Annotated in this window: 54 protein-coding genes, 1 tRNA gene and 1 pseudogene (2 of these 56 cut by a window edge); 30 read left to right on the top strand and 26 right to left on the bottom strand. The window is 60.3% G+C overall.

All coding sequences use genetic code 11. From position 1 onward, the window contains the following. The 5 genes from potE to HJB83_RS00535 form a co-directional block, all read left to right on the top strand. Positions 1-522, top strand: partial view of a putrescine-ornithine antiporter gene (gene potE / locus HJB83_RS00555; protein WP_207585777.1) — the end only. 834 nt of this gene lie to the left of the window's left edge; 522 of the gene's 1,356 nt are visible here — the last part of the coding sequence; the start codon falls outside the window, past its left edge; it ends in the stop codon at positions 520-522. Between the two features lie 16 nt (positions 523-538). Continuing rightward, positions 539-1,465 carry an amino acid ABC transporter substrate-binding protein gene (locus HJB83_RS00550; protein ID WP_221131124.1) on the top strand — a complete coding sequence of 309 codons (927 nt, stop codon included), beginning with the start codon at positions 539-541 and terminating at the stop codon, positions 1,463-1,465. A gap of 22 nt (positions 1,466-1,487) precedes the next feature. Then, entirely contained in the window at positions 1,488-2,582 is a 1,095-nt protein-coding gene (gene cax / locus HJB83_RS00545) for a calcium/proton exchanger (RefSeq protein ID WP_207585775.1), read from the top strand. Between the two features lie 257 nt (positions 2,583-2,839). Continuing rightward, complete coding sequence (locus tag HJB83_RS00540) at positions 2,840-3,175, top strand: potassium channel family protein (RefSeq protein WP_207585774.1); 336 nt, start codon at positions 2,840-2,842, stop codon at positions 3,173-3,175. Between the two features lie 220 nt (positions 3,176-3,395). Then, the gene (locus tag HJB83_RS00535; protein WP_207585773.1) at positions 3,396-3,632 is read left to right on the top strand and encodes a hypothetical protein; all 237 of its coding nucleotides are present in this window, start codon (positions 3,396-3,398) and stop codon (positions 3,630-3,632) included. A 93-nt stretch (positions 3,633-3,725) separates the two neighbouring features. Here HJB83_RS00535 and HJB83_RS00530 read toward each other — a convergent pair whose 3' ends face one another. From HJB83_RS00530 to HJB83_RS00510, 5 genes are all read right to left on the bottom strand, one after another. Further along, positions 3,726-4,835, bottom strand: coding sequence for an AI-2E family transporter (locus HJB83_RS00530; protein ID WP_207585933.1), 1,110 nt, complete (start codon positions 4,833-4,835; stop codon positions 3,726-3,728). 32 nt (positions 4,836-4,867) lie between these two features. Further along, positions 4,868-5,710 (bottom strand): polyphosphate kinase 2, encoded by an 843-nt coding sequence (gene ppk2, locus HJB83_RS00525; RefSeq protein ID WP_207585772.1) that lies wholly within the window; start codon positions 5,708-5,710, stop codon positions 4,868-4,870. A gap of 17 nt (positions 5,711-5,727) precedes the next feature. Further along, the gene (locus HJB83_RS00520; protein WP_246762909.1) at positions 5,728-7,428 is read right to left on the bottom strand and encodes a SulP family inorganic anion transporter; all 1,701 of its coding nucleotides are present in this window, start codon (positions 7,426-7,428) and stop codon (positions 5,728-5,730) included. A gap of 120 nt (positions 7,429-7,548) precedes the next feature. Continuing rightward, complete coding sequence (locus HJB83_RS00515; protein WP_207585770.1) at positions 7,549-8,706, bottom strand: HlyD family secretion protein; 1,158 nt, start codon at positions 8,704-8,706, stop codon at positions 7,549-7,551. Further along, complete coding sequence (locus HJB83_RS00510) at positions 8,706-9,047, bottom strand: DUF3302 domain-containing protein (RefSeq protein ID WP_207585769.1); 342 nt, start codon at positions 9,045-9,047, stop codon at positions 8,706-8,708. The genes HJB83_RS00515 and HJB83_RS00510 overlap by 1 nt, the downstream gene beginning before the upstream one ends. A 320-nt stretch (positions 9,048-9,367) precedes the next feature. Here HJB83_RS00510 and HJB83_RS00505 point away from each other — a divergent pair, with 320 nt between their 5' ends. From HJB83_RS00505 to HJB83_RS00495, 3 genes are read left to right on the top strand one after another with little or no spacing between them, the layout of a single operon-like run. Next, on the top strand, positions 9,368-9,679 hold the full coding sequence (locus HJB83_RS00505) for a hypothetical protein (RefSeq protein ID WP_207585768.1): 312 nt from the start codon (positions 9,368-9,370) through the stop codon (positions 9,677-9,679). 41 nt (positions 9,680-9,720) lie between these two features. Then, the gene (locus HJB83_RS00500; RefSeq protein ID WP_207585767.1) at positions 9,721-11,133 is read left to right on the top strand and encodes a DUF3300 domain-containing protein; all 1,413 of its coding nucleotides are present in this window, start codon (positions 9,721-9,723) and stop codon (positions 11,131-11,133) included. 33 nt (positions 11,134-11,166) lie between these two features. After that, positions 11,167-12,099, top strand: coding sequence for a DUF2950 domain-containing protein (locus tag HJB83_RS00495; RefSeq protein WP_221116257.1), 933 nt, complete (start codon positions 11,167-11,169; stop codon positions 12,097-12,099). A 96-nt stretch (positions 12,100-12,195) separates the two neighbouring features. On the opposite strand, the gene HJB83_RS00490 is transcribed toward HJB83_RS00495, so the two are convergent. Next, positions 12,196-12,699 carry a CYTH domain-containing protein gene (locus HJB83_RS00490; protein WP_221131123.1) on the bottom strand — a complete coding sequence of 168 codons (504 nt, stop codon included), beginning with the start codon at positions 12,697-12,699 and terminating at the stop codon, positions 12,196-12,198. A 36-nt stretch (positions 12,700-12,735) separates the two neighbouring features. Then, positions 12,736-13,197, bottom strand: a complete 462-nt coding sequence (locus HJB83_RS00485) for a hypothetical protein (protein ID WP_207585932.1) — start codon at positions 13,195-13,197, stop codon at positions 12,736-12,738. Positions 13,198-13,452: 255 nt separating this feature from the next. Between HJB83_RS00485 and HJB83_RS00480 the strand changes: the two genes are divergently transcribed. Then, complete coding sequence (locus HJB83_RS00480) at positions 13,453-15,234, top strand: hypothetical protein (RefSeq protein ID WP_221131121.1); 1,782 nt, start codon at positions 13,453-13,455, stop codon at positions 15,232-15,234. 273 nt (positions 15,235-15,507) lie between these two features. Here HJB83_RS00480 and HJB83_RS00475 read toward each other — a convergent pair whose 3' ends face one another. The 3 genes and pseudogenes from HJB83_RS00475 to HJB83_RS00465 form a co-directional block, all read right to left on the bottom strand. Further along, entirely contained in the window at positions 15,508-16,176 is a 669-nt protein-coding gene (locus HJB83_RS00475) for a hypothetical protein (protein WP_221116258.1), read from the bottom strand. Positions 16,177-16,593: 417 nt separating this feature from the next. Further along, positions 16,594-17,019, bottom strand: a pseudogene (locus HJB83_RS34660) (Lrp/AsnC family transcriptional regulator); the annotation flags it as partial. A 25-nt stretch (positions 17,020-17,044) separates the two neighbouring features. Further along, positions 17,045-18,478: an MFS transporter gene (locus tag HJB83_RS00465; RefSeq protein ID WP_259671270.1), complete on the bottom strand. Its 1,434-nt coding sequence runs from the start codon at positions 18,476-18,478 to the stop codon at positions 17,045-17,047. Positions 18,479-19,007: 529 nt separating this feature from the next. Here HJB83_RS00465 and HJB83_RS00455 point away from each other — a divergent pair. Beyond that, positions 19,008-20,969 (top strand): elongation factor G, encoded by a 1,962-nt coding sequence (locus HJB83_RS00455; RefSeq protein ID WP_221131120.1) that lies wholly within the window; start codon positions 19,008-19,010, stop codon positions 20,967-20,969. Between the two features lie 489 nt (positions 20,970-21,458). Here HJB83_RS00455 and HJB83_RS00450 read toward each other — a convergent pair whose 3' ends face one another. Continuing rightward, positions 21,459-21,719 carry a hypothetical protein gene (locus tag HJB83_RS00450; RefSeq protein ID WP_207583052.1) on the bottom strand — a complete coding sequence of 87 codons (261 nt, stop codon included), beginning with the start codon at positions 21,717-21,719 and terminating at the stop codon, positions 21,459-21,461. A gap of 253 nt (positions 21,720-21,972) precedes the next feature. Continuing rightward, positions 21,973-22,674, bottom strand: coding sequence for a thioredoxin family protein (locus HJB83_RS00445; RefSeq protein WP_221117588.1), 702 nt, complete (start codon positions 22,672-22,674; stop codon positions 21,973-21,975). Positions 22,675-23,366: 692 nt separating this feature from the next. Here HJB83_RS00445 and HJB83_RS00440 point away from each other — a divergent pair. After that, positions 23,367-23,810, top strand: a complete 444-nt coding sequence (locus tag HJB83_RS00440; protein WP_259669391.1) for a MarR family winged helix-turn-helix transcriptional regulator — start codon at positions 23,367-23,369, stop codon at positions 23,808-23,810. Here HJB83_RS00440 and HJB83_RS00435 read toward each other — a convergent pair. Then, on the bottom strand, positions 23,807-24,229 hold the full coding sequence (locus tag HJB83_RS00435; RefSeq protein WP_221117587.1) for an ester cyclase: 423 nt from the start codon (positions 24,227-24,229) through the stop codon (positions 23,807-23,809). The two genes, HJB83_RS00440 and HJB83_RS00435, sit on opposite strands and share 4 nt — an antisense overlap. Positions 24,230-24,750: 521 nt before the next feature. Between HJB83_RS00435 and HJB83_RS00430 the strand changes: the two genes are divergently transcribed. Beyond that, a complete protein-coding gene (locus HJB83_RS00430) occupies positions 24,751-25,191 on the top strand; it encodes a hypothetical protein (protein ID WP_221117586.1) in 441 nt (146 codons plus the stop codon). A gap of 300 nt (positions 25,192-25,491) precedes the next feature. Here the strand turns inward: HJB83_RS00430 and HJB83_RS00425 are convergent. Further along, positions 25,492-25,565: transfer RNA gene (locus HJB83_RS00425), tRNA-Gln, on the bottom strand. A gap of 241 nt (positions 25,566-25,806) precedes the next feature. On the opposite strand from HJB83_RS00425, the gene HJB83_RS00420 reads away from it, so the two are divergent. The 3 genes from HJB83_RS00420 to HJB83_RS00410 all read left to right on the top strand — a co-directional run bounded on the left by HJB83_RS00420 (position 25,807) and on the right by HJB83_RS00410 (position 28,648). Then, entirely contained in the window at positions 25,807-27,378 is a 1,572-nt protein-coding gene (locus HJB83_RS00420) for a Ppx/GppA phosphatase family protein (protein ID WP_207583057.1), read from the top strand. Between the two features lie 111 nt (positions 27,379-27,489). Further along, positions 27,490-28,209, top strand: coding sequence for an RlmE family RNA methyltransferase (locus HJB83_RS00415; protein ID WP_207583058.1), 720 nt, complete (start codon positions 27,490-27,492; stop codon positions 28,207-28,209). Positions 28,210-28,264: 55 nt separating this feature from the next. Then, positions 28,265-28,648, top strand: coding sequence for a VOC family protein (locus HJB83_RS00410; protein WP_221131119.1), 384 nt, complete (start codon positions 28,265-28,267; stop codon positions 28,646-28,648). Positions 28,649-28,703: 55 nt separating this feature from the next. On the opposite strand, the gene HJB83_RS00405 is transcribed toward HJB83_RS00410, so the two are convergent. Then, positions 28,704-30,128: a DHA2 family efflux MFS transporter permease subunit gene (locus HJB83_RS00405; RefSeq protein ID WP_221117585.1), complete on the bottom strand. Its 1,425-nt coding sequence runs from the start codon at positions 30,126-30,128 to the stop codon at positions 28,704-28,706. Positions 30,129-30,379: 251 nt separating this feature from the next. On the opposite strand from HJB83_RS00405, the gene HJB83_RS00400 reads away from it, so the two are divergent. From HJB83_RS00400 to HJB83_RS00380, 5 genes are all read left to right on the top strand, one after another. Continuing rightward, the gene (locus HJB83_RS00400) at positions 30,380-31,372 is read left to right on the top strand and encodes an MBL fold metallo-hydrolase (protein ID WP_207583061.1); all 993 of its coding nucleotides are present in this window, start codon (positions 30,380-30,382) and stop codon (positions 31,370-31,372) included. 303 nt (positions 31,373-31,675) lie between these two features. Beyond that, on the top strand, positions 31,676-33,160 hold the full coding sequence (gene guaB, locus HJB83_RS00395; RefSeq protein ID WP_221117584.1) for an IMP dehydrogenase: 1,485 nt from the start codon (positions 31,676-31,678) through the stop codon (positions 33,158-33,160). A 2-nt stretch (positions 33,161-33,162) separates the two neighbouring features. Continuing rightward, positions 33,163-33,717: a hypothetical protein gene (locus HJB83_RS00390; RefSeq protein ID WP_207583063.1), complete on the top strand. Its 555-nt coding sequence runs from the start codon at positions 33,163-33,165 to the stop codon at positions 33,715-33,717. An 84-nt stretch (positions 33,718-33,801) separates the two neighbouring features. Further along, positions 33,802-34,218 carry an MAPEG family protein gene (locus HJB83_RS00385; RefSeq protein ID WP_207583064.1) on the top strand — a complete coding sequence of 139 codons (417 nt, stop codon included), beginning with the start codon at positions 33,802-33,804 and terminating at the stop codon, positions 34,216-34,218. Positions 34,219-34,507: 289 nt separating this feature from the next. Continuing rightward, positions 34,508-35,149: a TetR family transcriptional regulator gene (locus tag HJB83_RS00380; protein ID WP_207583065.1), complete on the top strand. Its 642-nt coding sequence runs from the start codon at positions 34,508-34,510 to the stop codon at positions 35,147-35,149. Between the two features lie 4 nt (positions 35,150-35,153). On the opposite strand, the gene HJB83_RS00375 is transcribed toward HJB83_RS00380, so the two are convergent. Then, a complete protein-coding gene (locus HJB83_RS00375) occupies positions 35,154-36,110 on the bottom strand; it encodes a LysR substrate-binding domain-containing protein (protein WP_164010060.1) in 957 nt (318 codons plus the stop codon). Positions 36,111-36,313: 203 nt separating this feature from the next. Here HJB83_RS00375 and HJB83_RS00370 point away from each other — a divergent pair, with 203 nt between their 5' ends. Next, positions 36,314-36,613, top strand: coding sequence for a DUF1127 domain-containing protein (locus HJB83_RS00370; RefSeq protein ID WP_207583066.1), 300 nt, complete (start codon positions 36,314-36,316; stop codon positions 36,611-36,613). 87 nt (positions 36,614-36,700) lie between these two features. Here HJB83_RS00370 and HJB83_RS00365 read toward each other — a convergent pair whose 3' ends face one another. The 5 genes from HJB83_RS00365 to HJB83_RS00345 all read right to left on the bottom strand — a co-directional run bounded on the left by HJB83_RS00365 (position 36,701) and on the right by HJB83_RS00345 (position 42,296). Continuing rightward, positions 36,701-37,564, bottom strand: a complete 864-nt coding sequence (locus HJB83_RS00365) for a DUF937 domain-containing protein (RefSeq protein ID WP_221117582.1) — start codon at positions 37,562-37,564, stop codon at positions 36,701-36,703. Between the two features lie 213 nt (positions 37,565-37,777). After that, positions 37,778-39,151, bottom strand: coding sequence for a glutamate--cysteine ligase (locus HJB83_RS00360; protein ID WP_221117581.1), 1,374 nt, complete (start codon positions 39,149-39,151; stop codon positions 37,778-37,780). A gap of 147 nt (positions 39,152-39,298) precedes the next feature. Then, positions 39,299-40,036, bottom strand: a complete 738-nt coding sequence (locus tag HJB83_RS00355) for a 16S rRNA (uracil(1498)-N(3))-methyltransferase (protein ID WP_221117580.1) — start codon at positions 40,034-40,036, stop codon at positions 39,299-39,301. 130 nt (positions 40,037-40,166) lie between these two features. Further along, positions 40,167-41,666 carry an inorganic phosphate transporter gene (locus tag HJB83_RS00350; RefSeq protein ID WP_221117579.1) on the bottom strand — a complete coding sequence of 500 codons (1,500 nt, stop codon included), beginning with the start codon at positions 41,664-41,666 and terminating at the stop codon, positions 40,167-40,169. A 63-nt stretch (positions 41,667-41,729) separates the two neighbouring features. Next, positions 41,730-42,296, bottom strand: a complete 567-nt coding sequence (locus HJB83_RS00345; RefSeq protein ID WP_221117578.1) for an NUDIX hydrolase — start codon at positions 42,294-42,296, stop codon at positions 41,730-41,732. 262 nt (positions 42,297-42,558) lie between these two features. Here HJB83_RS00345 and HJB83_RS00340 point away from each other — a divergent pair, with 262 nt between their 5' ends. Beyond that, entirely contained in the window at positions 42,559-43,437 is an 879-nt protein-coding gene (locus HJB83_RS00340; RefSeq protein WP_221117577.1) for a LysR substrate-binding domain-containing protein, read from the top strand. Between the two features lie 99 nt (positions 43,438-43,536). After that, positions 43,537-44,694, top strand: coding sequence for an adenosylhomocysteinase (locus tag HJB83_RS00335; protein WP_207583072.1), 1,158 nt, complete (start codon positions 43,537-43,539; stop codon positions 44,692-44,694). Between the two features lie 22 nt (positions 44,695-44,716). Here the strand turns inward: HJB83_RS00335 and HJB83_RS00330 are convergent, their stop codons facing one another. After that, positions 44,717-45,712 carry a zinc-dependent alcohol dehydrogenase family protein gene (locus HJB83_RS00330; RefSeq protein ID WP_207583073.1) on the bottom strand — a complete coding sequence of 332 codons (996 nt, stop codon included), beginning with the start codon at positions 45,710-45,712 and terminating at the stop codon, positions 44,717-44,719. A 136-nt stretch (positions 45,713-45,848) separates the two neighbouring features. Between HJB83_RS00330 and HJB83_RS00325 the strand changes: the two genes are divergently transcribed. Further along, positions 45,849-46,700: a LysR family transcriptional regulator gene (locus HJB83_RS00325; protein ID WP_221131118.1), complete on the top strand. Its 852-nt coding sequence runs from the start codon at positions 45,849-45,851 to the stop codon at positions 46,698-46,700. A gap of 80 nt (positions 46,701-46,780) precedes the next feature. Here HJB83_RS00325 and HJB83_RS00320 read toward each other — a convergent pair whose 3' ends face one another. After that, the gene (locus tag HJB83_RS00320; RefSeq protein WP_207583075.1) at positions 46,781-47,677 is read right to left on the bottom strand and encodes a LysR family transcriptional regulator; all 897 of its coding nucleotides are present in this window, start codon (positions 47,675-47,677) and stop codon (positions 46,781-46,783) included. A gap of 164 nt (positions 47,678-47,841) precedes the next feature. Between HJB83_RS00320 and HJB83_RS00315 the strand changes: the two genes are divergently transcribed. The 4 genes from HJB83_RS00315 (at position 47,842) to HJB83_RS00300 (ending at position 52,329) form a co-directional block, all read left to right on the top strand. Continuing rightward, positions 47,842-49,281 carry an FAD-linked oxidase C-terminal domain-containing protein gene (locus HJB83_RS00315; RefSeq protein ID WP_207583076.1) on the top strand — a complete coding sequence of 480 codons (1,440 nt, stop codon included), beginning with the start codon at positions 47,842-47,844 and terminating at the stop codon, positions 49,279-49,281. Further along, entirely contained in the window at positions 49,278-50,477 is a 1,200-nt protein-coding gene (glcE, locus tag HJB83_RS00310; protein WP_221131117.1) for a glycolate oxidase subunit GlcE, read from the top strand. Before HJB83_RS00315 ends, glcE begins: the two co-directional genes overlap by 4 nt. A 61-nt stretch (positions 50,478-50,538) precedes the next feature. Further along, complete coding sequence (gene glcF, locus HJB83_RS00305) at positions 50,539-51,849, top strand: glycolate oxidase subunit GlcF (protein ID WP_221131116.1); 1,311 nt, start codon at positions 50,539-50,541, stop codon at positions 51,847-51,849. Positions 51,850-51,888: 39 nt separating this feature from the next. Next, positions 51,889-52,329: a hypothetical protein gene (locus HJB83_RS00300; RefSeq protein ID WP_207583079.1), complete on the top strand. Its 441-nt coding sequence runs from the start codon at positions 51,889-51,891 to the stop codon at positions 52,327-52,329. Positions 52,330-52,356: 27 nt separating this feature from the next. On the opposite strand, the gene HJB83_RS00295 is transcribed toward HJB83_RS00300, so the two are convergent. From HJB83_RS00295 to HJB83_RS00285, 3 genes are all read right to left on the bottom strand, one after another. Beyond that, positions 52,357-53,031 carry an outer membrane protein gene (locus tag HJB83_RS00295; RefSeq protein WP_207583080.1) on the bottom strand — a complete coding sequence of 225 codons (675 nt, stop codon included), beginning with the start codon at positions 53,029-53,031 and terminating at the stop codon, positions 52,357-52,359. Positions 53,032-53,156: 125 nt separating this feature from the next. Further along, positions 53,157-53,849 (bottom strand): L,D-transpeptidase, encoded by a 693-nt coding sequence (locus HJB83_RS00290; RefSeq protein WP_221131109.1) that lies wholly within the window; start codon positions 53,847-53,849, stop codon positions 53,157-53,159. Between the two features lie 351 nt (positions 53,850-54,200). Next, entirely contained in the window at positions 54,201-54,950 is a 750-nt protein-coding gene (locus HJB83_RS00285; protein WP_221117575.1) for a L,D-transpeptidase, read from the bottom strand. A gap of 241 nt (positions 54,951-55,191) precedes the next feature. On the opposite strand from HJB83_RS00285, the gene HJB83_RS00280 reads away from it, so the two are divergent. Then, on the top strand, positions 55,192-55,821 hold the full coding sequence (locus HJB83_RS00280; RefSeq protein WP_221117574.1) for a DNA-3-methyladenine glycosylase I: 630 nt from the start codon (positions 55,192-55,194) through the stop codon (positions 55,819-55,821). Continuing rightward, positions 55,818-56,034: the 5' portion of a hypothetical protein gene (locus tag HJB83_RS00275; protein WP_221117573.1), read on the top strand. The gene runs 293 nt beyond the window's last position; 217 of the gene's 510 nt are visible here — the first part of the coding sequence; it begins with the start codon at positions 55,818-55,820; the stop codon falls past the right edge of the window. Before HJB83_RS00280 ends, HJB83_RS00275 begins: the two co-directional genes overlap by 4 nt.

The following is a 56,034-nucleotide window of genomic DNA, read 5'->3' as shown; positions in this document are numbered from 1 at the left end:
AACCCGATGATCGGCTCGATCATCATGGCGCTTGCAGTCCTTGCCTGTCTTGGTTCGCTTTTGGGCTGGCAATTCACGATAGCGCAGACCGCGCGCACCGCCGCCGAGGGGAGAATGTTCCCCGCCATATTCTCGCACGTCAACGAGATGGGCGCGCCGGTGAAGGGGATGATCATCCTTGGCATCGTGCAGACATGCCTTGCCCTGATGACCATTTCTCCGACGCTCAGCGAGCAGTTCTCCGCATTGGTCAACCTCGCGGTCGTGACGAATGTGCTGCCCTATATCATCTCACTGTCGGCACTGTTCGTCATCATGAAGGCGGCGCGGGTGCCGCCTGCGAAATACCGGCTGAACGCCGTCATCTGCATGATCGGCATGCTTTACAGCGTCTTCGCAATCTATGCTTCCGGCAAGGATGCGGTGATGGGGGGAATGCTGGTGACAGGGATCAGCTTCATTATCTACGGCCTGATCGCACCGCGCTTCGCCGTCGGCGTGAGCCGTGTGCCGTCCGAGTAGCGGGAGAGGAAAAACCATGCCTATCAGCAAAGGTCGATGGATCGCAACGGGCGCCTCCATCTTCATAGTGGCGCTGTCGTCGGTGGGTTTAGCGCCCGCTGTCGCTCAGACGCTGGACCGTGTCCGTGCAAGCAGTTCGTTGAAATTGGGCTACGAGCCCGATGCGAGGCCGTTTTCGTTCAAGACGGACAATGGAGCACCCGACGGCTATGCGGTTGCCCTTTGCAACAAGGTTGCTGACAGTGTGAAAGCCGAACTGAAACTGTCGCGGCTCGATGTGGAGTGGGTAGCTCTGAGCGCCGACGCGCGGGCGAATGCTGTTACGGATGGCGTGGTGGACCTCGTCTGTGGCGCAGAGCCGGTCACCCTCAGCCGCAGGCAAAAGGTCTCATTCTCAATCCCAATCTTTCCGAGCGGCACCGGGGCCGTGGTCAGCGCCAGCGCCCCGTTGGCTTTGCGGGAGGTGCTAGAGTATGGCGAACCGACGAACCGGCCTGTATGGCGAGGCTCGCCCGCGCGCACGATACTCGAGCATAAGACCTTCTCGTCCGTAGCGGGCACGACAAGCGAGCGTTGGCTGTCGGACAGGATCAAGACCTTCCAGCTCGCCGCGACGGCGACATCCGTCGACAACTTCCAGAAAGGGATCGAGCGCGTCCTGGACAGCCAATCAGCTGTCTTTTTCGGAGACATGCCGCTTCTGATGGACGCCGCGGCGCGCAGTGATAATTCTGGCGATCTGATTGTTTTAAAACGACATTTTACCTATGAGCCGCTCGGTCTTGAACTGGCGCGAACAGACGAGGACTTCCGGCTAACGGTCGATCGAGCATTGAGCCAAGCCTATGCGGCGAAGGATTTCCGCACATTGTTTGCAACATGGTTCGGTCCGCCGGATGAGGCGACAGTCACCTTCTTCCAACAGACGGCTTTGCCGGAATAACACCACCCAAGGGAGCGAACGGTTGAGCCTCCTTTTGAAAGAGATCCGCGACAGCCCCATGCTGTGGTTGCTGGTCGCAGTGCCGGTGGTGTTTATTGCTGCGGCGGTGATGCCTGAGGCCCACACGGCGCTCTTTGTCCTGTCGGTGCTTGCCATCGTACCGTTGGCCGGGTTGCTCAGTCACGCAACCGAATCCGTAGCCGCCAAGACGGGTGACGCCGCAGGCGGGCTGCTTAACGCGACGCTCGGAAATCTCACCGAGCTGGTCATTGCGCTGGCTGCCCTGCGCGCCGGCGAGTATACGTTGGTAAAATCGTCGATTGCGGGCGCGATCGTCACCAACACGCTGTTCATGCTGGGCGCCTCTTTTCTCCTGGGCGGGCTTAAATACCACTTCCAGGAGTTCAACCGAGCCAGTGCGCGTCTTCAAGCCGGCCTTCTCTTTCTCGCCACCGTTGGGCTTCTGATGCCCTCGGCGGTTGCTGAAATGGACTCCACCTCGGCGTCGGCCGTCACCCAAAAACTCAGTCTAGGCCTGTCGGTTCTTCTCATTGTCGGGTACGGACTGGGGCTGTTGTTCAGCCTCAGGACACACCGCGAGATTTTCGCCGCAGCAGAGCATGCGGAGAGCGACGAGATGCCGTGGCCGATCGGCCTCGCCCTTGCCACGCTTGCTGGCGTCACCGTCCTCGTCGCGCTGGTGAGCGAGATCTTCGTCGAATCGGTGCAAAAGGCAGCTGAAGCGTTCGGAATGACGCCAGCCTTCGTCGGTTTCATCGTCGTCGCACTGGTTGGCGGGGCCGCCGAAATGGCTTCGGCGTTCTCAGGCGCTCGTAAGAACCGGCTCGATCTCAGCGTCGGCATCGCGCTCGGAAGCGCTTCCCAGATTGCGTTGTTCGTTGCACCCGTCCTGGTTTTGCTGAGTTACGTGATCGGTCCGTCGCCGATGAACCTGCAGTTCTGGCCGGGAGTCGTGGTGATGGTCCTCCTTGCGACCATCACGGCGATGTTCGTGACGAATAGCGGACGGTCGGCATGGTTTGTCGGCGTGTTGGTGCTGATGGTCTATTCGATCTTCGCCATAACGCTGTATGTCCTGCCCCCGCAAATGCAGTGACGTCGGCTGCAGTGGAATGATGCCCGAGCCCGATGCGGTGCGATAAGGGTTCCGCGATGCTCGACAGCGCCGTGCATCTTTCCCGACGCGCAAACGACGCTCTAGAACAGGATGGTTGTAGGTCAGGTCGGCCTGAATCCTGTTCTACGTTAATAGTTATAGCATCATGTCCTCCGGAAACCGCTCACACGCGGCTGAACTGCAGAAAGGTGGAAATCGTGCCAGTAGGAAAAGGCGATGAGCCCGGCGCCAGGCAAATGAGACGTCTGTTCTTCATTGCGCTCGCCCAGCAGCTTCGTATCATTTGGCCAATCCTGTCCGGCATCGTGTCGGTAATGATCGTTTCTGGCCTGGCAATATGGCGCATCGAGAATTGGAGGATCGACGAAGCCCTCTACTTCACCTTTGTGACCGGCCTTACCATCGGATATGGTGATTTTACGCCCAAACATCTGTCGGCTCGGATGTTTGCCCTGGTGATCGGTTTTGCCGGAATCGTACTGACCGGCGTCGTTGCGGCTGTCACCGTGAAGGCCTTGAGCGCAACCGATCAAGACAGCCGGAATGGGAGATACCAACCAGATGAGCCCTGATACCGATGCGGCTGCGGCTGCTATCTGTTGGGCCAAATAAAGGGACGGTTTTTTCGTGCTTGTATCTCGGCGTTCACCGTACATCCCTTCGACGGCCGACGCGTCGATCCCAAAGCGGCCCGGCCGAACCTTCCATTTTGAAATTGCATGGATCTGCGCGGGAACGATCTGATGTTCATGCAGTTCGGGCACCTTGCGGACGTGAGTGCGGAGCTAATCGATGGGCAAAGAGTGTGGACGGAGGAAATTGATGCTGAGGCTCCCCGAGTTCCGTCCTGATTTGGCCGATCAGGCCAGTGAGGCGCTGGGCGAGATTTTTGAGGCTTATGATCTTGCCGCCAATGCTCTGGACCGCTTCCGAAGGCAGCATCCAAGGCAACAGACGCTGATCAACGAGTACGAACAAGTCTGCCGCGAAATAGAGCAAGAGGTCGTCGTCTATTGCACCAAAGACTGAACACGGAGAACACCCGAGAGCGTTCATCGAACAGACGGAGATATTTCATCTAAGCCGTCGCACGACGTCAGAATCTGTTTGGGCCGACTGATTTCAAGCCGCGTTCGATCCGTCTGGTGCATCTGATGGCCATGCCCAGGCTCTCAGAAGTTCATAGAAGACACTCAGGACGATCGGTCCCAAAAATAGCCCCAGCAGACCGTATGATAGGGTGCCTCCTATCACGCCGATTAGTATGATCGGCATGGGAGTCGAGAGGCCCCTAGACATCAGGATCGGCTTCAAGATGTTGTCGATGAGCGTGATGGGGACCGCAATGCAGGTAAAGACGAAGGCGGTGACGGGAGACCAGGAGAACCAGGCCCAGATGATGGCGGGCAGGAGCACCAGGCCGGGCCCGAGCTGCATCACGCAGAGCATGAAGACCAGAAAAGTCAGCGCGCCGCGCGCCGGCATGCCAAAGACGGCGAAACACAAACCGCAAAGCAAGGTCTGCAGAAAGGCAACGCCGATGACACCGCGCGATACGTTTCGCACGGTCGTTCCGGCCAGCCGGGCAAAGCCGACACCTCTGTCCCCGCCGACCCGGCTCGCCAGCGCCTGAATTGCTGTCGCCAAGCGCGCCGCCCTTGTCAGAAGCAGGCCGGAAAGCATGATCGATACGACAAAGCTCAACAGGCCGCCGCCAACCGAGGCGAGCTTTGCAACAACAACGCCCATGACCTCACGAATGGGCGCCTGAAACTTGACGATGGTGGAGGCCAGGTCACCGGCAATCTGGTTCCATGTGTCATGGATTCGCTCGCCGACGATCGGCCATTCCCGCACCGCCGCCGGGGCGGAGGGGAGCGTGACGTTTCCTGTCCACAACTTGCCGATCAACGCCTGCGCGGCATCGGCAAAATTGACGGCAACGAGGCCCAGCGGTGCGATGATCAGGACAAGACAGCCGACGACAATGACCGTCGCCGCAATTCTCGGTCTGTTTCCGATCAGCCGCGTGAGCGCTTCGAACATCGGGAACAGTGCGACCGCAAGAATGGCCGACCAGATGACGATGAGTGCGAAGGGCGCGATGAGAACCATGGTCCAGTAGGTAAAAAGCCCGATGATGCCCAATCGAACCAGATCGCTAACTTTCGCCTCTATCGAAACCTGTCCGGCCTCGCTGCTTTGCGTCGTCGTCTCGGCTGATCTGTCCATCATCGCGCCCGCCAGTTCCAGGCTCGTTTTGTTTATGGCGTGACGTCGGGCACGACATGTCGGATGCTGTGATCGTCCACGAAGTCGGCCGGCCGCTTCTGGCGTTTTTTGAGATCCGGCGCATTAAACTTGACGCGTTCATAAGGGATGGATTGCAGGATGTGCGAGATGCAGTTGATCCGCGCACGTTTCTTGTCGTCCGACGGCACAATCCACCACGGTGCGTGATTTGTATCGGTCATCCGCAGCATCGCGTCATAGGCGCGCGTATAATCCCACCAGCGCTGATAGGATTCGACATCCATCGGGCTCAGCTTCCATTGCCGCAGCGGGTCGTCGATCCGACGCTTGAAACGACGCTCCTGTTCCTCCTCGCCGACCGTGAGGAAATATTTCAGCAGAACAACGCCGCTTTCGACGATCGAAGCCTCGAAGCGAGGCGCTAATTCAAGAAAGCGCTCTGCCTTCTTTTCGCTGCAGAAACCCATGACGCGGTCGACGCCGGCACGGTTATACCAGCTGCGGTCGAAAATCACGATCTCGCCGGCTGCCGGCAGATGGGCGATGTATCGCTGCATATAGATCTGTGATTTCTCGCGATCGGTCGGAGCGGGCAGCGCCACGACGCGGAAAACGCGCGGACTGACCTTTTCCGTTATCCGCTTGATCATGCCGCCCTTGCCGGCGGCGTCGCGTCCTTCGAAGATGATGACAATCCTCGCACCGGATTTCTTCACCCAGGCTTGCAGATGCGCAAGCTCCACCTGCATGCGGCCGATTTCTTTTTCATAATCCCACGACTTCTTTTTCTTTTTGTCCTTGCCGCCATTGTCGGTTTTCACATCGATCTGGCTCGGTTCGTAATTCTCGTCCATGGCTCTCCCTCCTGTGCTTAAGGTACGTTGGCTTCCGAAGCTGCCGTCCCGGTCTGATCGAAATCGCCGATCAGCGTTCGCAGGGCTTCTTCCCTGCCGTTGAAAAGATTGTCGGCTCCGATCGCCTTGATGACGCCGGCGCGTTCGAGAATGCCGCGGCTCTCTTCGCTGAGGTCAGCAATCGCGAAGATGATGTTCCGCTGCGCAAGGAGCTCGGCCACGGCCTCCAGTGCCGTTGCGCCGGTGCTGTCGATATGCGTGATCGCGCTCGCATCCAGCACGAGGCATCTGGTCCCGACAGCGAGCTCCTTTGCCACCGATGTCAGCCGCATGCGCAGGTAGTCGGCGTTGTAAAACAGAATGCTGCCCTGAATGGCAAAGACGGCCGCGCCCTCGACCGAGCGGGCTTCCGGAAACCGGCGAAGATCAAAGAAGCCATGCCGTCCCTCGATGCGGCCGAGAAGACCGTCGCGCGGGAACATCGTCTGACGCAGCAGATAGGCGAAAGTCGCCGCAACAGCGACGACCACGCCGTTGAGGACCCCAAAGCTGATCGCACCCCACATGGCGATCAGCGCAAAGATGAATTCCATCCGGCTGACACGCCAGATCTTCTTCAGTTCGTGAACATCGATGAGGCTGATCGCCGCCGTTGCAAGGATTGCCGCCAGCGCCGGAATGGGAAGTATCCGCAAGGCACTGTGAAGGAAAACAAGAGCGGCAATCAGGGTCGCTGCCGATACCAGTCCCGCGGCCTGCGAGACGCCGCCCGTCGACAGGTTTATCGCGGTTCGCGAATCCGAAACGCTGACCGGAAACGAGCCGAAGAGGGCGGGTGCAATATTGGCAGCACCAAGTCCGATCAATTCCTGATTGGCGTCGACCTCCTCTCCGGTTCGCGAAGCGAAGCTTCTTGCCGCGACGATGCCGGCGCCGAAGCTGACGAGAAAGATGGCGGCTGAACCGAGCACGATCTTATCGAGAGGCATCCGATGCAATGCGGGCAGGGACAGGCTCGGCAGCCCGCTCGGGATGTCACCGACAACCGCGATACCCCGGCCTTGGAAGTCGAAGATCGCAGAGAGAACAACCGAGAGGACGACCACCAGAACAGGGCCCGGAACTCTGAAATGGAAGGCCCGGACGACCCATAACAACGCGAACATGATGAGGCCGAGAAGGAGCGAAGGCCAATGGATCAGACTGCTCTTGGCGAGGAGCTCGACGAGTGGCGGGATCAACCCATCCGATTCAATCTTGAGCCCTGTGAAGCGGCCGATTTGTCCGACAAGGATCGACAGCGACACGCCGGCGAAGAACCCCACCAGAATGGGACGCGACAGAAAGCTCGCGAGAACACCGAGCCTCAACAACCTTGCAGCAATGCAGCAGACACCGACACCGAGGGCAAGGGCCGACGCGATGGCGATCCTGTCGGTATCGGTCGCCGCCGGTCCAGTTGCGATGATCGCACCCATGGCGGCCGCCAGCACGGTCATGGTCGCGGCGTCGGGCCCGACGACCAAGAGCCGGGAAGGTCCAAAGATCGCATAGGCGATCGGCGCGACGATGCTGGCATAGATGCCCGTCTCAGGGGGCAAACCGGCGATGGCGGGGTAGGCGATGGCGCTCGGCAAACCAACGGCTGCGATCGACAGGCCGGCCGGAATGTCACTGCGGAGCCAGGCTCTGTTGAAGCCGGCAAGGCCCCGCAACATGGGAAGACTTCCTATCACCACTGGCTCCTTATCCCTTGCCGTTGGCCCTTGCCCGCTCGGCGCGCGTCGGATCTTGGTATTGCGGCGCAAACCGACGCAGGGTTTCTGCGGGACATGCCGTTAGTGTTCGAGGAACACGAAGTTCATCCAGCTGCTCATCCGCAACAGGACCTTGCGAAGGACTGCGACGTGGTGCCAATGGTGGGTGTAGACCGCGACATCGGCGACGACGCCGCCCGGTAGTTGATAATCGTCTGTGTTTTCGAGCAACTCGATCTGAGCCAGCGTTTGCCCGGGCGATATGCGCTCGGGCGATTGCGGATCGATCAGCGCACCGCTCGGCTGGAGTTGGCCCTGTGCCATCACATCGATGACCCCCTGCACCCGGGCCTTGAATATCTTGCCGGGCACGGCTCTGAAGGAGACCTCCGCTTCATCGCCGACGCGCACTCGCTGCAGCGAGTTCTGGATGAAAGCTGCCGCCAGCATGCGGTCCTGGCTGTCGATGAAGACCATGACCGGCCGCAAGGGCAGAGGGTTGGCCATCATTCCGGGGCGGAGGAAAACCTGCGTGACGTAGCCATCGGTCGGAGCCCGCACGACCGTCTGGTCGAGTTCGTATTCGGCGTTGTTCAATTCCGCTTGCAGCCTTGCAACTGTCGGGTTGGTTCCGTTGATCTCTGACTCATAGGCAAGTCTCGCCTGCACTGCTTGGGCGATGGCCGTGTCGACCGCAGCCTGCGAAGTCAGGTAGATGCCGCGCCGGTTCTCGACCTCAAGTTCGGAAAAGACGGCGCCCTTGCCGCTCGACTTCGCATTCTCGTTCGACTGCTGGAATTTCTCAAAGGCCTGCTGCGACCTGTCCCTCGAGGCCTCTGCGCCCGTGACCCCTGAATTGGCTGCATCCATGGCCGCTTTCAATTGCAGGACGGACTGCTTGGCTTCGGCGAGCGCGGCATTCTTCTGATCGACGGTGAACTGGTAGGGCCTCGGATCTATGCGAAAAAGAATGTCGCCTTTTTTCAACGGCGCATTCGCTGTCACCGGGACCTCGACGACCTGGCCTCCGACGACGGGAATGACCGGAGCCGAGGTGAAGTAGATGCGACCGTCGCCTGAATAGGGATGGTTGTAGCTCATCAGCAGCAGCAGGGTAGAAATGAGGAAGATCCCTCCAAGGACCGCGGTTGCGAGCGTCCACTGGTTCACAGGGATCCTGAATATTTTAAAGACTGCCCAGCAGATCGCGGCGTAGGTGAGTATGAGGAGCAGATCCATCAGGCGTTCTCCTTCTCCGGCGTCTTTGTCTCGAGCTCGGCGATTCTTGCATGGAGACGAGCAATTTCCGCATTCGCCTCAGCTTCCGCCGATAACTTTCCGTCCTGCCGGATGCCCCAGCCCCTGTCTTCGCGGTAAAGCGTTGCCCAAATGAACAGAAACGGCCAGATCACGTGGAGCGTGAAGAGGCTGACCCATCCTGCAACGTGTATCGCGTCCTGATGGGGGTGGTTTCGTGCCTTGGCCATCAGGTGGGGAATGTCGTGAATTGCAATCACGGCGTAGAAAAGGGTGACCACGACGAAGACCAAGACGCCCAAGGCAAAATAGTCGAGAAACACGGATCCCCCTTCTGGCTTGGTCTGCCCGAGCCATCTTGATCGCAAGCGAGGATTGGATAGTAGGCCCCTTTCGGCGCAAAGACCCGTAGCATCGCGTAATCTCTATCGGGGCGTCCCCAGCCGATCTGCCTGAGTGGATTGCCGGAGTGGGACGGAAAAACGCCGGATAGGCAGATGCATCCCGTTCCATGGCTTGGTTGTCGAATGCGCAAATCGATTCGAGCGCCGGCGAGCGTAGGATCGCGTATTTTACGTCTTGAGGCGGTTCGCCTGATATATAGTTCCGTATCTGCTGGCGCAGTTCGGTGGCGGGGGCGGAGATGGTGTCGGGAGAAAGTGGTTCGACATATTTGTCCGCCCTCGAAGCGGCAGAAGCTCATTTTCCCGACCAGGCAAGGCTCGTGCAGCGACTTTTCTACGTAAACGAGGCCTTTCACAGCATGTGCGAGGATCTCGCTGCGGCGGCGCAGGCATTGGCGCATGTCGAACAGCTGTCTGACGCCGTAAGGGAGGCGCGGCGGCTGGAATATGCAGGCTTGGTCGACGCATTGCTGAAAGAGATGAGGGAAGCGATAGCACAATCGAAAATTGTGATGCTCAGGCGGACGCCAGTTAGTCCGAAACTGCGGTGAACGCTTCTGCCATTCAACGATTAAAGGGAGGTCCTTGTGCGATGAATAGAGTTTCCCGCAAGCTGCTGGTTGGGTTGTCGACCTTGGCGATCATCGCGTTGCAGCCGGCACTTCCTGTCAGAGCGCAGGCTCCTGCACCAGCTGCGGCGCCCAACCAGGCGGATGCAGAACAGTCCACGGCGACACTCCTTTCAGACGATGAACTTGAAGTGCTCGTGGCGCGGATCGCGCTCTATCCGGACGAACTGGTCGCGGCGATTTCGGCCGCCTCGCTGTTTCCCTTGCAGATCATCGAAGCCCAGCGTTTTCTGGATACGAAAAAGAAGAATGCCGACCTCAAGCCCAAAAGCGACTGGGACGGCAGCGTCGTCTCGTTGCTCAACTACCCCGATATCGTCAAGATGATGAGCGAGGATCTCGATTGGACCCAATCGCTTGCCGATGCGCTCACCAATCAGCAGAAGGATGTGCTGATTGCCATTCAGCAACTTCGCGACGAAGCGGTGGCAAAAAACATCATCAAGACGGATGACAAGGTGACGGTCGTTACGGAAAACGACAATGTCATCATCCGTCCGACCGATCCGGAAAAAATCTATATCCCGCAATATCCGCCGGAGATGCTTTACGAGCCGGGCTATGCTTCTGAACCGATCTCCTACTATCCGGAGCCGTACGACAATTATTACTATCCCGGAGCCGCTTTCTTTGCCGGCGCGGTAACCGGGGTCGCCTTTGCCGCCATCGTGAACTGGGACGACTGGGGTGTGTGGGGAGGTCGCTGGGGCGGTGGTGACGTCGACATCGACTGCAACAATTGCCTGAACGGTCGAAATTTCAACGGGAAGATGAAGTTTAACGATGTCGATTGGTCGAATGTCGACCGCAGCAAAATGAGCATCGGCAAGGACCAACTTGCCAAGCTGGACCGTTCGTCGATCAAATCCGGATTGCAGGCCGACAATCGCAATCAGTTGCGCAACAGAGCGTCCGAAATAAATGCAAGCCAGAGGACGGGCACGCGTGATGTCGGCGCCCGCGCCGACGATATCCGGAAGGGAACGGTGCAGGGGCTGAAGGAAAAGCCGCGACCCGGAGCGCCGAACGCGGCCAATCGTCCGGGGGCGTCACGCCCCGACGCGCGCCCCGCGAAGTCGGCCAATCGCCCGAACAAGCCGGCCGCAAGGCCTGCGCAGAAAGCCAAAAAACCGCAAATGGCCGCCAGGTCCGACAATCGCAACCGGCAGCCGAGTGCGCTTGGCAATGTCCAATCCGGCCGCCGGGAAGCGGTTTCTTCGAAGCGGGGTGCGCAGAGCATGGGCGGCCAACAGCGCTCTGCGCCGCGCGCCGCGCCACAGCGCTCCCGCCCTCCAGTATCCCACGGTGGTGGCCGTGGTGGCGGTGGCCGTGGTGGTGGTGGCGGCGGTGGCCGTGGCGGCGGCGGCCGGCGATAAATGTCTTCCTTCCAAAATTGCCGGAGTTATATGATGAGAACTCAATCACCCTTGATCCTGCTTATGCTTTCTACCGCGCTCTGCGTTTCCGCGACCCCGTCAGTGTCGCGGATGCAGACTGATCTCACCGAGTTTGCGGCGGAAGGTCCGACGCCGTCGTTTGGCACGCCGGCCGAGGTTCTCGATCGGCTGAAGGCAGCGCTGGCTAACAACGATGTCGACGGGTTCGCAGGTCTTCTCGGCCTGAAGGCGGACAAGCTGCGGTCCAGCAACGAGGCGATGATCACCTATGGGCTGATCCGCGAAGGCGCTGCACGGCAGATCATCCTGGAGGATCTCGGTGGACGGAAGTTCGTCGCGATCGGCGACCGGCTTTGGCCTTTGCCCTTCCCGCTGACCGAAAAGGACGGGAAATGGTCCTTTGACACCCAGGGCGGCCTTCAGGAGATCATCAATCGCCGGATCGGCGAAAACGAACTCGCGACGATCGACACCATGCACGAATATGTCGCGGCTCAGTATCAATATGCGTCCGAGGACCGAGATGGCGATGGCATTTACGAGTTCGCGAAAAAATTGATTAGCAGTCCGGGCAAGCTGGACGGCCTGTATTGGGACCCGAGCGTCTTTGGCGAAGAAAGCCCGGCAAGCGCCTTGGTCGAGACGGCTGCCTTCGGCGCCGCCAAACGCGGCGAAGGTTATTTCGGATACCGCTATCGCATCCTGACCGCCCAGGGTGACAATGTGCTGGGCGGTAAACAAAGTTACGTCGTCAACGGCTATATGACCGCCGGCTTTGCGTTGCTCGCCTGGCCCGTCGCATATCGGGTGACCGGCGTGGAGACATTTATCATCAACGGGGCGAGTGTCATCTATCAGCGCGACCTCGGTCCGCAAACGGAACAGCGCGCCGCGGCGATCAAGGAATTCAATCCGGACGCCAACTGGACGGTTGTCAGCGAGTAGATCCAAGAGCGTGTCGCCCGAAAACTGTGAGTATTTTCGCGCGACTTCATCCTTGCCCTCTCATTGGAAACAGGATTCAGACTTGGCCGACCCGGCCTACAATAATCCTGTTCTAGCGGTGACGCCTTGCGCCCGGGAGGGAAGGTCCAGGGCAGCGGCCATGGCGCGGTTGGAGTAGCGCTTAATGCCTGTGACTTCTTGCCCAAGCCAACTCGGCAGGTCTGGGCGATCATCTTCGCTTGCCATTTCTATCTCGGCGAGCGTCAATCCCTCATAGAGCCCAGCAAAGACGTCTATGGTCCAGCTTCTTCCGTGGTGGAGGACTTGGTAACGCGTCTTTTCAATGACGTGGCCGGTGGCATGGAGGAGCAGGTCGCGTGCCTCTTCAACGGGGATCTCGTACTCGTATTCCTCCTTTGAGAGCTCAGCTATGCGGAACTTGATCGTCAGGCACGCACAATGCCCGTCGATCAGGCGGACGCGTATCGAACTCTCGTCGCGGGACAGGTAAGCCTGCTGCAGGACATGCGAATTGCCGGCGCTGTCGCGCCAACTATTATCGCGGATCAGGAACTTGCGTTCGATCTCGGTCGCTTTCAAGTGATGTTCCTCCGCCCCGACCAGCGGCTCCTGCGGTCAGTCGACAGGCGGCTCCCAAGTGAGGAAGAAGCCGACATCTCCAGGCATGCCGTCCGGGAAGCTGATGATCATGGCCTTCAGCCCGTAGCCCTGCGGCCTCGCAACCTGCTCGAAGAGTTCGAGGAGTTCCTTTGCCTTCCCCTGCAGGGTCTTCTGCCATCCGGGTAGGTTGTTATTGATGGCGCGGCCGCTGTCCGAGCAGAATGTCGACGGGAAACTGTAGATCAGCGCCTCGTATTTGCCGTCTGCGGCGGCTTTCATCACCAGCCGCTTGATAACGGTGCGTTCTGCTTCGCCGATACTTTTTCGAAAAAAATCCTCGACGAAATCCGCATGTTTTTTTGCTTCACGCGCCTTGATCTTGTCGCTACGGTCCATCTCGAGAAGCTGAAGCTCCAGAGCACGTTTGCGCAATTCCTCCGCGCTTGTCATGGGATGCGGGGTCGAGGGCTCAGTCATGGCAGCTTCCTCCAGAATATCCGGTGATGATAGGGGGAGCTGGGGCATTAAGGCAGTAAAATACATGTCGGCTGTGGTAGAATACGGTATCTTACGCTGGGATTTCTGTGACGTCATACCTCATCTGACTATTGCGCGAATCCCTTTGGCCATTATTGGGCTGCTCGGTTGGGTCGGGATTGCCGTTACGCCAGGCTGAGATTAGTGTTGGGCAGCATACTGCAGGTTGTTGGAAATCGGAATCCGGGGGGCCTGATGACGAGTGCAGGCATTAACAGGAGCATCGCTTCGCAAGACGAGGTGCATCAGCAACTCGAGCGTATTCTTGCCAGCCGGGAGTTTCGCCTCCCGGAACGGGCGAGAAGATTCCTCGAATTCGTGGTGATCGAAACGCTTGCAGGCCGCCGCGAATACCTGAAAGCGTTTACCGTTGCACAAGCCGTTTTTGGCAGGGATGCTAAATTCGATGCCCAACAGGATCCATGTGTCCGGATCGAAGCAGGGCGGCTGAGACGCGAGCTGGAACACTATTACCTGACCGATGGCGGCGCTGATCGGGTTATCATCACAATTCCCAAGGGCGGATACGCGCCAGTCTTCGAAGTCAACCCCGATGCTGAACTGATCGAGATGTTGCCGGTCGAGCAGCCTCTTCGCTCGGCGTTCTCAGGCGACGACGGCGAGCAGGCCAAAGCGGCGGCAGACGAGATCGGCGAGGTGCGCCGACACGTATCGAGGCGGCATTGGCTTCTCGTAGCAGGCGCGGTGATTGTCTTCGCCGCGGCAGTGGGCATATTTCAGCAAGTGGGGTCGCCGCGCTCGGATCATGGGGCCGCACAGGGAGCCGATACCCGCCCCAGCATTATCGTCGAGCGTCTTGACGCGTCGTCCGGGGGGGCGCCCGCGACCGATATCGCTCGGGGCATGACCGACGACATCATCGAGAAGATGGTCCGCTTCAATGAAATCATTGTGGTCACCGCCATGCCGCGAAATAACGGCGTCCCTTCGTCACAGCCGCTCTACGCCCTCCAGGGAAGTGTGGAGCTCGAAGGCAACCGGCTGCGGTCAATCGTAAGGCTCGTGCGGCGGGCGGACGCGGCGGTCATCTGGGCAAGTAACTATGATGTGGACACGAAAGTGCAAGGCATTCCAGAAGCCCAAGCAAGCCTCGCTGGGGACATAGCCACGGCGGTCGCGCGCCCATTCGGGGTGATGTTCCAGAGCGATACCGCAACCATCGCCGGAAGCGCAGATTCTTTTTCATGCATTCTGTCCTATTACAGCTACCGTAGCGAAATGACGGTGCAGGCCCTTGAGGTGGCAAAACATTGCCTGCAAGCGGCGGTGGAAAAAGCGCCTGCCGATTCCAATGTTGCGGCGCTGCTTTCGCTGATAAATCTCGACGAGTTCCGCTTTTCATACCAGCTTCACACGAAACCGACCGCTGCGACGCTTGGCGTCGCGAAGGCGCTTGCCCAACTGGCGGTGCGGCTCGATCCGAAGAATGCGCGTGCGCATCAAGCGCTGATGCTTGCCGACTTTTTCGGCAAGGATCAGGCTGGGGCTTTAGATGCCGGCGCCGCTGCCTATGCCAGCAACCCGAACGATACCGAAGTGGTCGGTGAATATGGCTTGCGCCTTTCAATGTCGGGGGAGTGGGATAGAGGCTGCGGATTGATTTCCGAGGCTGTCGGGAAAAATGCCGGTCCGCGCGGATATTACGAGGTTGGAATGGCGCTGTGCGCTTTCATGCGGGGCGATTTGCAAGCTGCCGAACTATGGTCGCACATGTCGGACCTCAACTACAATCCGATGCATCGTCTCGTATTGCTTTCGATTCTCGGGGCGCTTGGAAAGAAACAGGAGGCCCAAGAGCAACTGGAATGGATCAAGAGCAAATCACCTGCATTGATCTCGAACGTCAGGCCCGAAGTCGTCACACGGCTGGCGCGGACCGAAGATCAAGAGCGGTTTCTCGCAGGAATAGAGGCCGCCGGCCTGTCCATGCCAAACGACAAGACGCCGAAGGAATGACGGATTCAATCAGCCGCCGTGCCTGAGCGGATGGCCCAAGTTGCCCGATGAGCGCCTGCCTCCTCGGCTGAGGTCAATCGTTGTGCGTCACCGGTCGAAACTCCTTCTCCACGATAAAGATTCGACGAGCGCACACTGGTCAGGGTGCTGTCTGAGCAAAGCGAAGACATCCCAACTGACTTTCCAGGGCAAGCATGAATGAGACGTACACGGCGTTCGACCGCAGCCCGCAAAAAACAACTCGGCTCTTACCAACTAACGCGGTCGCTTGGTTTACTCGGCGTCCTCGTTCGCCCTGGGAAACAGTTCAAGCACATTTGACCCGTTCGAGGACGCTGGAGTGCCTGGCTTTCGGCGTCGCGAACCGCTTTGTCCAGCCTTTTGAATAGCTGAAACGAGCCCTTCGCGCTGGCGATAATAGTCGGGCTTGGCAGGCAGAGTCAGGTCGAACTCTTTTAGCATACGCTCAATGATGTCCATCGCTTCAGCCGCGAGATTAGCATAACCTTCTTGGCGTCGCTCGAAGAAGCCACCGTATCTCGGCTTGGAAAGGTCGAGACTATCCAAGGCGTATGAGAGGTTTTTCACGCGGTTCGACAGCCACAGAATTTCGTCCGAAAGCTCGGCATCGAAAATGTTCCAATTGGCGTTCGCTGGTAGCACAAGGGTCGGATCTGGAACGTGGAACACGAATTCGCCTTCATCAATAGGATTGAATTCGGGCATGTCGTGAACGGCAGCATAGCTGGCTCCGACAAAGTCATCTAGCGCCAGCACCGTCATCATCGCGAGGTTTCTCGTTTCGGCCTTTGGGCGCCGGTTGATTCCCGTCTTCACAAGTCGAATGACGTTCGGAAGCAAGGAACCAGCAGCTAAACTGCCAGCGCCTATGAACGCTCCCATTGCCATGATCCCTTGAGTGGTTTCGAAGAACTGCGTCAATAGTCACCTCGTTGAATAGGAGATGTGAATTGCGTCAAGCAGCAGACGCTGACGGAATCCGCACTTTCCGTTCCAGTTTGCCTTGAACTGAAATGATAGGGAACTCGGTTTCGCCGGAATGCTCTCCATCGAGCGTGACGACCTCAGTTCCGTTGAAGCCTTGGCAATGAGCTGTTGGTCCAACGATCAATCAGCATCTCAAATGAGATCGAGCGGCTTAGCTTTCAAGGACCTCCCGATAATCGGGCCTCGAACGATTTAGCGATTATGGCAAATCGACTAGTCGGACGCGCTCGGAGGGATCGCCCTCGTCTGTCTCGGCTGCAACTCGAACCACATTCTTCGTCCGAGCGAGATCCCGGTGATGGCCGCGACTCTAGCGAGAGGTGGATTTGGACATGAACCAGGCCTTGGCTGCAGGAGCGGCAGGCGGCGTTTGACGGAGGTGCCCTTGATGACAGCCGTGCTGGTGACGGCGTGTTCAGAGAGAGCTTCAAGAACATCGTCCATTTGCTCGATCGAATGGACGACCAAGCCGGCGAGGAAAGGATCGTCACCGGTGATCTTGTCGCATTCGATAAATTCCGGCCGCTCCTGAATGAGTCTTTCGGCAAGATGAAGTTTGCCGGGGAGAGGCCTGATCCTCACCATCGCCCGGATCTGATAGCCGATCGCGCGCGTGTCCACATCGACCGTGAAACCCCGGATAACTCCGGTTGCCTCCAGCCTGCGAACACGCTCCGAAACGCTTGGCGCGGCCATGCCGATGAGGCGGGCAAGCTCGCTCATCGATAAGCGGGCATCCGAATCGAGCGCGGCCAGAATACGTGCGTCAACCTGGTCCTGTTGCCGCTAGCTTCCTTCGAGCTTACACGGCCTGCACATTCTGGTCCTTCGGCAGCGAGATCGTCATCGCCGCGGCGGCGGCGGCCGTAACTGCAACGGCGAGATAGATGCCGCTGAAACTCTCCGTCGATGTCTTGATCACGCCGCCAAAGAAGTTCCCTGTAGTGCCGCCGATGCCTTGGAACACGGTGCAGATGCCTAAGACAGTCACCGCGACGCGGGGCGTGGCGCGATGTGAGACATAGGCCGGCAGCAGGCCATAGATCGGATAAAAGCCCAGCGAAAAGAAGATGCCTGACAGGATCGAGAGTTCCATCGATGGATCGAGGACCACGAGGGCGCCGGCGGCAAGGAAGCTTGAGTAACAGGTAAGCATGGCATAGCGCGATCCGAGACGCGACGATATTGTGCCAATGGCGAAGCCTGCGCTGATCCCCACCGCCCCGATCGTTGCCCAGAGCCATGAGGCAAAGCCGACGGAATAGCCGAGTTCCTCGCGCAGGAACGGCGAGAGATAGGTGAGATAGGGATATGGCATCAGGCCGTTGATGAAGCCGAGCGCGAAGATCAGCGTCACCCATGGCATGATGGAGCGCAGGCTTGCTGAACCGCCGGCAGTTGGCGCGAGCGTTTCGTCACTTGTCCCGCTGTCGAAGAGGCCGGCCCGCCCGAAGAGAATGTGGGTGACAACGGCCAGTGCGATCGTGGCCGCGCCTGTGAGGGACCAGACCATCTGCCAGTGACCGCTTCCGGCGTATGCCGCCACGAGTGCGCTGTTGATGAGGACGCCAAAGGCCGGGGCGCTGGAGATCAGGCTCATGGCAAAGCCGCGCTGTTCTGCTCTTACCACCCGCGAGGCGAGATTAATCATCGGCACGAAAGTCGATGCGCCCGTCGCGCCGGCGACCATCAGCAGGCCGGCAACCACATAGAGATTGTCGATGATGGGGATGCCCGACAGGCAGAGCCCGCAGAGCGACACGGACGCCACCACCGTCCGTGCAGCACCGATGCGATGGACGAGCCAGGTACCGAGCACGGCGAATGCCACCGTGGAAAACTGGACTAGGCCGGTGACCGTGCCGACGAACGCATAGTCGAAGGCAAGATCTTTCCGCATGTCTGGGATGATCTGAGGAAAAAGGCTGAGGCCGAAGCCGTAACACGTGCCGACGCAGGCGATCATGACGGCCACGAGAACATTACCTGGGATACGCACGCTAGTCATCATGATCGGCCTCTGTTGGCAACCGGGTNTACCGAGCACGGCGAATGCCACCGTGGAAAACTGGACTAGGCCGGTGACCGTGCCGACGAACGCATAGTCGAAGGCAAGATCTTTCCGCATGTCTGGGATGATCTGAGGAAAAAGGCTGAGGCCGAAGCCGTAACACGTGCCGACGCAGGCGATCATGACGGCCACGAGAACATTACCTGGGATACGCACGCTAGTCATCATGATCGGCCTCTGTTGGCAACCGGGTTCACGCTCCCGCTCGACGCGATGATCATCTAGCATGGGCAGCCGGCGGACTGTCGGGTCTGCGACGATGGGAGGGAGGTCGTGGGTCGGCATCGAATAATTGATCCCAGTCGCGCAGATCTGCTTGACCCCAAAAAATGCCATTCATTGCAACTTGCGCACCTGACCAAACGTGCCGCACGCGTTCGGAAGGTTCATCTCGCCGCCATCCTTGCAACGAGATCGCTGAACCTTAGAATGATTGACTTATTTGAGCCTAGGCTGCCGGCTCCGTGATGTCCATTCGTGTCGAGATTTCACCCAACTTTGCATTTCATCGCGACCCTGCGGAGACGCCGATATCGCAAATTCGTCAATGCGTTCTCAGCCACTGAATGGATCAGCCTCAAATGCAAGTCTAAGTCAAAGCGTTGTGAAACTGAACCACCTCTGGCGCCTTGCAGCGGTTCAGGGCATCCTATGATGGCTGAAAATTGTGTTTATGGCAGTTGGAGGAAGGCCGATGCGCTGCTTTACCGTGCTTGGACCCTCGCAGACCGGAAAATCGACAGTCGTGGAAAAACTCGGCTCCCTGGAGGGGACGCCGAGAAAATCCAGCTCCCCTTATGGATTGAACCTCACAGAATTCACCTTCGGAAACGAGGCGTGGTGTGCACTGGATGCGCCAGGCCCCAACGAAGCGTTGGCGCATGCGCAGCACGCACTTCTTGCCAGCGACGCCTGCATACTGTGCGTTTCATCGGCACCCGCGCAGGCTGTGCTCGCCGCGCCCTATCTGCGGATAATCGAAGCCTCGGGGACGCCTTGCATCCTCTTCGTCAACCGGATGGACGAGCCGATAGGGCGGTTGAGGGACGTGATCGCCGCGCTTCAAGACTACGCCAACCACATCCTTTTGCTTCGCCAGATCCCGATCCGCGAGGGGGACAGGATCATTGGCAGTTGCGATCTGATTTCGGAACGGGCGTGGCGATACCGGGAAGGCCAGACGTCGGCGCTGATCGCAATCCCCGAAAGCACTGCCGAACGCGAGCACGAGGCGCGCACCGAGCTCCTGGAACAACTGTGCGAATTTGATGACTGGCTTCTCGAGGAACTGATCGAGGACCACGAGCCATCCAGTGATGCGCTCTATGCCATTTCATCACGGGTTCTCAGGGAAAACAGAATTATCCCGGTCCTGATCGGTGCTGCAAGTCACGGCAACGGCATGACGAGGCTGATGAAGGCGCTGCGCCACGAGGCGCCGCCGGTAGGGGTTCTTCGGCAGCGTCTCGCTCATATGGGAACTGTCGATGAAGGCAAGCTGGTGGCCGTAAGCTTCCATGCCTATCATCGCCAGAATGTCGGCAAGACGGTGCTCGTGCGCGCACTTGGCGAGGGACTGCGGCAAGGCGCATCACTGGGCGGCTCCAGCCTCGGCGCCGTACAAAATCTCGCAAACGGGCGGTCCAATTCGGCGGTTCTGCCTGCGCCGGGGGATGTCTTCGCGACGGTCAAGACCGACCACCTGCCCGTCCCTTCGCTGTTGACCTCCGGCGCGGTGGTCGCCCCGCCTGAGTGGACGGAACCACCCACGCCGATGCTTGAAAGGATCCTAATTCCGGGCAGCGAGCGCGATGAAAACAAACTTTCCGCAACGCTGGCGAAACTTTCCGAGACGGATCGCGGTCTGAAAGTCTTGCAGGAGGAAGGCACGGGCGCTCAACTCGTCCGCGCCCAAGGGCCGATGCATCTGCGTGATCTCTGCCGAACGCTGTCCGATGTCTTTCATATCTCCGTGACCGACCGAACGCCCAGCCCAATCTACCGCGAGACGATCACGAAACCATCGGAGGTTCATTACCGCCATCGCAAACAGACCGGCGGTGCCGGGCAATTCGCGGATGTGAAGTTGAGCATTCACCCCAACGAGCGCGGCCAGGGCTTCACCTTTGGCGAAACCATCAAGGGCGGCGCCGTCCCGCGCAATTACATCCCCGCCGTCGAAGCGGGCGCGCGCGAAGCGATGGAGAAAGGACCGCTGGGCTTCGAAGTCATCGATGTCGGCGTAACGCTGTTAGATGGTCAGCACCATACCGTCGACAGTTCGGAGCACGCCTTCCGGACTGCGTCGAAAATGGGGGTGCGACAGGCGCTTTCCGAAGGATCGACCGTCTTGATGCAGCCGGTCTTCCGCAGCGAGTTCCACATCCCGTCGGTCTATTCAGGCAGCCTTGTCCAGATCGTCGCCGCTCTCAATGGTCAGGTTCTCGGCTTCGACCGTGATGAAACCGCCAAGGGATGGGACATCTTCCGGGCGCTCGTTCCGGGCGGCGCACATAACGATCTGGCGCGGGCGCTGCGCTCGGCGACGCAGGGCATCGGTTATTTTTCCAAAACCTTCGATCACTTCGAGGAACTATACGGCAAGGAAGCGGACGCCATTGTGAGGGCAAACGAGAAACCACGCACCGCACACTGAAACGTTCGCGCCACTTCATGCTCGTTCACAGAGCCGGGCTCACGCCCGCCCGTATGCAATAGCCGCGCGGTCTGCGGCGTAGGCGAAAGAGATCCAGCAACTTTGCACCTATGGGCGATGCAGACATTCGTTCCATGGCTACGTACGAGCCGACATGGAATTCGGTTATAACAAGATCGGGCCGGTCTTGTTCGGCTCGTACCTCAGGATCGCGTTGCTGGTGAACTCGCTGCCGTAGCATGGATTTGCACTACATTGCACCGGGCAAACCGATTCAGAACGCCTTCATGGAGGGTTTTCCTTGGTGTAGAACCATTGGTCGATCTCGCCGTCGAAATAGAGGTCGGCGGTCTTCTTTGCCTCAAGCGGCCCTGGACATGGCGTTTGATCAAAAGTCACGAGGATAAAGCGCCCAATCGTTCCATCGGACGCGTCTGATGTCGACGGACGCGGAACGAATGAGTCCCTGTCGCTCGTGGCTTTCGGAATTTACATGGCGCCCATGCTCTTCATGGCCTTGTCCATGTGCATGCTGCACGACTTCATCTTGTGCGCCTTCATTGAGGACTCGGCCATCATCATCTCGCTCATGGCCGACTTCTTCATCTTCATGTCGGTCATGCCATCGATCTTCTTGTGCAGGGACATCATCGAGGCGTCGTCACACTTGGACATCGCCATTGTGGCCGAATGGGCGGGAAGAGTCGCAGCCGTCATTAGAACTGCGGCGGCAAGGGCTGACTTGAACATGGTATTCTCCTTTGCGGTGCGGTTAATTCTGCATATAGAAAGCAATGAGGTAACCGTTCATGAGAAATAAACGCAATACAAAATATTAATCCATCGATATAATAGTAACAAAAGAAAAATGGCTTTTTTACAGCCTTAATTTTCCCGGATTTATAAACCGAAGTCCAAATACACGGGCATAATCACGATTAGAATCGCTTTTCTTTTCCTGGTACATATTTCTAATTAGGGTGGATTTTGCATAAGTCAGTCGTCAGTCGGTCGTCGCCGATAGGATTGTCCCTCCATGATCGCCTTGAACGAGGATGGCGGTCTTCAATCGGCCGGGTTCCGGCGCGAACCGGTAGGAAGTTGGTTGGCCATTCCAACCGCCAAGACGCACGAGATCATGAACGACGTGGATATGCGGCAACGTTGTGCCGCTGTTTTCACCGCGCGCCACAGGCACCTCGACGAGATTGGGATCGTAGCGGACAAGCCAGATGTCAGCCTCTGACTTCGGGGAAGGGCCGCTGCCCACCGAAACCTCATTCTTGCCGAGAGATAGCGATGGAGACGTCAGTGGCATTGCGCCCGAAATCAGTCGATTGATTTCGGATAATTCGTTTCCAACAGTCGTTGTTGTCCCGTTGACAACCACCTGCGGCGTGTAGGATCCGGATTGGCGAAGGCGGGGCTCATAATCGGCCTGGCGATCCGTGAATTCTCGTTTTCCAAAACTGTCTTTCCATCCGAGATAGTCCCAATAAGTCACTGCAAAGCTCAAGGTGAGGACATCCTCGCGGTGGCTCAACTTTATCAGGTTGGCGTTTGCCGGCGGACAAGACGAGCAGCCTTGGCTGGTAAATAGTTCCACCACCGTCGGCGCGCGATTGGCGGCGGTCGCCAGATCTGCAAAGCCGGCGACTGACGGTAGCGCAAGGCCTGCAATGAAAATCGATTTGAGCTGCTTCATTTCTCTGCTCCCTAGTGCTTCTCTACGCACACTCGAAAGGGTCTACGCAGCAAGATCGAGATTCGTTACATGCTCGCGATTTCGTGATCGAGTGGTTGCGTTCTGTGGGACAGGCCGGGCCGTTGGTGGTTTGCATTGGACGTTGAGGTCCACAACGATACGTGCTCATCAGCAGCCAATGGCCAGGCCCCCAAAAGAGGAGGCCAGCAATTCGCTTCCTCGCTGTAATGCCGGAGAAACTTGGCACCTCCCGCGCCCGCAGTGCCTTTCGGCGTGGAAAATTGGCTCTGACTCACATTTGGTGATTTAGATGGCGAACTGCCGACATCGATCAACGGGCGGATCCAGAGGGAAGGGGATCCCGCGATCGAAGGCACAGACCGTTTGCCACAACGTCGCGTGAAAAACCCGATCCACAGGCCGGCGGTTCGATCCTCCTCAAGGCGAGCATCGCTCACTTTCGCAATGGCGCCCAATCGGAAATAGAAGATCAGCTCGCTGAACGTCGGCCTCGCGCCTTCATCTCGGTCATAGAGGCAGCCGTCGCTCCTGCCTGAAAGCAGACGTGGTCATGGGAGCGGCGTCACGTCGCTTGTGCGCCAGAAGCGGTCACAAGTGCCGAGGCTATTTCTCTTCTAGTTTTCTCGTTCTATGGAAAGGTTCAGAGTGTTCAGCTTAGGCGGAAAAAGAAATTGACCAGCGAAGAAGCCAACTCCGAAAAAGACACCGATGCGCTAGCGCTTGCGGAAAAACTTCGTGTCACGCTCGGCAGATTCGTTCGCGGCCTGAAGACGCAAGCAAATACACCGACAACCTCGCAGTCGGAAACGCTGTCGCTTCTGGATCGGGCGGGGTCGCTCAGTGTCGCCGAACTCGCAGGCCGCCGCAACGTCAGGCATCAGAGCATGCGACTGGTTACCGCTCAGTTGGAATCTGATGGACTGATCAGCAAGACACCAAATCCAGCGGACGGGCGCAGCCAGCTTCTTTCAATCACCGAGAAGGGAAAGGAGGTACTATCCCGCGCCCGCGAAGCCCGAACGTCGCAGATTGCCAACTTGATCGAGGAACGCCTGTCCGGCAAGGACAGACGAACGCTCGAAGCCGCAATCCGTGTTATCGAACGGCTGTGCTAGCTCTTCGCATCAAGCTTGGACAATGCAGCGAGCACGTTGGGCAAGGTGTTCACGCCCCAATGCTCAGCATATTTGCCGTCCTGAACTCGCACAATATCTATAACGCTAATGGAAACGTCCCGTCCCGTCGCCGGAACGCCCAGCAAAGTACCGGTGTGAACTCCGCTTATCGTCTTTCGAGTTGTGACCTTATCTCCCTCGGCGATCTGGTCATGGATCGTTACCTCCAGGTTCGATAGAGCCGGACGAAGAATATTCTGGAAGGTGTGCCACATGCTTTCCGGGCCGTTCGGCATTCCCTGCGGCGCGGCGTGATTCACAAAGTGGGGAGCCATCAAGGCATGAAATTCTGTTTCGCTCCCATTTTGAATGACCTCGATGTTGAAGCGGCGAACCACCTCTTTGCGGTCGGTAGACATGATTGATCCTTCGCACAAACGACAACATTATATACAGTGCATCTGTATATAATGTTGTGGTAGACGTTCCGCGATCCTGTAGCAAGTCATACCTGCTACAGGTGTCCACTCTGGGCGCAAAGCGGAAATGATTTCCGCTTTGCGCCTCATATCGGCCGTAGAAGTCGATCTTGACCTTGCCCGGAAGCAGACATCTGCTGTGACCGCGCTGTACGTGACGCCGCGACGCGCCTCCGAGCGCATCTCAGCAACGCCGTCAAAGGTTGTGGGTTGTGAAATGTTTACAGCTTTGCGCATCCCTCGCTTTCGTGCTCTAGATGAGTCAGCCGAGCGTGGCCACCGGCCCTGTCACCGAGGCTATGTTTGCCACCAGCCTCGTTTCGTGGCGGCCTTCTCCCAGCCGGATTCTGGCCGCGTGCTTGGAACTAATGGCGGGCGAGACTGTTTCAGACTGTAACTTTGGCATAACGCAGACGTGCCCTCCTGGCTGGGTAAGCCTCGATTTTGAGGAGACTCGCATCATGAAGATTTCGTCCAGATTTCGTTCAGTCGCGGCTGCGGTTATCGCTGCAGCAGGAATCAGCTTTGCCGGCTCCGCGCATGCCGACGGCGGTACGATCAGCTTCTCGGTCTACAAGGCTGCCTTCTTTGTGGGTGGTTCTGGAGGCGAGGGTATGCTGACCTTCCATGGTCGCCGCTATCCCGTCTCTGTCGGCGGCATCTCGGGCGGCCTCGCCTTCGGGGCTTCTAAGACCTATTTTCATGGTACCGTTCGCCATATTCGCCGCGCCCGAGATGTGACGGGGGTCTACGGTGCGGCGGGCGGTGGCGGCGCGCTCGGCAAAGGGGCCCAGGTGATCGTCATGACCAATGACAAGGGCGCCCAACTCGAACTCTCCGGCAAGCAGGTAGGCCTGCAAGTCAACGCCGATCTCAGCGGTATTGCCATCACGGTAAAGTAGGGGCTGTCGCTCCGTTCGTCGTCCCTTCAGTCGGCCCACTACGCTGAATACAAAGGTCGGCTTTCAGCGCTACGATCTAAAAAGCGGCCGTTCCACTGTCGGCCCCAACGCCGTCGTTGGTCAGGGATTGAGGCACTCGAATAGGGTCCCCAGCCGTCTTATAGAGAGCTCTAAGCATCCTTGGGATCTGGAGAACGTCACATGGTACTTGACGCGAAACCGCGCCAAGTAACTGCAAAGACGTCACTTTTTCTCTTGTGGGATTGCAACTATTAAACAGAAAGGGATAGGTCTAAAAATTGGCTGGGGAACCTGGACTCGAACCAAGATTAACGGAGTCAGAGTCCGTCGTTCTACCATTGAACTATTCCCCAGCAGTTGCCGCCGAAGCATGGCTTGGCTGCTGTGCGGCGCTTATAACCAAAAGCCGGTGGATTGCAAATACCCGTTCTGAAAAAAATCGGTGTTCCCTAAGAAAGGCGAAACTGCTCCAAATCGCGGTTCAAAAAAGAATTTGGCGATTTCTGCGGGCGCTGATATTCTTGCCGCAACGCAAAAATCAAATGAGCGCCTGCTGCATATCTCAGAACTTGCGCGGCGCGGTGGAAAAACAACGTGGAAGACCCCGAAGGCGGCGCAAAGCCGCAATTTGACGGGGCGTCGGCGGAAGGGCGCAAGGACGGCAAGAAGTCCAGGCGCCGCAAGGGCAAGCGTGGCGGGCATTCCCGCAGCGCGGCTCATCCCGCTTCGCATGAGCCTACCGGCGGTGCCGGACAGCCTGCGCGCCCGATGGAAGATGCGGCCGGCAATCCGGCCCGCAAGCGAAAGCGTCGCCGTCGTGGCGGCCATGGCGCGCCGCAGGACGGTTCCCCACATGCCCATCCGATGGAGCAGACCCAAGCGGTGGACAGTGCTGCTCGGTCCGAAGGCGAGCAGACGCCGAGCCGGCGCAACCGCCGCAAACATCGCGGCAAGCGCGGTCTTCAGGGCCGGCCGCTGACGTCGGCAAAACCATCAAGTGCCCCGCAACAGGAAAGCCGTGCGGATGAGACGCTGCGCATTGCAGTTCCGCGCGAAACACAGAACAGCACAGCCGCCAACCGCAAGGGCCGCCAGGATAGTCACGGCCATCCCGGGTTTCAGGGCGATCGCCAGGCCGGCGAACATGCATGGCCGGACGAACTCTACGCCGCTCTCGACCTTGGCACCAACAATTGCCGTCTGCTCATCGCCCAGCCGACCCGCCCGGGGCAATTCCGGGTGGTCGACGCGTTCTCTCGCATCGTACGCCTTGGCGAGGGCCTTGCGGCCAGCGGCCGTCTGTCCGACGAGGCGATGGAGAGGGCAGTCGAAGCGCTGAGGATCTGCGCCTCCAAACTCAGAAACCGCGAGATCCGCCGCATGCGGCTGATCGCCACCGAAGCCTGCCGCCAGGCGGTCAATGGTGAGGAGTTCCTCAGCCGCGTCGTTGCCGAAACCGGCCTCGCGCTGGAGATTATCGATCGCGAGACCGAAGCACGGCTGGCCGTCTCCGGCTGCTCTTCGCTGGTCGGGCGTGAGACACGCTCCGTCGTGCTCTTCGATATCGGCGGCGGCTCGTCGGAGATCGCCGTCATCCGCATCGGTGACAATCGTTTCAGCCGGTTGGCCAATCACATCACTCACTGGACCTCGCTGCCGGTCGGCGTCGTGACGTTGTCGGAGCGTCATGGCGGGCGCGACGTCACGCCGGAGGCCTTCGAAGGCATGGTCCGCGAAGTCGGCGGCATGCTCGAAGGTTTCGATTGCCCGGAGATCGAGGTTGCCCAGGCCGGCGACTTCCATCTGATCGGCACATCAGGCACGGTGACGACGCTTGCCGGCGTCCATCTCGACCTGCCGCGTTATGACCGGCGCAAGGTCGATGGCATCTGGCTGTCCGATGACGAGGTCTCCGCCATGCAGGCAAAACTGCTCTCCTGGAATTTCGAAAGCCGCGCCGCCAATCCCTGCATCGGGCCCGATCGGGCCGATCTGGTGCTTGCCGGCTGCGCAATCCTGGAGGCGATCCGCCGCCGCTGGCCGAGCCCGCGCATGCGCGTGGCCGATCGCGGCTTGAGGGAAGGCCTGCTCACCGACATGATGGCCGATGACGGCGTGTGGCGGCGTAATCGCAACCGCCGCGGCCAGCGGGCCAGATCCGGATGATTTCAGGCCGACCTGAAATCTGAATCCGGATATCAATCAAAGAGTTAGAGCATGATGTCGTCCGAAAACCGCGCACACTTTTCGGCATCATGCTCTAGATAAGGAAAAGGCATGACCAAAGCACCGATCGCGGGAAACCGCACCGGCCGCAAGCTCGGCCAGCGCGTCAAGAACAAGAAGATGAAGGCCTCCTCGCGCCAATGGCTGCAGCGCCACATCAACGATCCCTATGTCCAGCGCGCCCAGCTGGAAGGCTATCGCGCCCGCGCCGCCTTCAAGCTTTTGGAGATCGACGAGAAGCACCATATCCTGCGCGGCGCCAAGCGCATCATCGATCTGGGTGCTGCACCCGGCAGCTGGTCGCAGATCGCTGCCAAGGTCACCGGCTCGACGGATGAGGATATCCGTGTGGCCGCGATCGATTTTCTCGAAATGGCCCAGCTGCCCGGCGTCAAGATCCTGCAGCTCGATTTCCTCGATCCGACGGCGCCGGAAAAGCTGCTGGAGGCGGTCGGCGGCACGCCAGATCTCGTCTTCTCCGATATGGCAGCACCGACCACCGGCCACCACCGCACCGACCATTTGCGCACCATGCATCTCTGCGAAGTCGCGGCCCAATTCGCCGTCGAGGTGCTGGGGGAGGGCGGACATTTCCTCACCAAGACCTTCCAGGGCGGCACCGAGCGTGAGCTGCTCGCCATGCTGAAGCAGAATTTCCGCCAGGTCGTCCATGTCAAGCCGAACGCATCGCGCGCCGAATCGGTCGAGATGTTCCTGCTCGCCAAGGGCTTCAAGGGACGCAAGGCCGAAGGTGACGCAGAGCAGGCTTGATCTTGGGCTGGTCTCGGCCGATGATGACGATCTCAAGAGCTGAGCTGCTGGTCCCATGCTTCTTTACGTCACGCTCGGAACCAACGATCTTTATCGCGCAGGACATTTTTATGATGCCGTGCTGCCTCTGCTCGGCTATCGCCGCCAGCATTATTCGGAAGAGGAAATCGGCTATTCCGCCGAGAGCGATACGCGCTGCCGCTTCTGGTTGGTGACGCCGTTCAATTGCCGCCGGGCGACGTCTGGCAATGGCGCCATGGTCGCCTTTGCAGCCGAACGCCGAGCCGATGTCGACGCCTTCCATGTGGCGGCGATGGCGGCAGGCGCCGTCGATGAAGGCGGGCCGGGCCTGCGCTCCTACCACGCCCATTTCTATGCCGCTTATGTGCGCGATCTCGACGGCAACAAGCTCTCTGCCGTCTGCGAAAACCCTGAATAGACGACAGCGCCGCGCGTCTTTTCAGGCGCGCAAAGGAGGCTGGAGCACTCGGAGCCTATTTCACCGCCGGCTGCTCGGCTTCGATCGTCGACGCCGTCACCAGCTTTGCGCGGTGGCCGGAAACGAGCGCGCCGGCATTGCGATCCATCCGGATGAAGGGAATGGTCGCAATGACCGTCAGTCCGGCGATGATGTAGAAGGCGAGGTGGAAATCGGCGACCTGCAACGCTTCACCCCTGATATAGATCGAGCTTTCCAGGATTGCGGCTGCGACCGCAACGCCGAGCGCCAGGCTGACCTGCTGCATCACCGAGCTCATCGATGTCGCTTGGCTGGCTTCGGCATCATCGATGTCGGCAAAGGCAAGCGCATTGACGCCGGTGAACATGAAGGAGCGGGAGAAGCCGCCGAGCAGCAGCACGCCGATGATGGCCAGATGCGGCGTTGCCGGCGTGAACAGGCCGGTGACGATGGTCACGAGGGTCGTCACCATGGCGGCGCAAAGCAGTGTCGTGCGGAAGCCGGCGGCCGCGAAAACGCGCTTTGCCATGAACTTGGTGGTGATCGCCCCGATCGCTCCGGCAAAGGTGATCAGGCCGGATTGGAATGGCGTCAGCCCGAAGCCGAGCTGCAGCATCAGCGGCGTCAGGAAGGGCATGGCGCCGACGCAGATCCGAAAGAGCGTGCCGCCCAAGGTCGAGGCCCGGAAGGTCGGGTTCTTGAACAGGTTGAGGTTGAGGATCGGCGCCGGGTGGCGTTTGGCATGGCTGATATAGAGGAAGCCGCAGATAAGGCCGATCATGGTGGCGGTGACGCCGATGATCGGGGGCAGGGCCGGCAGGCTGACGACCGACAAGCCGAAGACGACGCCGGCGGCCGTAAGCGAGGTGAGCACGAAACCGGTGAAATCGAGCCTCGGCGGCGCCGTCGCCTCGACCTCCGGCAGGAAGATCGTTGCAAGCCAGATGCCGATGATGCCGACCGGCACGTTGATCAGGAAGATCCAGTGCCAGCTGAAATAGGTGGTGATGAAGCCGCCGAGCGGCGGGCCGGTGAGCGGTCCGACCAGCGCCGGGATGGTCAGCAGCGCCATGGCTGAAACCAGATCGCTGCGCTTCGTCGTGCGCACCAGCACGAGACGGCCGACCGGCGTCATCATCGCGCCGCCCATGCCCTGCAGGAAGCGGGCAAAGACGAATTCGACGAGGTTAGACGAGATGGCGCAAAAGATCGAGCCGATGACGAAGACGGAGATGGCAAGGCGGAAGATCTTCTTGGCGCCGAACCTGTCGGCCATCCAGCCGCTGACCGGGATGAACACCGCCAGCGCCACCATATAGGAGGTCAGCGCCAGCTTCAGCGTGATCGGCCCGACATTGAGATCCGCCGCGATCGCCGGCAGCGCCGTGGCAATGACGGTGGAGTCCATCTGTTCCATGAAAAGAGCGACGGCAAGGATCAGCGGGACGATGCGGTTCATAGGCGGGAGGCCTTGATGGGCTGCGGATGGGAGCTGGGAAGGCCCGTGCTGTTTAGACCCACTTCAGAGGCCTGCCAATGCTCAAATCCGGTTCGACGACATGTTTGCTTCACGTCTGCGTGAGACGGCTTGTCCGACAACATCAACTGTCAAGATTGACATATGTGTACCCTGCCGGGGCAAGAAATCCGTCCGGAATCGACATCGGGGGCCGAGCGGTGACGCACCGCAGGTCATAAGAGGATGGACATGTGGAAATTTCGTCGGGAATAAAACGGCGCGCCCTTTTTGCCGCAGGCCTCGGCCTGTTCGCAGCGCCGGTCATTTTAAGAGAGAGGGCCGAAGCGGCCGCGACTGGAGAAAGCAGTAAGATGGATTTAACGCCGTTGCCCGAGATCAATCAATTCAAGCTCGGTTCCTATAAGTTCACCGTCGTGCGCGACGGCACCAATGTCTCCGAAAACCCGCACGAAACCTTCGGCAGCAATCAGGACCCCGAAACCGTCAAAGCATTGCTGACCGCAAACTTCCTGCCGGCCGACAAGTTCATGAACGGATATACGCCGGCTCTCATCGATACCGGTTCGGAGGTCATTCTCGTCGATACCGGCTTCGGCGCTGGCGGTCGCGCAAGGGGCGCCGGCCAGCTTACCGAAGGCCTGAAGGCCGCAGGCTATTCAGCCGACGACGTCACCTTGGTGGCGCTGACCCATCTGCACGGCGATCATATCGGCGGCCTGATGGAAAATGGCGCGGCGGCCTTTAAGAATGCCCGCTATGTCGTCGGCCAGACCGAGTATGATTTCTGGTCGGACAAATCACGCGAGGGCACGCCGGCCGAAGGCGGCCACAAGGCGGTGCTCGCCAATGTCGCGCCGCTTGCCGAAAAGACCACGTTCATCAAGGACGGCGACAGTTTCGCCCCCGGCGTAACGGCGATGCTGGCGGCCGGACACTCGCCGGGGCATATGGTGTTCCACGTCGAATCCGAGGGCAAACGCCTGGTTCTCACAGGCGATACCGCCAACCATTATATCCTGTCGCTGCTGCGGCCGGATTGGGAAGTGCGCTTCGATATGGACAAGACGCAGGCAGCCGCCACCCGCCGCAAGGTTTTCGAGATGATCGCGGCCGAAAAGATCGCCTTCCTCGGCTACCACATGCCGTTCCCCGCCGTCGGCTTCGTCGAAAGGCAGGATGGCGGTTATCGCTTCGTGCCGAAGACCTATCAGTTCGACATCTGATCTGGAGCAATTCCAGCAAAGCTGGGCCGCAGTTTTGCCAGGCAAAGCGCAAAGCGCTTTTGCCGGGAATGCATGAAAACAAAGAGATAGAGCATCTCCTTGACCTGGGGAAATCAGGAGATGCTCCAGGCGCATGGCACCCATGCCGAGCCCGGCGGACAGGCCGGGCTTTTTGCTATTTCCTTCCTGTCATAGACGTGTTACCAGCCCTCGCCAACTTCCAAGCAATCCCATGCACACCGCCGGGGCGGACGATTCGTTTCCGGGCGTGCTCGCATTTTTATTAAATGAAGGAATTTGGCCATGGCACGCATCATTGAAACGGCAACCGGCGCGGACGCGCTTACCTTCGACGACGTGCTGCTGCAGCCCGGCCACTCCGAGGTCATGCCCGGCCAGACGAACATCTCCACCCGCATCGCCCGGGATTTCGATCTCAACATCCCGATCCTTTCTTCGGCCATGGATACAGTCACCGAAAGCCGCCTGGCGATCGCCATGGCCCAGGCCGGCGGCCTCGGCGTCATCCACCGCAACCTGACGCCGATCGAGCAGGCCGAAGAGGTCCGCCAGGTCAAGAAGTTCGAAAGCGGCATGGTCGTCAATCCGGTCACCATCGGCCCGGATGCAAAGCTTGCCGAAGCACTCGGCCTGATGAAATCGCACAGCATCTCCGGCATTCCCGTCGTCGAGAAGTCGGGCCGCCTCGTCGGCATCCTGACCAACCGCGACGTCCGCTTCGCCTCCGATCCTGAGCAGAAGATCCACGAGCTGATGACCAAGGACAGTCTGGTCACCGTCAAGGAGAGCGTCGATCAGCAGGAGGCCAAGCGCCTGCTGCATTCGCATCGCATCGAAAAGCTGCTGGTCGTCGATACCGAAGGCCGCTGCGTCGGCCTGATCACCGTCAAGGATATCGAAAAGTCACAGCTGAACCCGAATGCCTCCAAGGATGCCCAGGGCAGGCTTCGCGCCGCTGCCGCCATCAGCGTCGGCGATGACGGTTTCGAGCGCGCCGAACGGCTGATCGAGGCCGGCGTTGATCTTCTGGTCGTCGATACCGCCCACGGCCATTCGCAGCGCGTCCTCGATGCCGTCACCCGTGTCAAGAAGCTGTCCAACTCGGTGCGCATCATGGCCGGCAACGTCGCCACCTATGACGGCACCAGAGCGCTGATCGATGCCGGCGCGGATGCCGTCAAGGTCGGTATCGGCCCGGGTTCGATCTGCACGACACGTATCGTTGCCGGCGTCGGCGTTCCGCAGCTCGCGGCCATCATGTCGGCCGTTCAGGCAGCGCAGGCTCAGGACGTGCCCGTTATCGCCGATGGCGGCATCAAATTCTCCGGCGATCTTGCCAAGGCGATCGCCGCCGGCGCTTCCGCCGTCATGATCGGTTCGCTGCTGGCCGGCACCGATGAGAGCCCGGGCGAGGTCTATCTCTACCAGGGCCGTTCCTTCAAGGCCTATCGCGGCATGGGCTCCGTCGGCGCCATGGCCCGCGGCTCGGCTGACCGTTATTTCCAGGCGGAGGTGCGCGACACGCTGAAACTCGTGCCCGAAGGTATCGAGGGGCAGGTGCCGTATAAGGGACCGGTCGCGGCCGTCGTCCACCAGCTCGCCGGCGGCCTCAAGGCGGCCATGGGTTATGTCGGCGGCAAGGACCTGAAGGATTTCCAGGAGCGGGCGACCTTCGTGCGTATCTCCGGCGCCGGTCTTCGCGAAAGCCACGCCCATGACGTGACCATCACCCGTGAGAGCCCGAACTATCCGGGCGCCGGCCTCTGATCATGAAAGCGGGCAGCGGGATTCCTCTCTGGATCGTCGCGCTGCTCGCAGCCCTCTGCCTTGCCGTGCTTGCCTGGACGACTTTCGGCTTCGTTGTGCCCTTCAAGCACGAAACCGGACAGGCGGTTCTCGATACCTATTTCGCCGGTTACGACGAGTCGGCCGTCTTTCATATGCAGAAACTGCTCGATGAGAACGAGACGGCGACCAAGCTGCTCCGGGCCATGTATTTCGGGCCGGAGCTGATCTTTCCGGCATTGCTGACAGCGCTGCTGTTCCTCGCCTTCGCCAAGCTTGGTCCCGCCGGCGCGTGGTTCGGCCGATCGCTGCATCCGCTCGCAGGCAAAGCGGTCTATCTGCTGCCGTTGATCTACGGCATCGCCGACTACGGCGAGAATATTGCGAGCCTGGCCGCCTTCGGCAACGGTGCGTCCGCAAGTCTCGCAGCCGAGCTGCTGCCATGGATGACACGGCTGAAATTCGTAAGCCTCGCCATCTGCTTCATCCTCATCGCCCGGCTTGCCATCGCCCGCTGGCTTTCGGCGCGCGAGGACTGAGCGGCTTTATCGGGCGCTGGTATCCGGCTTCCCTTTCGGCTACTGCTCGCAACGAATTCGGAAGCGAAAAGACTTAGGAACCATATGACCGGCGATCAAATCTTCTGGCCACTCCTCGCCCATGCCGCCCTGGTCTACGGTCTTTATGCGCTTCTTGGGCTGCGGCGCGCAAAAATGGTCCGCGCCGGCGATATCGCGAAATCGGACTACCGCGAAAATCGTGATGAGCCGGCCGAAAGCCTCGTCGTCAAGAACTGCCTCGCCAACCAATTCGAACTGCCGGTGCTGTTCTACGCCTGCTGTATTCTTCTCTATACCACCGAGGCCGACAACATCGTCGCCGTCGGCCTCGCCTGGATCTTCGTCGCGCTGCGTTACGCCCATGCCGCCATCCATGTCTCCAGCAACGATCTGCGCTACCGCAGCCCGATCTTTGCCGCCGGATACCTGGTGTTAGGAGCTATGTGGGTCTGGCTCGCCCTATGGATGGCCATGAGCTGAGGCCCGGCGCGGAGTGCCTCGTCAGGCGTCCGGTGGCCAGCATAGTCACTCGTCTCGGGCAGCGGCATGGATATCACTTCGCTCGAAGAATTCTGCAACTATTTCAGGTCTTTCAATTGCTGATCAATTAGCATGATATGATCTAGGGGCCTGATTTCACACGCTTTTGCCGGTCGTTAAAATGCGAGCGTTTTCATTTACGACTGATGAAGACCTGCAATGTCATATCCGCCCGACGCGCTGGCTTGGCATGATGCCTTCTCTCGCGAACGATAAGAACGGGAACGACATGGGCGCGGAAAGCATGGATCGGATAGGCCTGCGCAGGCAGCCGAAGCAGGAGCGCAGCATCCAGAGGCTGGACCTCATTCTCGCCGCCGCCGCCAAGATCATTGCCGAAAAGGGCGTCAGCGCCATGCGGATGACGGAACTTGCCGTCGCTGCCAAGGTGCCGATCGGCTCGGTCTACCAGTATTTTCCGGAGAAGGCGGCGATCGTCAAAGCCTTGTTCGACCAGCACGCCTCGGCAATCCAGGCGAAGACGGCGGCGATGTTTGCCGACGTACGGTCGCTCGACCAGGCGCTCGACCTCGTCTGCGACATCATCGACTGGTACTACGATTCCTACCACAATGATCCCGTCTATCTCGGCGTCTGGATGGGAACGGAGACCGACCAGGATCTGCTTCAGCTGAATATCGAGCATAGCGCCCGCGTCGCCGGTATCTTTCATCAGGCCGTGCGCAGGCTGGCGCCCAGCCTTTGCGACGAGCAGATATATGCGCGCACTTACCTGTTCAGCCACCTGATCGGCGCCGTCATCCGGCTTGCCGCCGTCAGCGAGGAGACTTTGGCGCGGCGCATGCTCGACGAGTGGAAACGCGTCATCCGCGCCTCCCTTTTCGCCACGACCCTGCCGAACGCCGCCTAAAAACTTACCAGCTCGGTACCATATTGGCGGCCTTCAGCCGCGGATAAAGGCGTGCCTGGGCGGATTTGACGTCCGCATCGAGGTTGTCGTCGACGACAGCAGGCGTGATGTTGTCGAGGCAGGCGGTGATATGCGCCGTGATCGCGTTCATCAGCGAGAGCGAAACGCCCGGCCGTTTCATAATGCCGATCTGTACCGGCGGCAGCGCCGGAAAGCCGTCCGCCTGGCTCAGTACTTTCATGCCGGTTCGCAGCGCCGATTCCGGCATCACCGAAACCGCCATGCCGGCAAGTACGGCGGCGGCAACGACGGTGCAGGACCAGCTGGTGAACAGGATCTGGTGTTCGCGTCCGACAGCATCGAGCGCCGAACAGGCAAGCTGGCGCCACTGACAATCACGCCGGCCGACGGCAAGCGGCACTGGCGCGTCGTCGCGGATCGGATGGTTTGCCGAACCCACCCAGCAAAGCGGCTCGGTTCTCACCACATCGGACATGCGCTCGCGCGGATTATGGGTGACGAGCGCGATGTCGAGCTCGCCCTTGTGCATGCGCTCGGCCAAATCCACCGAGGGCTCGCAGACGATGTAGAGTTCGACATTCGGATGCGTCTTGGCGAAGCGGCCGATGATCTCGGGCATGTAGCGGTCGGCATAATCGTCCGGCGTGCCGATACGCAGCGTCCCTTCCAGCCTGTTATCGTCGAACGCCGCGATCGCCTCATTGTTGAGGCGGATGATGCGACGGGCATAGTTGAGCAGTTTTTCACCCTCGACCGTCAGCCGGTTGCCGCGGCCGTCCTTGATGAACAGCTGCTTGCCGATGCGCTCTTCGAGACGGCGCATCTGCATGGAGACGGCCGATTGGGTCTTGTAGACCCTGTCGGCGGCCTTGGTGAAGCTGCCGGAATCGACGATGGCGATGAAAGTCTGCAACTGGTCGAGATCAAGAGGCGCGGCCATGGTGTCACCCATAAAGATAGCTGATGATAATCATTAGAAACATTCGTTGGACTGATCAATAGCTCTTTGGCATCTTCGGGATGCAAATCAAGCAAAGTGAAGGACAGACACCCTGCCTGTCCAAGCAGAATTCAGCCTTATCCCTTTCCGCACGACCTCGCGGAAGGGGTTGGGTTGTTGCGTGCCCGAGAAAGGAGAGTTCGATGCACACGACAGACCGAACACTAGAACTCGACTGCAGCAAGCTTACCCCGACGCTTTCCCAGCGCCTGGCGGCAGGCCTCGCTCCGCTGGTCTCCCTCTTTCGCGGGTTCCGCAATCGCATGGAGATCAACGCGCTGCATGATCTGAACGACACGCAGCTTAGGGATATCGGCCTTAGCAGGGCCGACCTGACCTCTGCGTTCCTGGCCTCGACGTTCTTCGAGGACCCCTCGGAACATCTGACGCGCTCAGCGCGCAATCGCTGGCGCCTGTCGCTCTTCCGCTCCTACGAGGAGTAGGAGCGTCGAGTTTCCCCGCAGGGTGATAGCCAATAGCCCTGCTGCTTGACCCGGTGATCGGCTTTCCCAAGCCATCGCCGGGTTTTTTTATGCCTTGGTTTCAGGCGCCTTCGGCCGATAGGTCTCGAAAATCGCTTCCAGGTTCCTCTGGTAAGTCTTCTGTACTTCCAACCCGCTGTCGAACATCGCGTTCAGCATCTCGGTATAGCTGTCGGCAACCTTCGCCTCTTCCGTCGGCGCCTCCGGCGTCTTCGTCGTCGGCTGTTTGGCCGCCGGTGGCTGGCCAAGCCCGCCCATCATCTCCTGAAAGGCCTTGGCAAAGGGATTGTCGAGGAAGGGGTTCGGCTGAGACGCCGGTTCCGCCCTCGGTACCGAAAACATCTGCTGCATCGCCTGGGTGAAGGGATTGTCGAAGATGCTGGCCTCTGGGGCCATCTTCGGTTTCGGCGCAAAGCCGGTACTCTCAAGCCATTTCTGGATGGTCTCGCCCATCGCCGTGTTGACGAAGGGGTTGACCGGTGAGGCCATCTGGCCGGTCGTCTGCTTGAAGAGCCCGCCCATCAGCGTATCGGCGAGCACCGGCAGCATCCGCTGGTAGATGTCCTGGCCGATGCCGGTCATCTGTGCGGCCTGCGCGGCCACTGCGCGCGAAACCTCCTTCGAGCCGAAAAGCTGGGCAAGGATGTTGTTGCCGTCGGAAATGCCCTCCGGCGTGAAGGCCCGGCTCATATCCTCGAAATATCGTGCATAATTGCCGGACGAGACAGCCTGCATCAGCCCGACGAAATCATAAGGGTTGCTGGTGCTGCGTTTCAGGCCGGCGGAAAAGGCAGGCATCAACGCCGCCATCGCCTTGGTCGCCTGTTCCTGGGCGAGGTTGAACTGCCGGGCGACTGCCTCCATCGCCGCGCCGTTCTGCGCCTGCATCATCATGTCGAAGAGTGGCAGCATGGAAGTCCCTTTCCCGGTTCGCGGCGTATTGTAACGTCACTATAACCGGAAATGGCAGAGCGCAAACCGCTTTTTGCCATAAGAACTTAGAGCATGTCGCGCAAAAGTGTGCAGCGGTTTTGCGATAACGACATGCGTAAAAACAAAGGGCTAAAGCGCTAGGAGCGAATCTGAAAGATCGCGAGGCGCTTTAGAGAGAAATTTTGGCCAGGCTCAGTACTGATAGTCCTCGAAGACAGGTTCCACGGAGCCGTGCCAGCGGCCGTGGTAGAGCGACAGCAGATCTTCGGCGAGCGTCGCCTTCTTGGCGAGCACCTCGTCGAGCGGCGCCAGGAAGATGCTCTCGTCCTGGCCTTCGCCGTTGAGCTTGCCGCGGGCCTTGAGGCCAGCCTTCGATATGCCGACCACTTCGCGCGCCATGTCGAACAGCGAATGTCCGCGGAATTGCGCTTTCAACCCTTGCGCCGGAACAGCATTGCGCAGGGCGCCGACCTCGGCAAAGCTCCAATCCTTCGTCAACGCGTCGGCGGCCTCGAGTGCGGCATCGTCATAGAGCAGGCCGACCCAGAAGGCCGGCAGTGCGCAGATGCGCCGCCACGGGCCGCCGTCGGCGCCGCGCATTTCGAGGAAACGCTTCAGCCGCACGTCGGGGAAGAGTGTCGAGAGATGGTTCGTCCAGTCGCCCATCGTCGGCGCCGGATCGGCGATCTCACCCTTCAACGCGCCATTCATGAACTGACGGAAAGTGACGTGGGTGCAGTCGTGATAGCGGCCGTCGCGGACGATGAAATACATCGGCGCGTCGAGCGCCCATTCGGCATAGTCGCGGAAGCCGAAGTCGTCGCGGAAAGTGAAATCGAGCAGGCCGGCCCGCCGGTTGTCGACATCGCGCCAGATATCGCCCCGCCAAGAGAGCAGCCCGTTCGGCTTGCCCTCGGTAAAGGGTGAGGATGCGAAGAGGGCGGTCGCCAGCGATTGCAGCTTCATCGAGACGCGCATCTTTTTGCGCATGTCGGCTTCCGAGGAGAAATCGAGATTCACCTGGATGGTGCAGGTGCGGTACATCATGTCGAGACCCATGGTGCCGACCTTCGGCATATAGCGGGTCATGATCTCGTAGCGTGATTTCGGCATCTGCGGGGTTTCCGCATAGGTCCATTTCGGACTGCCGCCGATGCCGAGGAAGCGGATGCCCATCGGCTCGGCGATTTCGCGCAGCGTCGCCAGGTGTTGGTTCGATTCCTTGCAGGTCTCATGGATCGTCTCCAGCGGTGCTCCGGAGAGTTCGAACTGACCGCCGGGCTCGATCGAGATGGCGCCCATGCCGCTCTGCTCGGCAAGGCCGATGATGTTGCCGCCGTCCGTGATCGGCTCCCAGCCGTTTTTCTTCTGCAGGCCGGTCAGCAGGGCCGAAATGCTGGCATCGCCGAAATAGGGAACCGGGCTGTTGTCGGCGCGGAAGAAGGCGAATTTCTCATGTTCGGTGCCGATCCGGAAACGCTCCCGCGGCTTGTTGCCCGCGGCAATATAATCGGTCAGATCCTGGACCGAAGAGAGCGGTGTCTGGTCGGTGGTGTCGCGGGCCATGCGGGATACCTGCATTGAAAAAGGCGCCCAGGGGGCCGGGCAATTGGAAGGGTGATTTGGACCCAAGCCACCCATGTTGCAAGTGAAATTCTTTCAACGACGCATCAAAAAAATAGCAGCAATTTCCGTGTCCACCCGTTTTCGGCGTCAGGTCCAGTCGCCGATCGCCGCCTGGACCAGCGCCAAGGCTGCAACGGCTGCCGTATCGGCTCGCAGGATGCGCGGTCCGAGCGGAATTGCGGTGACGAAATCGAGGCTTCGAAGCCGCGTCCGTTCTTCTTCGGAAAAGCCGCCTTCCGGCCCGACCAACAGAGCGAGATGCCTTTCCTTGATCGCTGAAAGCACCGGCAGCGGATTTTGCCCGGCATCGCCCTCGTCGCAATAGATGATGCGGCGCTCCCTCGGCCAGCGGTCAAGCAGGTCGAGAAGTCTCACGGGCTCGGCGACATCGGGAATGCCGAGAACGCCGCATTGCTCCGCCGCTTCGACGACATTGGCGCGCAGCTTGTCGAGATTGGTGATCTTACCCTGGACGTGCTGGGTCATGACCGGCTGCAGCAGCCCGGCGCCCATTTCCACCGCCTTCTGCACGAGATAATCCAGGCGGCCGACCTTGAGCGGCGCAAAGAGATAATGCAGGTCGCACGGCTGCGGCTGCGGCCGCGTCTCTTCGATTGCTCTCAGCAGGATGCGTTTGCGCGTGGGGAAGGAGAGGGTCGCCTTCCACTCGCCGTCGCGGCCGTTGAAGAGCAGGATCTCCCCACTTTCCTCCATCCTCAGCACATTGGCGAGATAGTTGAACTGGTCGGCATTCGCCTCGAGGGCGGCGCCGCTGGAAAGCGGCGCGTCGACGAAAAGCCGTTGCATGCGGAAATTGGCGCGCATTTAAAAACTCGCGGGTTTTAGAGCATGATGCCGAAAAGTGTGTGCGATTTTCTTATGGCATCATGCTCTAACTCTTTAATTTAGAACAGGATTCAGATTTTAGGCCGAGCGGGCCTAAAATCATCCTGTTCTAGACGAAGAGCGCGAACATAACCCAATATATCATTGCCGCAAGCGCTGCCGAAACCGGCACGGTGACGATCCAGGCAGCGATGATCGTCATGAAATGCGAGCGACGCACGAGATAGCGCCGGCGTGTCTCGTGGATATTCGGCTCCTCCGGCTCGTCGATATCGAAGCTTTCGGCCTTGCGCCTGATATAGGCGATGCGGCGCTTCGAATGGCGCGTGTACCATTCGCGGAAGAAGCCGACGCCGAAGACGGCGCCGACGGCGATATGTGTGGTGCTGACCGGCAGGCCGAGCCAGGAGGCGACGATGACGGTGAAGGCGGTCGACAGCGCGACGCAATAGGCCCGCATCGGATTGAGCTTGGTGATCTCCTCGCCGACCAGGCGGATGAGGCGCGGCCCGAACAGCAGCAGGCCGACGGAGATGCCGAAGGCGCCGATCAGCATCACCCAGAGCGGTGGATGGCCGATGCCGTCACCGCCGCCGATACCGACAGAGTGGACGATCGCCGAAAGCGGCCCGACCGCGTTCGAAACGTCGTTGGCGCCATGCGCAAAGGAAAGCAGCGCCGCAGAGCCGATCAGCGGCAGCCGGAACAGCACCCGCAGCGAGCTGTTGCGGTTTTCGAGATTGCGCGCCTGGGCGAGCACAAGCGGCCGGGCGGCAAGCCAGCTGACCAGCCCGATGCCGATGCCGATGAGGATGATGGTAAAAGACGGAAATTTGCCGGTAGGCGACAGTTGCAGCACCATATAGGCCATGAAGCCGCCGGCCATCACTGCGACCAGCACCGGCACCCAGCGCTGGGCGGCCGCGACCTTGTCGTCGCGATAGATAATCAAGGTCTTGACGAGGTAGAGCAGCCCGGCCGCGATCAGTCCGCCGATCAGCGGCGAGGTGATCCAGCTCGAGGTGATCTCCAGCATCACCCGCCAATTTACCGGTTCCGGCCCGACGGCCGCGATACCGGCGCCGATCACCGCGCCGACGATCGCATGGGTGGTCGAAACCGGCGCGTTCAACCAGGTTGCGAGATTGATCCAGAGGGCTGCCGCCGTCAGTGCCGCCATCATGATCCAGCCGAGCATCGCCGGCGGCACCTGGACCGTGTCGACGATGTTCGAGGAAATCGTCTTGACGACATCGCCGCCGGCGATCGTGGCGCCGAGAACTTCGAAAATAGCAGCGATGACCAGCGCCTGGCCCATCGTCATCGCGCGCGCCCCGACGGCAGCGCCGACATTGTTGGTCACGTCATTGGCGCCGATGTTCATCGCCATGTAGCCGGCAAGGGCTGCCGCCGCCACGACGAGCACCGCTCCTGGCTGGTCGAACACATAGACGCCGGCAAACAGCATGGCCAGACCGACGAAGATCAGCCCGAGACCAGGCGCCACCAGCCGCCGCAAGACATGCTTCGTTGCGTCCTCGGCATGGGTGATCTTGGCGAGGTCTTTGTCGAGCGTGCGTTTCGTCAGGACTGTGGGACGTGGCGGCATTCGTTTTCCGAGGTATGAAATCTGCTTCTACGTTGCTTTTCTAGCACCGCAAGATGGCAGGATTCATTCCGCGGAAATTGGTTTGGCCGCCGAAATTGGTTTGGCCGTCGAAATCTGTTTGGCCGCAGGAGCCTGTTTGGCCCGTCGGGTCGTAAATCTTTCCGATACCGTCTGCTTGAAGGCAAGCAAGAGGGTGCGAAGCTCTGGTTCGCGCACGCGCCCGGCCGCTTCATCGAACGAGACCCATTCGATGCGGCGTTCGCCCTTTTCCTTGAAGTTCTTCGCCATGTCGGTGACTTCGAGCGCATAGACCTGCACCTTGCAGGCCACCTGCACGCCGTCGCGCAGGACTTTCGAATAGCTGTAAGCGCCAAGCGTTTCCGTCTCGACCGCGCCGCGGACACCGGCTTCCTCAAATGCTTCCTGTGCGGCGACCTCATGGGCGCATTTGCCTGTCATCGGCCAGCCCTTGGGAATGACCCAGCGGCCGGTATCGCGGCTTGTCATCAAAAGGACCTCGGCATCACCGCTCTTCTTCTTCACCCGATAGCAGATCGCACCATATTGCTGTCGCGGCGGACGCCGGAACATCAGCTGCACATCGGATGCCAATCGGGCGAGAAGAGTCAATTGTCGGGTCACCTTCGCAGTGGTTGTTAGGAATCACTCATATACGTGTATCACGAAAAGCTTACACAATCCAAAAGCCGCAAACGCTCCGAACGCGATTCGACCCCCGATCATAGAGGAAATCAGGCTGGGCCAGACTTAAAAATCCGTCACGTCCTGTTTCGAATGCGCCACATTGCACAGCTGTACAATATGGCGTGGTCTTGCCTTTCGTTCAATCGCAAGATCAAGTGATCCACCATCATTTTTGAATGTCGTCATCATGCGCCTTCCACCGCTCAATGCCGTCCGCGCCTTCGAGGCAGTCTGCCGTCACGGCAGCATTCTCAAGGCTGCCGAAGAGCTGAATGTGGTGCGCGGCGCTGTGCGCCAGCAGATTGCCACACTGGAGGGCCACTTCGGCCGCAAGCTCTTTCTGCGCGATGGCCGCAGGCTGGTCCCCACCGCGGAGGCCAGCGCTTTCGCCGAGGCGTCGGGCGCGGCTTTCGACATTCTGCAGCGCGCTGCTTGCGAGCTTGAAGGCGCGGTGCCGGGCTGCATCCGGCTCGGCGTGCCCTCCGCTTTCGCGGTCTGGTGGCTGATGCCGCGTGTCGCGGATATGCAGACGAGTCTCGGCGATGTGGTGGTCGACATCGTACCGAAGACGGTGGTCGAACCGTTGCAGATGCACCCGGAATTGGACGCCGTGATCATGGGCGGCGAATACCGGCCGTCCGCGGGGATTAGCGCCGTGCGGTTCATGGAGGACGAGTTCGGCCCGGTCGCCACGCCGGCGCTTGCCGCGACACTGTCGCCCGACCCGGCGGCAATGGGCCGGCTCACCATGCTTGCCAGCCGCAGCGTTCCCAAGCTCTGGGACGAGTGGTTTGTCGAAAGCGGCACGCCGCCGGTTGCCTTTTCCCGCCGCCAGGAATTCGAGGATCTGCTGCTGGCGCTCGGTGCCGCCCGCTCGGGGCTCGGCATCGCCCTTGCGCCGCGCGCCTCGATCGAGGACGATCTTCTGCGCGGTCAACTGGTGGCACCCTACGGCTTCGTCTCCCGTCCGTCCGGCTACAGCCTCTGCTGCCGCACGCCGGATGCCAAGCGACCGGGTTTTGCGGCCCTGTCCGGCTGGCTGCACCGTTGCGGGAAAGCGAGCTGAAAGGGCAGATTTTCTGCTCCTTCGCCAGAATAACCTCCATAGTCGCCGCCCTGCCGCTCCGCTAAAAAATATGGGAGCATCGGCAACAGGGATGAAATGATGGAAAAGACTGCGACACGCATCGACTGGATCGGCAGCAGCTGTCGGCTGTTGAAGGCGACCGCGGCCGAATTCGAGCGGACGCGTCCCTTCGCTGGCCTGTCGATCGGCACCGGCATTCATCTGGAACCGAAGACGGTGGCGCTGCTGATGACGCTTCGCGCCGGCGGCGCGCATCTTGTCTGCACCGGCAATCTCAACAGCACCCAGCCTTCGACGGTCGAGTTCCTGCGGTCCCAGGGCATCACCGTTTTCGCCACGCAGACGACCGATCCCGCCGCCCATCATGGCAGCCTCGAAGCAGTAATTGCTGAAAAGCCGGATCTGCTGCTCGACAATGGCGGCGATCTCTTCGCCATGGCGGCGGAGAGGCCCTACGCCAATCTCCGTGGCGGCACCGAGGAGACCACCTCGGGGCGCACGCGGCTGCTGCCGTTGCGCGAACGCCTGAACATGCCGATCCTCGTCATCAACGACAGCCCGATCAAGCAGTTCGCCGAAAACCGGCATGCCGTCGGCCAGAGCCTGTTCGAAAGCTATTTGCGCTTCACCAACCGCTCGACCAACGGCAAACGTGTGACGGTCTTCGGCTACGGCGCCTGCGGCAAGGGCACGGCCGCCTGTTTCCGCAACGCCTTTTCCACCGTCAGCGTCGTCGATATCGATCCGGTGACGACGCTCGAAGCCCATCTCGACGGTTTCGTCACGCCGCTGCGTGACGATGCGATTCGCTCGGCCGACATAATCGTCACCGTCACCGGCTTTGCCGGCATCGTCACGGCGGCCGACTTGCTCCTCATCAAGCACGGCGCGATCCTGATGAATGGCGGCCATTTCCCGCATGAGATCGATGTCGAGGCTTTCCGTCGCCATTCGGATGTCGTCGGCATCGATTGTTACGAGGCCGACCATATCGAGACCTTCCATCTGATCGACGGTCGTTCCTTCCATGTGCTGGGCGGCGGCCACATGGCCAATCTCGCCGGTCCGCGGCCGCTCGGCAATACCGTCGAATCGATGGATCTCGGCTTCACCCTTCAGGCCCGCTGCCTGGAACGCATCGCCAAGGGCGAGGCCGCTCCCCAATCCTGCATCGTGCCGGTCCCCGGCGATATCGACGCGATGGTGGCCAACGCTTATCTGGATTTGGCGCGCTAGATGTGAGCATTCAGCGAAGAGATCAGTCGATCTCGACGACGAGCTTCCCGTCCGCCTGCCGGTTTTCGATCAGCCGATGTGCCTCGTCGGTATCGCCCAGTGTGAAGCGGTGCGGGTCGAGCCTTGGCACCACCTTGCCGGCTTCGACCAGCTTCGTCATTTCACGCATGATCTCGCCGTGATGGGGGCGTCCTTCGCCGGTCAGAAGCGGCAGCAGCGTGAAGACGCCGGAATAGGTCGCCGCCTTGAAGGAGAGCGGCGCCAGCGCGTGATTTCCCCAGCCAAGGCAGCTCACGACATGACCGAACCGGTTAACCGCCTGGAACGCCGTATCGAGCCCCTGGCCGCCGACCGTATCGTAGACCAGATCGAAACCCTCGCCGCCGGTATGTCTAGCGACATAGGTTTCCACCGCTTCCGCGGCACGATCGATCGGCGTTGCATCGAGACCGGCGAGATAGTCCATTTTCGAAGCGCCGTCGATGACATAGACCTGCGCCCCGACGGCCTTGGCGATCTGGGCGACGATATGGCCGACACCGCCGCCGCCCAACACCAGCACCTTGTGATCGGCTCTCACTCCGGCGCGGTCGACGAGTCCTTCCCAGGCGGTAATTGCGACCAGCGGCAATGCTGCGGCCTCGCGCATCGAAACGTTCTGCGGCTTTGGCGCCAACAGTGCGGCGTCGACGGCTGCGAATTCGGCAAGCGATCCCTGAACGCCGCCGACCCCGCCGGTCATGCCATAGACCGCGTCGCCGCGACGGAAACCGCCGACGCCGGGTCCGATCTCTTCGACGATACCTGCCATATCGATGCCAAGAATGGCCGGAAGCGGGTGGCGCGCATGGGCCGCATTGCCGGCTCGGATCTTGAGGTCGAGCGGATTGACGCCGCTCGCCGTGATGCGCACCAGGACCTGGCCTTCGACGGGCACCGGCTTCGGAACATCGGCGATCCGCAATGGCGAATTCGGCGATTCCGCCAGCAGCACTTTCATCGTTGATTGTATCGACATGCAACTCTCCTTCGTTCGCAGTGTGGCGCCTACGGTCGCAACGGGTCTTCTGGAAGAAAGATCGCTCATTGAAACGCGAATGAAAATAAAAGACAACGACTGAAGCTCATGCATTTTTGTTTGATGGATACGAGTGATGGAATGGAGCGACCTGAAGCTGTTTCTGGCGATCGCACGGTTCGGCACGCTGGGGGCAGCAGCCCGCAGCCTCGGGCTGACGCAGCCGACGATGGGCCGGCGGTTGCGTGCCCTTGAAGCCTCTCTTGGCCAGACGTTATTTCAGCGCACCACGGAGGGCTTTGTGTTGACCGAGGAAGGCGCGGTCGTGCTCGCCGGTGCCGAACGCATCGAGGAGGAGGCGCTTGCTGTGGAGCGCGTCCTTACCGGCGGCAGCCGCCAGCTCGGTGGTTTTCTCAGGCTATCCTCATCCGACTGGTTCGGCGCGCATATGCTTTCGCCGGTGCTGGCGGAATTCTCGCAAATCCACCCCAAGGTGGTGGTTGAATTATTGACCGACAGCCGGCTTCTCAGCCTGCCGCGACGCGAAGCCGACCTCGTTTTCCGCATTCAGCCCTTTACGGAAGCGGAGATCATATCGCGCAAGCTCATCCATATCGAATACGGCCTTTACATCCGTCCCGGCGCGCCGCATCCGAGAGCGTTCGATGGCGCCGGCGCCCGCCTCGTCACCATGGACGAGGCTTTCGGCGACATGCCGGATGTCGGCTGGCTGCAGCGCCTCTTGCCGCGGGCTGAAATCGTCTTGCGCAGCAACAGCCGCGATGTGCAGGCGGCGCTCTGTGCCAATGGAGCAGGGCTCGCGGTCCTGCCGCGGCCGCTCGGTGATTCCCTTGCTGCCATCGAACTGGTCGGTCTCGGCGAGGCACCGCCCGGCCGCGACACCTGGGTCGGCTATCACCGCGACATGAAACGCCTGGCGCGGCTGCGCGCCCTGCTGGATCTTGTCATCGAGAGATTGGCGGGCTGAACCGACGCTGGAAAATGATCCCGAAAATGTGAGCGATTTTCGGAGCGACATCACGCTCCAATTTCCAGTTGGGTCTGCAGTCATATCTCCCAATAGGGGACGGGGCCGTAAAGCTCCGCGAGATAATCGATGAACAGCCGCACCTTGGCCGGCAGGAACTGCCGGCTGGGATAGACGGCCGAAAGTGCTACATTGTGCGAGCCTTCATAGGCCGGCAGCACCTGCACCAGCTGGCCGGCTTTGAGCTCTTCGCCGATATCCCAGGTGGAGCGCAGGGCGATCCCGAGGCCTGAGATGACCGCCTCGCGGATCACCTCGCTGGAATTGGTGATCAACATGCCTTCCGGCTTCAGGCTGAGCATCCCGCCCGGCCCGTTCAGCCGCCAGGTGTCGTTATTATGCGCCGGCAGGCAGCGGTGGTGTTTCAACTCGTCGATATGCCTGGGTTCGCCATGTGCCGTCAGATAATCCGGCGAGGCGCAGAGCAGCCGGCGCACTGGCGCCAGCCGGCGAGCGACGAGGCTCGAATCGGTGAGTTCCGCGATGCGGATCGCCAGATCGAAACCACCGCCGACGATGTCGCTGAATTCGTCCGTCAGCACCAGGTTGATCGTGAGCTCCGGATGCGCCTGCATGAACGTCTTCAGATGCGGCGCGATGTGCATGCGTCCGAAAGAGGTCGGCGCCGAGATCTTCAGCGTGCCGTGCATCTGCGCCGAGCGGCCGGAAATGTAGAATTCCGCCTCCTCCAACCCGGCGAGAATGCCAAGAACGCGGTCGTAGAAACCCTGTCCGGCCTCCGTCAGCGAGATTTGCCGCGTCGTGCGCTGCAAAAGCCGGGTGCCGAGCCGATCCTCCAGCCGCTTGATCCGTTTGGAGACGACGGCGGGAGAAAAGCCGAGCGCGCGCCCGGCGAGCGACATGCTGCCTGTCGAAACGACCTTGGCAAAGATTTCGAGATCACCCAGATTGGTCATAAGGTTTTGTGACTTTTTCCCTTTTTGTCATAAGTGCTTAGCATTTGCGCCAATTTCGGGAAAGTGTTAAGCCGGGTCTATCGGCGGCAGGGAGGTTCGCGGCCGGTTTCCGCTGCCATTTCCTGTTGTCATTTTCCCGATGAAAGAGAATCAGGGAGAACGCCATGTCCGACGCCATATCGTTTCTCGAGCCGCGCGCCGATGTGCTGGCGCGCCGAGCCCAGATCGTCGCCGATCTGACCGAACTTCTGCCACCGGAATGCCTGGTCCATGAGGCGCGTGAACTGGTGCCGTTCGAGACCGACGCATTCGTTTCCTACCGTCGTCTGCCGCTCGCCGTCGCCCTGCCGCGCACCACGGCCGAGGTTTCGGCCATCATGCGTTATTGCCACCGTTACGGCATTCCGGTCGTGCCGCGCGGCGCCGGCACCTCGCTTTCCGGTGGCGCCATTCCGCAAGAGGACGCCGTCGTGCTCGGCCTGTCGAAGATGAACCGCATCCTCGAAATCGACTTGCCGAACCGCGGCGCCGTGGTGCAGGCTGGCGTCACCAACCTCAATATCTCGGAATCCGTCTTCGCTGACGGCTTTTTCTACGCCCCCGATCCGAGTTCGCAGCTCGCCTGTACCATCGGCGGCAATATCGGCATGAATTCCGGCGGCGCCCACTGCCTGAAATATGGCGTCACCACCAACAATCTGCTCGGCGTCAGGATGGTGCTGGTCGACGGCACGGTAATCGAACTCGGCGGCAAGGCGCTGGATGCGGCGGGTTATGACCTGCTCGGCCTCGTCTGCGGCCATGAAGGCCAGCTCGGCATCGTCACCGAGGCGACGGTACGGCTGATCGCCAAGCCGGAGGGTGCCCGCCCTGTGCTCTTCGGCTTCGAGACTTCGGAAGAGGCCGGCGCCTGCGTTGCCGATGTCATCGCCGCCGGCATCGTTCCGGTCGCGATCGAATTCATGGACAAACCGGCCATCGAGATCTGCGAAGCTTTTGCCCATGCCGGTTATCCCCTCGATGTCGGCGCGCTGCTGATCGTCGAGGTCGAAGGGTCGGAAGCGGAAATGGACGCCACGCTGAAGGACATCGTCGAGATCGCCCGCCGCCACGGCGTCAAGACCGTGCGCGAATGCCAGTCGGCGACCGAAGCGGCGCTGATCTGGAAGGGCCGCAAATCCGCCTTCGGCGCCACCGGCCGCATCGCCGACTATATCTGCATGGACGGCACGGTGCCGCTCAGCCAGCTTTCGCACGTGCTGAAGAGGACCGCCGAGATCATCGATCATTACGGCCTGCGGGTCGCCAACGTCTTCCATGCCGGCGACGGCAACATGCATCCGCTGATCCTCTTTAACGCCAACGATCCGGAGGATGCCGCCCGTGCCGAGGCGGCCGGCAACGATATCCTCAGGCTCTGCGTCGATGCCGGCGGCTGCCTCACCGGCGAACATGGCGTCGGCATCGAGAAACGCGACCTGATGCGACATCAATATTCCGAGGCCGATCTCGCCCAGCAGATGGCGGCGCGCGCCGCCTTCGATCCCGGGTGGCTCCTCAACCCGTCGAAGGTCTTCCCGCTCGAAGGGCGTCCCCCCGCATGATCGATCTGATGCCGACGAGCGAGGAAGAGGCGGCGGCGATCGTCCGCGCCCATGTCGCGGCCGGCCGGCCGCTTGCAATCTGCGGCGGCGATACCCGCTCGGGCTTCGGCAATGCCGTCATCGCCGAAGACCGGCTGCGCTCGACCGGGCTTGCCGGCATCGTCGCCTACAACCCCGGCGAAATGGTCATGACCGTGCGATCGGGTACGCCGCTTGCAGAGGTCGAGGCGGCACTTTCCGACAGCGGCCAGATGCTCGCCTTCGAGCCGATGGACCATCGCCCTGTCATGGGAACCTCGGGCGAGCCGACGATCGGCGGTGTCTTTGCCGCCAATGTCTCCGGCCCGCGTCGGCTGATCGCGGGAGCCGCCCGCGACAGCCTGCTCGGTGTGCGCTTCGTCAACGGCCGCGGCGAGATCATCAAGGCCGGCGGCCGGGTGATGAAGAATGTCACCGGCCTCGACCTCGTCAAGCTGATCGCCGGCTCGCATGGCACGCTGGGCTTCCTCACCGAAGTCACCTTCCGGGTGCCGCCGCGTCCGAAGACCGAGCGTACGGTGGTTCTATCCGGTCTCAACGACGCCGAGGCGGCAAACGCCATGGCGGCGGCGATGGCGCTGCCGGTCGAAGTCTCGGGTGCCGCCCACCTGCCGCTGACGGTGACGTGGAAATTCCTCGCCGGCAAATTGCCGGAGGGCGAGGCGACGGTTCTGCGCATTGAAGGCCTGGCGAGCTCGGTCGACGTGCGCATCGAAAAGCTTGCGGCGGCAATGTCGGCCTTCGCGACGGTGACGCGGCTGGATGAGCCGGAAAGCCGCAGGCTCTGGCAGGAAATCCGTGACGTCCTGCCCTATGCCGATGCGACTCCGCGGCCAGTCTGGCGTGTTTCGGTCGCTCCCGGCACCGGCCATCAGCTGGTCGCAGCGCTACGCCTGGAAGCCGGCGTCGACGCTTTCTACGATTGGCAGGGCGGACTCGTCTGGATGCGCATGGAGGCCGGCCCCGAAGCCGACCTGGTCCGCCGCTATATCAAGGCGCTCGGCGGTGGCCATGCGACGCTGCTCCGCGCATCGGGCGAAGCGAGGGCGGCCACCGCCGCGTTTCATCCGGAGCCTGAGGCGGTGGCGATGTTGTCGCGGCGGGTGAAGGAGAAATTCGATCCGGCCGGCATATTCAATCCGGGGAAGATGGGGTGAGAAGATGAGTCTGCGTCCCGGCACAACCGCTGGCATCCCCTCGAAGCGGAGGCCCCGCTAAATGCAAACCGACTTCACCCCAACCCAGCTGCTCGACCCTGATGTCGCCGAATCCGAGCAGATTCTGCGCAAATGTGTCCATTGCGGTTTCTGCACCGCCACCTGTCCCACCTATGTGACGCTCGGCAACGAGCTCGACAGTCCGCGCGGCCGCATCTACCTGATCAAGGATATGTTGGAAAACGGCCGGCCCGCCGATGCCGAGGTCGTTACCCATATCGACCGCTGTCTCTCCTGCCTTGCCTGCGTCACAACCTGTCCCTCTGGTGTCGACTACATGCACCTGGTCGATCACGCCCGCGCCCATATCGAAAAGACCTACAAGCGTCCGTTGATGAACAGGCTGACGCGTGCCATTCTTGCCGCCGTGCTGCCCTATCCCGGCCGTTTCCGTCTGGCGCTCAATCTCGCCCGCCTCGGCCGACCTTTTGCCGGCCTGATGCGGGGAGCTGCGCTGAAACCCTTCGCCGCCATGCTGGCGCTTGCGCCGCGCCGCATCCCCGCAGCGTCGGCCTTCGCAAAACCCGGCAGCTACCCGCCCGAGACGGAACGGCGTGGCCGGGTGGCGATGCTTTCCGGCTGCGCCCAACCGGTGCTCGATCCCGGCATCAATGCGGCGGCGATCCGGCTGCTGACCCGGCTCGGCGTCGAGGTCGTGCTGCCGGAAGGCGAAGTCTGCTGCGGTTCGCTCGTCCATCACATGGGCCGCGCCGAACAGGCGCTCGCCAGCGCGCGGGCCAATGTCGATATCTGGACGCGCGAAATCGACGGGCAGGGGCTCGATGCCATCATCATCACTGCCTCGGGCTGCGGCACGACGATCAAGGATTACGGCCATATGCTGCGCCTCGATCCCGCCTATGCCGCAAAGGCGGCGAGGGTTTCGGGCCTCGCTAAGGACGTCACCGAATATCTCGCAACCCTCGACCTGCCGGCGCATATGCCGAAGGGCATCACCGTCGCCTATCACTCCGCCTGTTCCATGCAGCACGGCCAGCGCATCACGCTGGCGCCGAAGCAATTGCTGAAAGCGGCGGGTTTTACCGTGCGCGATCCGGCGGAAGGCCATCTCTGCTGCGGCTCGGCCGGCACCTACAACATCATGCAGCCGGAGATCTCGGCTGCCTTGAAGGCACGCAAGGTCAAGAATATCGAGGCGACCAAGGCCGACGTCATCGCCACCGGCAATATCGGCTGCATCACCCAGATCGCCACCAGCACCGGCATGCCGATCCTGCATACGGTCGAGCTGCTCGATTGGGCCTACGGCGGCACTGTGCCGGAAAAATTAAGAGGTTTGCCCTTAGGCTGACGAGAAAGGCCGATCGGGCCGGTCTCGGGAGTTTAGACGATGTGGCGGGGAATGATTGTGCTTGCGGGACTGCTCTGTGCGGCAGGGACTGCCCATGCGAATAGCCGCTTTTTCTGTTCCGCCGATGACAAAGAAGCGCGCTTCACGCTCGAAAGCGGTTTCGAAAGCCAAGCCGGTCACAAGCTCAACCATTTCCGCGGCGCGCTTGTTGTCAAGGATCCGGCGCAATCGACCGTGTTCGGCAAGCGTGTCTTCGAATCGCAGCATCTGACCAACCATTGGTCGCGCGACGGCGATCTGCTGCTGGAAGTCTTCGACGGCGGCGAAGATGAAACCGGCGGAGCAACGCTGGATCTGGTCGTGGTTGCCGGCGAACGCGGCAAGCCGGCTGCAACTTTCAGCGGCACCTATTCCCTGACGATCGAAGGCGGCAGCAAACCCTATGCCGTCGAGGGCAAGGTCAGCTGCGGCACCAAATAGCACCGCAGCCGAAACTCAATTATTCAATTACCAATGGAACGCGACGCCGACGTTGACGGCATTCGTGAAGATGTTGGTCTTCAGGTCCACGCCGCTATCGATCGGAACGTCGATGCGCGAATAGGTGCCCTTGTATTCGACGAAGGTCGACCAGCGATCGGTCACCTTGAAGTCGACGCCGGCCTGGGCCTGTAGCGTCACGCCGCCGAATTCATAAGCCCAGGTCTTGCCCTCGGGACGAATCACTTCGACATGCGGAATGTTCACGCCGACACCGGCGCCGAGATAGGGAGTCCAGCGGCGAGCCGGATCCTGGAAGCGATAGAGCCCATTCACCGTCAGCAGGTTCAGGCCGTCGGTGAATTCGAAATGCGACCAGCCGGTCTTGGCGAGCGTGTCGTCGTCGGCATAGACCTTGTCATGGGTATAATCGAGCGAAATACCCCAGTTCGGCTTGTTGAAGTTCTCGAGCCACCAGGTGACGCGGCCGCCGTAGTAAGGCGGGCTGCCGAAGGACTTGCCTTCCCAGCCGGCGGTGAAATGCGTGCCGTCGGAAAGATCGACGCCGCTATGCGGTGCCGTCTGGTAGCCGCCGTAGACAGAGAATTGCAGGTCTTCCGCCGAGGCGGAGGCTGCCGAACAGATCGTGAAGAACGCGATGCCCGCAAGCAGCGAAGCGGAAGAACGCAGCGCATATGTCATTGAATAGCCCCGATATTGTAAAAATAAGTCGTCCTTGCCGCAGATGTGCCAGCTTTCCGCCGCAATGTCTAAGAAAAATAAAAGGCGCGTCAAAGAGCGCCTTTCGTTTTTTTCGTGAGTGTTGCTCAGCCGCCGAATATCGTCCGCAGCACGTCGATGCCTCTGTCCTCGAACGCGACCGTGCCCTGCCTGTTGCCGGGACCGATGACGATCACCTTGGTGCCGACGGGCGCGCGATCATAGAGATGCGTCACATCCTCGTTCATCATCCGGATGCAGCCGGAAGACATGTTGAGGCCGATGGTCCAGGGCTGGTTGGTGCCATGGATGCGGAAAATGGTGTCGCGGCCGCCCTGGTAGAGATACATGGCGCGGGCGCCGAGCGGATTGTCCTCGCCGCCTTCCTGGAAGGCAGGAATCATATGGCCCTTGGCGGCTTCGCGGCGGCGCATCTCGGCCGGCGGCGTCCAGCCCGGCCATTCGGCCTTGCGGCCGATCTTGACCACACCCGACCAGCCGAAGCCGTCACGGCCGACGCCGATGCCGTAGCGGGTGGCCCGGTTGTTGCCTTCGACGAGGTAGAGATACTTGTTGTTGGTATCGATGATCACGGTGCCGGCCGCTTCCGGCGTCACCAGCCGCACTTTCTTACGCTTGAACTCCGGCTTCACATATTTCGGCATCTGCGCGACACGCACGATCTGCGTCGGATGCCGTGTATTGTCGGGCGTGGAGCCGGCCGGCGCTGCAAAGGCTGATATAGACATCAAGGACAGGACAAGTCCGGCGGCAGCCAGACCCGGCATTAATTTGATCATGAATCGATTCCCCTCAAGCAAATCCGCCCGAGGCTACATGAACTTCTGCCCGATTCAAGATCGGCGTGGCCGGATAAAACATTTTTGGAGAAGGGAGCCGCCTGTTCTTGCGGCTATCTAGAACATGATGCCGAAGAGTGTGTGCGGTTTTCGAACGACAGCATGCTCTAACTATTTAATTTAGAACAGGATTCAGATTTTAGGCCGATCGAGCCTAAAATCATCCTGTTCTAGAGCATTCCCGTTTTCTACGAAACGCGGAAATGCTCTATCCTTTTGTTTTTACGCAATTCCGGAAGCAAAACCGCTGCACACTTTTGCTGGAAATTGCTCTAGCTACTACGTGTGCCGTTAGATGACGATGACGCGGGTTCCGACGCTGACGCGGTCATAGAGGTCGACGACGTCTTCGTTGCGCAGACGAATGCAGCCGGAGGAGACGGCGCTGCCGATCGACCAGGGCGCGTTGGTGCCGTGGATACGGTAAAGCGTCGAGCCGAGATACATGGCGCGTGCGCCGAGCGGGTTTTCCGCACCGCCGTCCATACGCGCCGGCAGGTAGTGGCCCTTGGCGGCTTCGCGGCTGATCATCTCGGACGGCGGCGTCCAGTCCGGCCATTCCTGCTTACGGGTGATCTTGTGGGCGCCTGCCCATTCGAAGCCGGGCTTGCCGACGCCGACGCCGTAACGCCGCGCCTTGCCGCCCTGCATCACCAGATAGAGGAAGCGGTTGTTGGTATCGATGACGATCGTGCCGGGCTTTTCCTGGGTGTCGTAGTCGACCATCTGCGGCAGGTATTGCGGCTCGATCGGATGGCGGATCGCCGGTATGCCGGGATTGATCGCCGAAACGGTCTGCGGTGACACTGGCGGCGCCTGGCGGAGCACGCGGCGCTGGAAAAGGCCACGCTGCTGCGGCTGGATGACCGGCCGCTGGTAGACGACGGGACGAACCGTACCGCCGCCGAGCTGGTAGACCCAAGGCGCGGTCAGGTCGGGGCTTAGCACGACCGGTGGGCGGGTAGCATAGCGGTCGTCTGCAAGGGCGGCCGTGGAAAGAACGCCGAGCAGGGCTGAAGCAAGAACAAGCGGTTTCATCATCGGACGGACTCTCTACAAATGACCGAAAACGTTGGCGGGATACATCCGCCTGCAAAGACGCTGCCACCCAATCCGCCAGCGAATGGTAAAGATCGATTCATGAAAAGCCGACCGATCGGATAAACTTTTCGTCAGGGTTACCGTTCGGTTTGGAAAGACGGTTTGCAAATGGTAAAGCCGGAATCATGACCGGAAAACGAAGCGGACCCGGCGAACAGACGGACCCGGGAATGAAGCGGACATGAGCGAGACAGGCATCATCATCGGCGAGGACGGCAGGAGCCGATGCCACTGGCACGCCAATCTGCCCGATTATCTCAGATATCATGACGAGGAATGGGGCCGCCCTGTCACCGATGACATTCGCCTCTTCGAGAAGATCTGTCTCGAAGGCTTCCAGTCCGGTCTTTCCTGGCTGACCATCCTGCGCAAGCGAGAGAATTTTCGCGCCGCCTTTTCCGGCTTCGATTTCGAGAAGGTCGCTCTCTTCGGCGACGAGGACGTCGCTCGCTGCCTGGCCGATGCCGGCATCATCCGCCATCGCGGCAAGATCGTCTCGACCATCAACAATGCCAGGCGCGCCATTGCGCTCAGGGACGAATTCGGCTCGCTCGCCCATTATTTCTGGCGCTACGAACCGGGTCGTAACGAGCGACCTGGAGTGGTCGACCGTGACCATATCGTCGCAAATCCGACGACGCCGACCTCGACGGTGATTTCAAAGGATCTGAAGAAACGCGGCTGGACCTTTGTCGGCCCGACCACAGTTTATGCTTTCATGCAGGCGATGGGTCTCGTCAACGATCATCTGGAGGGCTGCTTCTGCCGGCCCGAGGTCGAGGCGATGCGCGCCGCTTTGGTTCGTCCATGAAAGAAGATGCATCCGTGAGAATATTGATCACCGCCGCTGCCCTGTTTTTCCTATCGGTCTCAGCCATGGCGCAGACGCCGCAGCTCGATCCTGGCGAGAAGCTCGAGAAACTGCAGTTCCCGGCTGTCACCATGCAGCTGAAGGGCTGGACGAAGTTCGGCAACGGCCATGTCTATACGCTGCCGGTGCGCACCGGCCAGCACCTGAAGATCG

The sequence above is a fragment of the Rhizobium sp. NZLR11 genome, assembly GCF_019685115.1.
Lineage (GTDB): Bacteria > Pseudomonadota > Alphaproteobacteria > Rhizobiales > Rhizobiaceae > Rhizobium.
This window is presented reverse-complemented; position numbering and strand designations above follow the sequence as displayed.

Excerpts from the sequence above, each read along its gene's own strand:
- HJB83_RS00280 (WP_221117574.1), top strand. The coding sequence starts at position 55,192 with ATGAGCGAGACAGGCATCATCATCGGCGAGGACGGCAGGAGCCGATGC.
- HJB83_RS00390 (WP_207583063.1), top strand. The coding sequence starts at position 33,163 with ATGAAAGCGGGCAGCGGGATTCCTCTCTGGATCGTCGCGCTGCTCGCA.
- HJB83_RS00505 (WP_207585768.1), top strand. The coding sequence starts at position 9,368 with ATGGTGTCGGGAGAAAGTGGTTCGACATATTTGTCCGCCCTCGAAGCG.
- HJB83_RS00515 (WP_207585770.1), bottom strand. The coding sequence starts at position 8,706 with ATGGATCTGCTCCTCATACTCACCTACGCCGCGATCTGCTGGGCAGTC.
- HJB83_RS00315 (WP_207583076.1), top strand. The coding sequence starts at position 47,842 with ATGTCCGACGCCATATCGTTTCTCGAGCCGCGCGCCGATGTGCTGGCG.
- HJB83_RS00340 (WP_221117577.1), top strand. The coding sequence starts at position 42,559 with ATGCGCCTTCCACCGCTCAATGCCGTCCGCGCCTTCGAGGCAGTCTGC.
- ppk2 (WP_207585772.1), bottom strand. The coding sequence starts at position 5,710 with ATGGACGAGAATTACGAACCGAGCCAGATCGATGTGAAAACCGACAAT.
- HJB83_RS00380 (WP_207583065.1), top strand. The coding sequence starts at position 34,508 with ATGGGCGCGGAAAGCATGGATCGGATAGGCCTGCGCAGGCAGCCGAAG.
- HJB83_RS00450 (WP_207583052.1), bottom strand. The coding sequence starts at position 21,719 with ATGTTCAAGTCAGCCCTTGCCGCCGCAGTTCTAATGACGGCTGCGACT.
- HJB83_RS00285 (WP_221117575.1), bottom strand. The coding sequence starts at position 54,950 with ATGATGAAACCGCTTGTTCTTGCTTCAGCCCTGCTCGGCGTTCTTTCC.
- HJB83_RS00480 (WP_221131121.1), top strand. The coding sequence starts at position 13,453 with ATGACGAGTGCAGGCATTAACAGGAGCATCGCTTCGCAAGACGAGGTG.
- HJB83_RS00500 (WP_207585767.1), top strand. The coding sequence starts at position 9,721 with ATGAATAGAGTTTCCCGCAAGCTGCTGGTTGGGTTGTCGACCTTGGCG.
- HJB83_RS00430 (WP_221117586.1), top strand. The coding sequence starts at position 24,751 with ATGAAGATTTCGTCCAGATTTCGTTCAGTCGCGGCTGCGGTTATCGCT.
- HJB83_RS00325 (WP_221131118.1), top strand. The coding sequence starts at position 45,849 with ATGGAATGGAGCGACCTGAAGCTGTTTCTGGCGATCGCACGGTTCGGC.
- HJB83_RS00335 (WP_207583072.1), top strand. The coding sequence starts at position 43,537 with ATGGAAAAGACTGCGACACGCATCGACTGGATCGGCAGCAGCTGTCGG.
- HJB83_RS00455 (WP_221131120.1), top strand. The coding sequence starts at position 19,008 with ATGCGCTGCTTTACCGTGCTTGGACCCTCGCAGACCGGAAAATCGACA.
- HJB83_RS00290 (WP_221131109.1), bottom strand. The coding sequence starts at position 53,849 with ATGATCAAATTAATGCCGGGTCTGGCTGCCGCCGGACTTGTCCTGTCC.
- HJB83_RS00300 (WP_207583079.1), top strand. The coding sequence starts at position 51,889 with ATGTGGCGGGGAATGATTGTGCTTGCGGGACTGCTCTGTGCGGCAGGG.
- glcF (WP_221131116.1), top strand. The coding sequence starts at position 50,539 with ATGCAAACCGACTTCACCCCAACCCAGCTGCTCGACCCTGATGTCGCC.
- HJB83_RS00410 (WP_221131119.1), top strand. The coding sequence starts at position 28,265 with ATGCTTCTTTACGTCACGCTCGGAACCAACGATCTTTATCGCGCAGGA.
- HJB83_RS00405 (WP_221117585.1), bottom strand. The coding sequence starts at position 30,128 with ATGAACCGCATCGTCCCGCTGATCCTTGCCGTCGCTCTTTTCATGGAA.
- glcE (WP_221131117.1), top strand. The coding sequence starts at position 49,278 with ATGATCGATCTGATGCCGACGAGCGAGGAAGAGGCGGCGGCGATCGTC.
- guaB (WP_221117584.1), top strand. The coding sequence starts at position 31,676 with ATGGCACGCATCATTGAAACGGCAACCGGCGCGGACGCGCTTACCTTC.
- HJB83_RS00375 (WP_164010060.1), bottom strand. The coding sequence starts at position 36,110 with ATGGCCGCGCCTCTTGATCTCGACCAGTTGCAGACTTTCATCGCCATC.
- HJB83_RS00320 (WP_207583075.1), bottom strand. The coding sequence starts at position 47,677 with ATGACCAATCTGGGTGATCTCGAAATCTTTGCCAAGGTCGTTTCGACA.
- HJB83_RS00295 (WP_207583080.1), bottom strand. The coding sequence starts at position 53,031 with ATGACATATGCGCTGCGTTCTTCCGCTTCGCTGCTTGCGGGCATCGCG.
- HJB83_RS00330 (WP_207583073.1), bottom strand. The coding sequence starts at position 45,712 with ATGTCGATACAATCAACGATGAAAGTGCTGCTGGCGGAATCGCCGAAT.
- HJB83_RS00385 (WP_207583064.1), top strand. The coding sequence starts at position 33,802 with ATGACCGGCGATCAAATCTTCTGGCCACTCCTCGCCCATGCCGCCCTG.
- HJB83_RS00370 (WP_207583066.1), top strand. The coding sequence starts at position 36,314 with ATGCACACGACAGACCGAACACTAGAACTCGACTGCAGCAAGCTTACC.
- HJB83_RS00445 (WP_221117588.1), bottom strand. The coding sequence starts at position 22,674 with ATGAAGCAGCTCAAATCGATTTTCATTGCAGGCCTTGCGCTACCGTCA.
- HJB83_RS00415 (WP_207583058.1), top strand. The coding sequence starts at position 27,490 with ATGACCAAAGCACCGATCGCGGGAAACCGCACCGGCCGCAAGCTCGGC.
- HJB83_RS00350 (WP_221117579.1), bottom strand. The coding sequence starts at position 41,666 with ATGCCGCCACGTCCCACAGTCCTGACGAAACGCACGCTCGACAAAGAC.
- HJB83_RS00495 (WP_221116257.1), top strand. The coding sequence starts at position 11,167 with ATGAGAACTCAATCACCCTTGATCCTGCTTATGCTTTCTACCGCGCTC.
- HJB83_RS00530 (WP_207585933.1), bottom strand. The coding sequence starts at position 4,835 with ATGGACAGATCAGCCGAGACGACGACGCAAAGCAGCGAGGCCGGACAG.
- HJB83_RS00485 (WP_207585932.1), bottom strand. The coding sequence starts at position 13,197 with ATGACTGAGCCCTCGACCCCGCATCCCATGACAAGCGCGGAGGAATTG.
- HJB83_RS00355 (WP_221117580.1), bottom strand. The coding sequence starts at position 40,036 with ATGCGCGCCAATTTCCGCATGCAACGGCTTTTCGTCGACGCGCCGCTT.
- HJB83_RS00535 (WP_207585773.1), top strand. The coding sequence starts at position 3,396 with ATGGGCAAAGAGTGTGGACGGAGGAAATTGATGCTGAGGCTCCCCGAG.
- HJB83_RS00435 (WP_221117587.1), bottom strand. The coding sequence starts at position 24,229 with ATGTCTACCGACCGCAAAGAGGTGGTTCGCCGCTTCAACATCGAGGTC.
- HJB83_RS00550 (WP_221131124.1), top strand. The coding sequence starts at position 539 with ATGCCTATCAGCAAAGGTCGATGGATCGCAACGGGCGCCTCCATCTTC.
- HJB83_RS00360 (WP_221117581.1), bottom strand. The coding sequence starts at position 39,151 with ATGGCCCGCGACACCACCGACCAGACACCGCTCTCTTCGGTCCAGGAT.
- HJB83_RS00520 (WP_246762909.1), bottom strand. The coding sequence starts at position 7,428 with ATGTTGCGGGGCCTTGCCGGCTTCAACAGAGCCTGGCTCCGCAGTGAC.
- HJB83_RS00365 (WP_221117582.1), bottom strand. The coding sequence starts at position 37,564 with ATGCTGCCACTCTTCGACATGATGATGCAGGCGCAGAACGGCGCGGCG.
- HJB83_RS00540 (WP_207585774.1), top strand. The coding sequence starts at position 2,840 with ATGAGACGTCTGTTCTTCATTGCGCTCGCCCAGCAGCTTCGTATCATT.